Raw genomic sequence first — 57671 nt, forward strand, 5'->3', positions numbered from 1 at the left:
GTATCAGCTGCGGATTTTACCATCATCCCGGATATTGTCTTACGCTGATTTCAGGCAGGTCTCCTGGCTCGGCTTCATCGCCCCGGACACGCCTTGTGTATCAGTCGAAAGTCTATAGTCGGGAGTCATCCCTGCGCGGGGTGGTAAAAATCATCCTTCACCCGGCCAATAGCCGGAATGATGTGATTTGTGAGATTTGTTGTAATTGATGGGCACGGCTCCGCCATTGATCATCCTAACAGTCTGTTACACCCCTCAGCCCTGTCTTTTGCTCTTAACTCAGGTCCTGTTCCTCATTGCTCAGTCCTGAATTTTTTCACAAAAAATCCGTCAGCAGCAGGCCCGCTCCGATCCGGTTGGTGGAGGCATTATAGTCGATCAGGCTTTCTCCGTAACCGTTAAAATACTGCACGAAGCCTTTGAGCCTTTTAAACAGCGGAAAGCTCCATTCCAGGCTGATGGCGCCCTTGTTTTCTGAACCCCGGAGGTTGTTTCGCAGCATCATGGAAAAATTGTGTGATTTCCAGTTGTACAATGCCCTGAGTTCCCCATAGCCAAGGTATTTTTCGATATCCGGATTATCGTCGCCGGATGTATCTTCAGGGGATTGTTTATCCTCTTCCGGTATTCGATACCATGGTTTCAGGTTGAAGTAAAAATTGCCTGCATGAAAGACAATATCCGCATAAATCCGGTTCCAGCTTCTGGATAAGGTGCCGCTGCGGCCATTGGATTGATGAACGCCGCCAACTGAAATCTGATTGACGGTTATCCCGAAGAGGGTCACATCCGTGTGAAAATTCATCCAGATTTCCGGTTCATGAGTGGTTTCCCGGAACGGACTGGATGCGTCCTTGTTATATGCCTGCCAGTACGATTGATTGGTGTAGGCGAAGTAAAGGTCGATATTTTTTTCAAATATGTTTTCAATCAGCTGATATTTCAAGCTGATTTGAAACTTTACTTCCACGTTATCGAATTCATCTTCGCCGATGGAAAAGGGGACTGAATTCGGGGCGGCATTGTAGGTGAAGGGAAGGAGGTAGTTCGGCCGGTGGGGGGTGATGACAAAGGGGCTTTCTCCGGTTTTTTTTTCCTCCTGCATTCGATCGGTTAAAGCGGATCGAGCCTGGGATGGGCTTGAAGGCGTTTGTGTGGAGTCGGCCGGGTCTGCAGAAGCGATTTCCGGCACAGGCCATCCCGAGATGATAATGCACAGCATCATGAAAACAAAAAAGGCGGATGATTTTACAGGGGCTGTCTGATTCATTGACCTGTCTTCTTAATTTTATTTTGAATATGAACGTTGTCCCGAAGGGGTTTTGACCGTGCAGCGCACGGCTATTCAACCGGACGGGTGGCCGATAGGATGTCCGGCGCCGCGGGATGCTCCGGATTTGCAGGCAAAATGCATGCGTCTGAATAAACTTTACCCTGTTTGTCCGACGGAATAAAGAAATAAACGCCTTATGAAAGCGGATATGAGATATTTTTTCTCGCTTTTTTGAATCAACTCTGGTAACAATCTCAAGGTCTGTATTCTGTGGTACTTGCCATTAGCAGGCTGTCGGTGCATTCTTTCGCAAACCCTGCCAAAAAAACAGAAAAATGAATTTTTATTTTTGTACATGTACGTCAGTTAACCTTTTGCATGAATTATAAATAGGCATAAAATTTGAGAATTCGGGTTGCGGCATAGCCTGGCGTTAGAACCCGAGCGTGGCATCTTTCTGTATATGCCTGATACTAAGGAGGCGATAAATGCCTGATTTTTATTGTAAAGATATGGCATCCGACCCTGACGATGGCGCAGGGCTTCTGGATGCAAACTTGTTTTCCTTTATGAGACGCGAGCTTATCCGGGACATCAGTTCTCCTGATTTGGATGTGGTGGTCACCGGCGTTCCGTTTGATCTTGCCACCACACACCGGCCCGGCGCCCGTCTGGCACCGGCCAGTATCCGGAAGGTTTCTGAAAATTTGTTTTGGGAGACCCGCCGCTGGCCCTGGGATTTTTGTGTGTTTGATATTCTGGGTGTGGGCGATTGCGGGGATCTGTTATTTGATACCGGGGACGTGGACCATATGATAGCGCAGCTTCAACGGCATGCCTGCCGGATTCTGGACGCGGGTAAAACCATGCTGACTTTCGGGGGAGATCATTATATTACGTTGCCTCTTCTGCGAGAGCATGCAAAAAAATTCGGTCCGCTGTCCCTGATCCATTTTGATGCGCATGCAGACACGGAAAAGGAAGCGCGTGAGCGGCATCATGGCACCATGTTTGGCAGTGCCGTGAAAGAAGGAATCATTGCCCCTGACCGGTCGGTTCAGGTCGGCATCCGGACGGAATACGACATGACGCCGGATTACCGGTTTACGGTTCTGGATGCGGCGTGGGTCAATGAGCACCGTGCGGGGGACATTTCAGCGGAAATTAAACGGGTGGTGGGAGATCACCCGGCATATATCACCTTTGATATCGATTGTCTGGATCCGGCCTTTGCCCCGGGAACCGGGACGCCTGTCATCGGGGGACTGACAACTGACATGGCTCTGAAACTTCTCCGGAAACTGGTGGGGATTCATCTGGTCGGTATGGATGTGGTGGAAGTGGCACCGGCCTACGATCATGCGGAGATCACGGCGCTTGCCGCGGCTACCATCGGGTTGGAGCTGCTTTACGTTCTGGCGGCCGGGCAGGGGAGAGTTCAGCCTGCCAAGTGAGATCCGGCCGCACCTGGCATGATCATTCCCCGGAATGGCCCGGTAAGCGAGTTGAAACCCGAAATGAGGGGGCCGGACTGCCAAAGAGGGGCATGCTTATTTCTGTATGAAGAGGCATCTGACAGCGCGTTACCGGCAGATGCCTCTCTGGTCTGCAGAGCCTGTTTGAAATCTCCTTCGAATTCATCAATGGAATCTTTCAGGAGGGTAACGCTGTACGCAATCGTGGGGCCACCGCCGAATGCGCCTGAAACCATCGCGATCCGGGGGATGCCGGGTGCATGAAGCTAAAGCGCAAAAACTCGGCACGCCTCAAACCGTTTGCGCTTTTTAACGCTTTACGGCCCGACATCTTTTCCCCGGATCGCGCCATGTCGTACGCCGGCAACGGGCGGGACTCCGAGGCTACGCACAGCAAAATATGGCCGCAGTTATGATCAAGCCCATTTTTTTCAATATCGGATTGCTCTGATCGGGCATATTCCAATCCGGGTTGGAACATGATAATTCGTAACCGGGAAAATAATATTGTCAAATTCCAGGCATGGTGGTATCAATTTTTTAATGTATGCCGGATTGTGACGATGGTATAAAATCGTTATAAACGGTTTTTAATCGTTTTGATAAGGTCATCAAACGGCCGCAAAGACGTTTTTCGAGAAATTTTCTCTCCCGGAGTTTACGTCTGTTTCATATCGGATTCCGAAAGTATCTCTGCTCTTAAAATCATAAACTTTATTCCAAGGAGACGTTTTTATGTATGGTATGAAAGCAAACCCGTTTCTGTCAATATTGGCGATATTCATTTTATGCAGCCCCTGTTTGTCCGGTGCAGTTGAAGAAAAAGCGGTATCCGGAGATAACGCCGCTGTTGTTAACGGAGCGGTCATCACCCGTCAGGAGATAAATACCGAACTGGATCAGCTCAGAAGCCGGGCAGCGCGTCAGGGGCAGGAGGTTCCCGACTCGGAACTTGATAACATTAAAAACAATATTCTGGATAATCTGATCAACCAGGTGCTGCTGTACCAGGAAAGTGTCAAAAAAGGGGTCGTGGTCGATGATCAGGAGATAACAGATAAACTGAGCGAAATAAAAAAAAGATTTCCTGATGAAAACGATTATAAGAAGATTCTGGATGAAATGGGTATGTCCGAGGCAGATATTAAAATAAAGATCGGCCAGGGGATTTCCATAGAAAAATTTATCGAGTCACAGATTCTTTCGAAGATTGTGGTATCCGATCAAGAGTCCCGGGCGTTTTATGATGCCAATCCAGCCTATTTTCAACAGCCGGAACAAGTCCAGGCAAGTCATATTTTAATAAAAGTGGGTGCGGAAGCAACCGAAACGCAGAGAGCCGAGGCAAAGAAAAAACTGGAAACGATCCGGGAAAAAATTCAAACGGGTGAGGATTTTTCGGCATTGGCCAGAGAGTTTTCAGAGTGCCCGAGCAGCGCCAAGGGCGGTGATCTGGGGCTTTTTGGCCGTGGACAGATGGTGAAGCCATTTGAGGACGCGGCATTTTCATTGAAGCCGGATGAGGTGAGCCCTGTTGTAGAAACCATGTTCGGGTACCATCTGATAAAAGTCACCGATAAGAAATCGGCGTCAGTCATTGGGTTCAATGATGCGAAAGATAAGATTTCCGGACACTTAAAGCATCAGAATACTCAGAAAGAAGTCAAGAAGCATATCGATAAATTAAGGGAAACGGCCGAAATCAAGAAATATATATAAGAGGTCATCGTATCCAATCGGCTGATTTTTTATAACAATCGCTTTAGCTTTATAGGCCCGGCATCCCCCGGATCGTGATGGAGAAGCCGGAAACGGGCGGGACGAAGCTCTCGACAACGTGTCAGAAATTATGATCAAGCCCGAATAACCTGCTTCCCCCGCTCGACGGCATGTTTTTTTGGGGAAAAAATGAGCCTTTTCCCTATAGACAAAATGCGTTGAATTTTATACAAAAATTATAGCTGCCGCGTTACCCTTGACGACCTGGAACTGCAGCATCCTCAATTTGTGTAACACCAGTGTTCTTGTCACGTTTCAACAGTCTGTTAAATCTTTCCATAATATGGCCGGTAAAAAACCGCATATTCCCGTGAGGGAAAAACCCATCACAAGGAGGTTGACGTATGGATTTGGTTCCATGGAGACCGTTGGGAGGAGAACTGAGTTCTTTTCGCAGAGAAATGGACAGACTCTGGAACAGAGTTTTGGGAGAAACGCCGTTTTCCCGTGAATTTACGGAAGCGTGGGCACCATCGGTCGATATCTCGGAAAAGAATGATAACTTTATCGTTAAAGCCGAGCTTCCGGGAATGGAGGCCGGGGATGTCGATGTGAGCCTTTCCGGCGATATCCTTACGATAAAAGGGGAGAAAAAATCGGAGGAGGAGCAAAAGGGTGAGAACCGGTATTGTTGTGAACGGTATTACGGAAGTTTCCATCGCTCGTTCCGACTGCCGGCAAATGTCCAGGCTGACAAGGTTGAGGCAAGTTTTTCCAAAGGCATTTTAAAAATCACCCTGCCAAAGATGGAAGAGGCAAAGAAGAAAGAAATTGAAATCAAGGTTAAATAAAGATCAGTCAAGAGTCTGGAGTCTGGAGTCAAGAGTTTGCCACTGAGTTCAGTCTTTTTTTTATCCTGTTCCTTCTCTATAACCCTTAACCCGATGGGCGGACCCCTGTGTCCGCCCCTGTCCCCGCACCCTGATCTTTGTTTTCAGTCCTCCACCCTCCGCCCTCTGGGCATGTTTTTCTGCTTAAGGGGAAAAATTTTCCGTATTTACATGCGTCTACCAAGGTTTTATAGCTGTTGAACCTTGACAAATAAGGCCGGATCGATATGGCATGTTATGTGCTTTATGGTTTTATATCTCGGATTTTCCAACATCAGGGATATGACACTATCTGCATCAGGGAGCATGTAATATGGTTCAAAAAATTATTCTGACGGCCGGGGTTTCGGGCATATTGCTGATGTCCGGATCAATTTTTGGCAATGTTTCGATCGCAACGGCACTGAACAGTTGTCTGATCGTTCTGGGAGGGAGTCTGGTCAGTGTTTTTCTGGCTTATCCGGCCCGCACCTTTCGTGAACTGATCAAATCTCTTTACGTTATGGTCAAATTCGGGGAACCGGATAGCCGGGTGCTGATCGAATCGATCGAACGGCTGGCGCGTATCCGGCGGATTCATGGCGCAAAGGCGCTGGAAAAAGAAGAAAACAGCCTCTCAAACCGGTTTCTCCGCAAGGGGATCCAGATGATTGTAGACGGATATGACCGGTATACGATTCAAAACGCCATGGAAAAGGAATGCGACCTGTATTTGTCCCGCAGAGAATCTCAGCACGGTATTTTAAACACGATGGTTAAAATTTCCCCGGTTTTCGGCTTTATCGGGACCATTATCGGATTGACCGGCGTGTTAAACCACATGGGCAATCCTGAAGAAATCGGCAGGGGCATGGCGATTGCCCTGATGACCACATTATACGGACTGTTATTCGCCAATATGGTGTTTTTACCCTTTGCCAGAAAGTTCTCCGAGCACACCAGAAGCGAGGCCCTTCTGCTGAATGTCATCCTGGAGGGGGTGATGAATATATGTGATGGGAAAAATTCACTGTATATTTCCCACAGCCTTGAGTCTTTCATGGATATGGAGGGTATGCTGGACGCGAACGCCGGCCGTACGGAAGGCAAAGACTTCATGCGCCGCGCTGTTTCATTTATCAGCGGGCTGATAACGGGAAAGCAAAATGTCTGAGTCAGATTCCAAAAGCCTCGGAAGGCGTCTCGAACTTTCGGAGCAGAAACGAATTCGGCTCAAGAACCGGGTGCCCGCCACCACAGGTGATGAGGAAACCTTCCTGTGGAGTATGGTGGATATATTGACGCTGCTGCTGATTTTTTTTATTCTGTTTTATTCCCGTGCGCTCGATAGCCGGATCAAAGGCCAGTCGCCGACTGTCGATATTCCCGCCGCCGCGCAGCGGGAAAAGATCGGGGTCAATATGCCGGATCGCACCGGTCTGTTTCCCCATGACCATGGATTGGAAAGGGGTCGTATCCGGACGAAGGAAGTTGATCAGCGCCCTGATGAATCGCTTGAATCGCTTGAATCGCTTCAGAATGAGGTGATGAACATGGCGGCCGGTTATTCGGACGGCAGTTTTGAGGTTTACCGGAAACAGGGACGGCTGGTGATTGTCATGGGCGAGCGCATAACCTTTGATGCAGGTGAGTCAGAGCTCCTTGACGATTTTAAACCGGTGCTTACGGAACTGTCCGCGCTGATTGCCTCAAAAAACGGATATCAGGTGATGGTTGCCGGCCATACGGACGATACCTCTATTTGTACCGCCCGATATCCATCCAACTGGGAATTGTCAGCGGCCCGGTCCATTCGTGTGGCTAAATTTCTGATCAACAGCGGGGTCAGTGCTGAACGGGTTTCAATTGAAGGCTACGCGGAGTTCCGCCCCCTGAATGATAATGATTCCCTGAAAAACAGGGAGGCCAACCGGCGTGTGGAAATTACGCTTGTGAAGGAAGGGCGGGGGTAGTTTCAACAGGCAGTCACTTCACATAATACCGGATGCCGGCAAAGACGGCATTGCCCCCGTATTCTGATTTCACCCCGTCGAATTCGGGATCATCCGTTTTGAAATATCGATAACACAGGTCGATTTCGATCGTTTTTGTGATGCTGTAGCCGATGCCGGCTCCAAGCTGCCAGGCAAAAACCGAATCGTCGTCATTTCCGAACTGTACCCCGGTAATCACAAAATCGTTTGTGTCCAGTAATGCCAGGCCGATACCGGCATAGACATACGGAGTCAATGCCGTTTGAGTTTCAACGTCAATATAGCCGTTAACCATGAAATTCAGCGCTGTGATTTCATTGATGGCGTACAGTTTTGATGATGTCGGCGTCACGTTATCCGCATCATTGTAATAATATGCCATTTCCAATTCAACACGGGGCATGCCGAAATCATATCCGATCGCACCCCCCACGGTAACTCCCGGATCATATTCCACGGTGGCCTTGTTAGAGGAATAGGACAGATCGGAATCTTCCAGAAAAGCGGCGCCAATGTGGCCTCTGATATAGGAAGAATTTTCCGCAAACACCGGCGAGTATGACACCGTGAAGAGGAAACAGATCGTGAGCGCTGCATACATTGCTTTCATTTCACATTCCTTTCCGGTTGTTGACGAGCAGTCACCTGTCATTATTCAAAGTTCAACAGTATTTTGCTTCAGGTCTGACTGGATCAAGGAGGGGGGTAAACCACTGCGTATTGAAAACCATAACATTGTGTCGCTTTCAAAAATACTTGGAATCAGGCTCTCTGAATTTGGTTCGGACGGGCTGTGAAAAGTAAAACGGAGAAAATATTCCGGACAGTCAATTTTATCGTGTTGTTTTTGCCGAGGACCTTAACTACTTTATAATTACGATGCCGGACGCTGCTGTGTAAATAGGGGATAGAACCCAATCCCCAGGGAGGATGCCACATGGGGTGGGAACAGGGACGGGAATAACAGGGCAAACCGCTATGAAAATTATCTTCAGACAGCCTTGCGAATGACGGTTCCCGCCGGAATAAAACGCTGGGTTCCTTTTTTCACGACGATTTCACCGCCTACGATCACGTATTCGATCCCCTTTGGAAACTGTCGGGGGGCTTCATATGTCCCGGTGTCCGCCATGGTTTTCGGATCAAAGATGACGATATCCGCGATATCTTTTCCCCGGATCGCGCCATGTCGTACGCCGGCAACGGGCGGGACTCAGAGGCTGCGCACAGCAAAATATGGCCGCAGTTATGATCAAGCCCTAAAATCGATAACCGGGGTGGAGACATCATCTCTGAAGCAGTTGCTTTTGGAGTTTGCTTTTTGAGAAAAATCGTCGTATTTAGAGTTCATATCTTGGTCTGGTTGAGTGTTTTTCCTCTCATTGAATAGGTTTTTGGCAAAATGTCTATTCTCAGATCGGGCTATTTTAGTCTACCTGTTTTTTTCATCCATTTCGATATTAAGCAAAACTACGCTGGGACTACATGCCGCGCTTATGACCAACCCCTTTAACGGGGTCAGACATATTCCCGCAATCGGTTTCGGACCGTCCGGGGGAAATCTGGCCTACGTCGTTGATGAATATATTGAGCTGGGCCAGCTGGTAAAGGTTTATAAAGGATACAAGGCCATATTGACGGAAATTTTCAACCGCCACGCCGAATAATCCTCTGAAAAAAGGGGAATCATCTGCCCGGATGATGGGAAAACGGTTCGGGCAAATCACGTTTTTCTGTTGTTTGTCCGGAGTATACGCAACAATCCTTGTGCATAAAGGCTGATCACAGCGGCTGGACCTTTGCATCGTTCAGCCATCGGGAGAGCCATATTTTTTCTGGTACTTTTTTACTCTTGCCCTGGGCCAAAGGCCAGAGCGGGGTGTATGGGACTGAATGATTCATGATAATTAAACCTGAAACATTTCTTGAATGGAAGACAAAGCGCATTACACTTCTTGGCATGTCCGGTGTCGGTAAAACCACCCTGGCCAATAAATTGTCAGCCTGTAAATGGTTCCACTATTCGGGCGATTACCGGATAGGCGCCAACTATCTACGAAAGGCTATTCTGGAAGATTTGCGAAATCGGGCTGTGGCTCCGGCATCTAATTCAGTTGATACCGAACTTCATATTACGAAGGACGATCTGAGTGCTGTAACGAACTACCTGGGTAAAATCGGTGATCAGTCGCTGGGTGGTTTGTCGGTTGAAGCGTTCAAAAAGAGGCAGGCATTGCACCGCCAGGCAGAAATCGCTGCCATGAAAGATGTTCCGGATTTCATACAAAAAAGCATGGATACTTACGGATGCCTGCATTTTCTCAACGATGCCGGGGGAAGTCTCTGTGAACTGGAAAGCCCTGAGACAATTGATATCCTGGCTGAGCACACCGTCCTGGTGTATATCAGAACCAATCAGGAGATGGAGCAGATGCTTTTGGAACGTGCCCGAAAGCATCCGAAGCCGATGTATTACCGGGAAGCGTTTCTGGATGAAAAACTGTCCGAGTTTATGGCGTTGAAGGGATATTCGTCTCCGGCCCGGATGCCTCCGGATGAATTTGTACTCTGGGTGTTTCCAGAACTCTTCCGCTCCCGCCTGCCGCGATACCAGGCTATTGCGGATGAATTCGGCTATACCGTAGACGCGGGAGATGTCACGCGTGTCAGGGGGGAAACCGATTTTATCGGGCTGATAGCCGATGCGATAGCCGCCAGGCGATAATCGTTTTGTAAACCGTCCGTTTTTATATGGCTCAGCCTTCCGGGGGGGGGGCTTTGTTCCGTCAGCATCATCCGCTACCTGTTATTTTCAAACCTGTCGCAGAAATACGCTTTTCGCCGGATATATTTGCCCATGCCTTGCATTCTGGCAGAAAATTTACTATAAAATACTCCCATTTGCTCTATAGTCAGGAGAAAGTCGATATATAACGCGGCATTATGAACATTGTCGCCACTGAAGGTATCTGCACGGTACAATACCGGGGCTGGGTCCGTTTCAGATCGTCTGTGCGATCGGTATGATGACAGGGAAATAAACCGTCCGATGGCTAAATTTTATATTGAAGCGTATGGAAGCGCACTTTCCGGCAAAACCGTTTTTATTGCCTGCCGGGAAGGTGTGCTGAGGGATCATTTCAATGCCATCATTACGGACATCAAATTTCTGAACCGTTACGGTATCCGGACAACGTTGTTTCATAACATGTCCAATCGCTTTGCGAATCAGAAACATTTCAGGCACCTGGCCTCGCGGCTTCCGGATACGACGATTATCCGGGTTAATTCGGATACCGATTTTTATGACGTTGTGCTCGACTATCCGGAAAATGCGTCAAAACTTATTTTTCTGGAACGAAAATACCTGATCGATCATGAAAATCAGCGAATCAATTCCCTGACGACCGAGGCGACACGGAATAAAATAAATACATACGGCGATTTGATTGCCAATATCAATTTTAAAAATGTACTGGAACGGATTTGTCTGAAAATCGATGAAGGCAGCTATGACCGGGTGCATATCCTTGCAGCGGGCAAATGCGTCATCAAGCGTGAACTGTTTACCATCGAAGGGTCCGGGACTTTAATTGCCAATAACTTTACGGAAACGTTTTCGCAGGTATCTACCGATGACGAAGTCAATATCGTATTCGGTATCCTGGATATGTACAGGATTGAGGGGTTTTTAAAACCGAGATCCCGAGAGTATGTCAGCGAAAATCGGGGAAATTTTTTTGTGACCCGGATCGATGACATTATTGTCGGGTCTGTGGAGAAAAAAATCATCGACCCTGAAACCGTTGAGCTGGGGGCTCTGGCCATATCGACCAAATTCCGGAATCAGCGCGTTGGCGTTTATACCGTGGCTGCATTTTTTTCAGAAATGGCGGCAAAAGGATACCGACGATTTGTCTCTCTGACCAACAACCCGAAGTTGGAAACGCTGTATAACACCTTTGGGTTCGTGCAGCAGAGCCTCCCGCGATACCAGCATCGCCAGGAACAGTCTCCCGGCGTGAAAATGTTTTATAAACAGATTTGACGGGTTCCGCAAAAAAGCTGAAATTGCATTTCATTGCGATCAGACTGCCCGGTGGCGGTTGAAAACTCAAGGCCTGCAATGCTCCCGGTGCATCTTCCGGAGCGGTTCTTGTTTTCCTCCCGGTGTTTGACAAGCAGTTTTTCGCATGCCAAAGGCTTGTATTTGAACTCAATGATTAGTATACAATGCAAAAAAACGGTCCGGATTGTTTTCTGATGTTGCTGAGAACGAACATTCTTCAGACCCTTTTCCGGCGAATTTGAAGCGATTGCCTTGGTATCGAGGCCGGGCCGGAGTGAAGGCGGCCTGGCTTAAGCGTTATCAGACGGCATTTCGCTTGATAATTGAAACATGTCGTCAACGTGATTTAAATCACCAGAAAAAAAGGCTTGTGAATTGTGGTGGCCGCGGTCACCGGATAACCAAAACCAGGGGGTCGCGTAAAAATAAGTTTCCGGCATATTCCGAGCTTTCGCAACTCAGCCATGCAGGATGAACCGGCACTTATCATGTGAAGTTGTTTTGGGTCGATCCCTGAAACATGGAAAGGGAAAAAACATGCCAATCCGTTCGGGTCAGACAGTTTCCATCGAGTATATTGTTTCGTTAGAAAACGAAATCCCGGTTGATACGAATGTGGGAAAAGAACCGCTTACATTTGTCCAGGGGGCACATCAGGTGATACCGGGGCTGGAAAATGCGGTGGAAGGTATGCGTGTGGATGAGGCCAAAAAAGTTGTTGTCAAACCGGAAGATGCTTATGGGGTAGTGGATCCGGATGCGTTTATAGCGGTAGGAAAGGATAAGGTCCCCCCGGAAGCCATGCGGGTTGGCGCTCAACTCCGAGGCCAAACCAAGGACGGTCAGCCAATTCGAAGTCAGGTGGCAGAAGTGAAAGACGATACGGTAACGCTCGATTTTAACCATCCGCTAGCGGGCAAAACGCTTTATTTTGACGTCAGGATTCTGAATGTGGAAGGATAATCATAATTGAGCAACGGATTTATCAGAAAAATTACTTCTGAAACGGTCGGATAGATTTTATCCAATGCCCATCCGGAAATGAGATATTTTTGTTCAAGTTAAAGGCAGACAAGAATTTTAACCGGATACGATCGTGCATTTCGAAGGTTGAAAACCGAGCCTGCAGTGGAAAATGAGAAAAATAACATTTCCGGGTGGTCATCCCCCTGCCTTTCAAAAATACCTGCCTCTTTTTTTATGTTTAGCTGACAACGCTTTCCGGGAGAGCATCCTTGACATGATTTATGCCTCAATGAATTGGGCCAGCTGCTTATAAATGTGATTGAAAATTGAATCGTTATGAGAAACAATAAAACAGATAGATGAGGTCAGGCTATGTGTGCAAAGATCAACAACCGGAAAACTCTGCATCAAAGCAGAGTTTTTACTTTGATTTCAGAAAATATTACGCTTTCCAATGGAGTGACCACGGATCTGGTGATTATTCGTCATCCCGGCGCTTCAGCGATCATTCCGATTACCGCGGGAAATAGAGTTGTCATGATCCATCAGTACCGCCATGCCGTGGGCGGTTACATATGGGAAATTCCAGCCGGAACATTCAATGCGGGTGAGGCACCGATCGTGTGCGCAAAAAGAGAGTTGATTGAAGAAACCGGTTATTCGGCCGGCTCATGGCAGAACCTGGGGGAAATAATTCCGGTACCCGGTTATTCAGATGAACGAATCCATATGTTTCTGGCCGATGATCTGATGCCTGCCGTTCAAAACCTTGACAGTGATGAGATGCTGGATGTCCACCAAATCCGGTTTGATGACGCGATGGACATGATACGAAAAGGCGAAATTCAGGACAGCAAAACGATTTCAGGCCTTTTCATGGCCCGTCAGCACCTGGAAGGAAAAAGGTAACCCACCCCCCATACAGGATCCGGAATATGGGAACACTTCGTCAGAAGATGGCAGACCTTTTAGCGCAAGAAGTGATGAATGCCAGGGACCTTTCCCAGGCGCTGAGCATTACCGAAAAAGAGGTTTATGATCATTTGACGCATCTGGAACAATCCTTGAAAAGGCAGAAAAAAAAATTGATCGTCATTCCTTATCAATGCCTGGAATGTGGTTATGCATTCAGAAACCGCAAACGGCTGACCCGTCCCGGGCGATGTCCCCATTGTCGTGAGGGACATATTCAGGAGGCATTATATCACATTGAATAAAGGGGGTTGGCAAAGATGGGCAGTCAGTCATTTTTGCATGGGAAACGTATGTTTAAATATCTTATGACAGCGGTAGCGCTGATTGCACTGCCGTTGCTTGGCATCACACTGGCGGGGTTTCCGGTGGGGCAATATTTCGAATTTCCGCCCGTCACCCGCTATGTTTATCATGCAGCGTATTCGCGCCCGGCCTTTATGGCTTATCTGTGCTTTATCGTTGCTGCTACGGCGCCCGTATTGTATAGAATAATACTTTACGCCGCGATTGTCAGAAAAGTGCCTGAAGACGCGCAACCGTTTCCCTGGTGGGGCTGGCTGGGGCTGACGGCAGGCATGTTGTTCTGGATACTGGCATGGACGCGATTTTCGTGGTTCAGACGATTTCAGCTTCATACCTTTGTCCCGCTGTGGATGTGTTATATCCTGGTAGTCAACGCGCTGGTATATCGGCGTCAGGGCCGGTGCATGATCACGGCACAACCGGGCTTTTTTTTGATGCTTTTTCCGGTCAGTTCACTATTCTGGTGGTTTTTTGAATATTTGAACCGGTATGCTCAAAACTGGTACTATACCGGTGTTGAGCTCAGTCCGCTGGAATATGTCGGGTATGCCATGGTGGCGTTTTCAATGGTGCTGCCGGCGGTTCTGGGAACCCGTGAATGGATCAGGGGCATTGACTGGTTTGACCGCGGATTCAGAAACTGGGTCTGCATCGATTTTGGCCGGTTTGCGCCCATTATGGCATCGGCTGTGCTCATAACCGGGTTGGCCGGGTTGGCCATGGTTGGTATATGGCCGGATTACCTGTTTGCGATGTTGTGGGTAGCTCCGGTGTTCATCCTGGTTTCGCTTCAGGTCCTCGCCGGGGAAGAGCATGTATTTTCCGGCATTGCAGTCGGAGATTGGCGACCGGTTATATCCAGCGTGCTGGCCGCTTTGATCTGCGGCTGTTTCTGGGAGATGTGGAATTGGAAAAGCCTTGCAAAATGGGGCTACAGCCTTCCTTTCGTTGATCGGTATCCGATTTTTGAAATGCCGGTTCTGGGCTATGCCGGTTACCTTCCGTTCGGGATCGAGTGTGCCATCGTCGGGGCGATAGTTGAATTTGCCTATTGTCATCTGTCCGGGCAAGAGCCTGAAAAAAACAGTATGAGAAGGTAAAAGTAACAGTTGGATACGGGGGGGGAGAATGTGTAGGGGCACAGGGCCTGTGCCCGCCTGAAAAATTATTACAGATGATGAACAAATGTCGGTATGATAATGCGGAAACCGGGTTGGCAGTTGATATGGTTCGTGAAGTTCATAATAAAGATAATAATCCAGTTCAGAGGCTTGTATTAAAAGTCAGTGTGGCGGTGGCATGTCGTATTCTGTTCAATACGGTCAGGCGGTTTCCCTATACATTTGCGGCCGTATTAAGCCGGGGCTTAGGGGTGCCTTTGACTGCCATCACGACACTGATCGCCGTGAATCAGGCCACGGGGATTCTGGGATTGTTTTTCGGCCCTCTGGCAGACCGGTTCGGGTACCGGATGTTTATGCTCATTGCCCTGGGCATGCTGGTCGTCGGGATGTTTGCCGGTGGCCTTTTTCCGAGTTACTGGGTCGTCATGGGGGCACTGTTTCTTGCCGGGCTGGGGAAAAATGCGTTTGATTCGGCAATTCAGGGATATTTTGCCCATCGTGTTCCGTTTGCGCGACGGGCGAGAATCGTCGGTGCGGTGGAGTTGGGCTGGGCCGGCAGCACGCTGATCGGCATTCCGATTGTCGGGCTTTTGATGGACACTCTCGGCTGGCGGTCATTTTTTTTCATTACCGGTGCCCTGGGCGTGCTGGGTATCCTGACAATGAAAGCGCTGATAGCCGGAGACAGCCAACCGCGGGATTCAAGCAACCGATCCTTGCGCATCGGTGCCGCACTGCTTCACATGAGCCGGGGCAGAACGGTATTCGGCGCGCTGGTTTTTATCTTTCTGGTTAATGTTGCCAACGACGCCCTGTTTGTCGTGTATGGGCCCTGGCTGGGACAGACATTTGATCTGAGTATTGGCGCGCTGGGGGCAGGAACAGGGGTGATCGGACTGGCTGAGCTGTCGGGAGAATTTCTGACCGTATGGATTTCTGACCGTATCGGGTTGAAACGTTCCGTAATTATCGGAGTGATTCTGTCTATAGTGTGTTATGCCGCGCTGCCAGTGGTGGGCAGGACGCTGCCGCTGGCGCTGATCTCTTTGTTTTCCATTTTTTTAACCTTTGAATTTTATATTGTCACCTTTTTGTCCCTGACTACGGAACTCAAGCCGGAAATGAGGGCGACCATGATTGCCGGAAATCTTGCGGCCGCCGGCCTGGGACGTATTGTCGGCGCATTGATGGGTGGCGTGATATGGTTGTCTGGCGGACTGGTTGCCGTGGCGTTGACTTCGGCGTTTGTCAGTTGCCTGGGGCTGGTTGTGTTGATCTGGGGCTTGAAACGATGGCCGAATCCTCAATCCTAAACAACCTGTGGCCTTGATACGAATAAATCGAACCGAATGGCCCTGTCTTATTTGTCCGTCTGGCAGGGGTGAATTAAAAATGGTGCGTGAATCGGGTGAAGACAAACATTGTAACGGGTAAAGATATTTTAGATGTGCGGGCATCAATTGTGCTTTTTTGCGGCGGTTGTTGATAGCAGTGTCGTGGAGGAAAAGAAATGAAGACAGAAAATGAACCGGGACAGGATCGTCATTTTTATAAGCCCGACCTCGATTTTAATGATAAGGGCATAAATGTTTACCAGGCTCTATATCCCATACATGCCTATGAAGTCGATCCTCAGGGAAATTTGTCTGTTTTGTCCGTCTGTAATTTCCTGATGGATGCCGGCAGCGCTCATTCTGTAAAGCTCGGGATATCCGTCCTTGATCTTCAGAATAAAAATTATACCTGGGTTCTTGCCCGGATGAAGCTTAAAATGCATGCGTATCCCATTTGCCGAAAGCAGGTCAAGGTTCACACGTGGCCGTCCGGTGGCGACCGGTTCGGATTGATCCTTTTATTGATCAAATCAATCCGGTGGATATTCCACATGTTCTTCCGGAAAAACTGGATAAGCTACCGGAGACAGGCCAGCTGGATCGACAGCTGAGCTTCAGAGTCCGTTATCGTGATATTGACATTAACCAGCATGTAAACAATGTCAGCTACGTTGAGTGGGCGTTGGAGAGCGTGCCCCATGATATCAAACGAAATCGATTTGTTTCGGAGCTGGAAATTAATTTTCTCGGAGAAACCGTTTTTGGCGATTATATTCAAAGCAGTTGCCGGGCAGAAGATCCGTCCGGTAACGTATTTTTTCACTCTCTGGTGCGTGAGAATGACGGACTGGAGGTGGCCCGGGTAAGAACGGTCTGGACGAACGGAAAACATTCGAACTGAAGATTATTTGTTTGCGCGGAGTTTGTGTGTAAGCGCATCGGCACAGATGAATAATTTTCCCCTCTGGTATGGCATGATTTTTTCAAAGAGGTTCATGCGATACCAGTGAAACAGGAAAGGAAACAGGTATGAAAAAAGTATCTCTCGGCGCTAAGCCCCTTGTATTCCCCGTGCCGGTCTGGTGTATCGGCACTTACGATAAAGACGGAAAACCGAACGTGATGACGGTCGCCTGGGGAGGTGTCTGCAGTTCCGTGCCGCCATGCGTGGCGATTTCTCTTCAGAAAATCAGGTATACATATGAGAGCCTGAAAGCGCAAAAAGCCTTTACCGTCAATGTCCCTTCGGAAAAATATGCGGCTGAAGCCGATTATTTTGGAATGGTTTCCGGAAAGAGAATCGATAAATTTTCCGAGACCGGACTGACGCCGGTTAAGAGCAGCCTGGTGAACGCCCCTTATATCGAGGAATTCCCAATGGTTCTCGAGTGCCGGATGATTCACTCGTATGAAATAGGCATTCATACCCAGTTTATTGGTGAAATTCTGGATGTGAAGGTCAATTCGAATGTGGTTGACGCAGACGGTCTTCCTGATATTGAAAAAGTCCGACCCATTGTCTTTGGCCCTGAAGTGCGCAGCTACCACAGCGTTGGCGATTTTATCGGCAAAGCGTTTTCAATCGGTAAAAGAAGTTGATTTCCTGCTTCTTGGCGTTTGACTCAAACGAGGTGGTCCTCAAGCGATAGCGCTCCTCAGTCCGCCCGCAGGGCGTTTATGGGCTCATATATCCTTGATCAGTTTATTTTCCGGTGATTTTTCCATTTCGCTGAGAAACTTATCCAGCGTATCCGAGAACAGTTCAAGTTCACGGGTCCGGGGGAGGGGAATATTGTCGAATCCCTTGTGATCCAGTGCGTCGAGCAGGTAGGTGATGCTGATTTTCTGGATATCGATGGCCGGTTGAAAGGCCGTTTCATCAGACGCTTCGACGATGGTTTCAGTAATGATACGGCTTTGTTTCAGATCATGGAGAATCTGCAGAACCAGGTTTACCGGAATTTTAAGAGATTCGGAAATCCGGGTAACGGTCAGCGGGGGTTCTTCCTTTGAAAAGTTGCGGATCACCATGTGGCTGATTTGAAATGAAAGGCGTTTTTTAAGCGCCGGGGTGATTTGAGTGAAATCCAGTTCAAATTTATAATTGCCGACGTTCTGAAACGCATAGGACATTTCAGCGCCGAGAAGGACAACATACCAGCTGAGCTGAATCCATATCAGAAAGAGAGGAAAGGCCGAAAAACTTCCATAAATTGCATTGTAGCGGGATACCCCGATCTGAAAGCTGATATAGGCCCATTGGGCCAGCTGATAAACCGTACCGGCGATGATTCCGGACAGCACGCCGGATTTTAAACGGACACGGGTGTTGGGCATTAAAAGGTAGGTCAGGATAAACAATATCCAGATCAGTACGTAGGGCAGCAGTTTCAGAAAGAAGAATATGACCGGGCTGAAAAATCCGATCAGGGCGATTTTCGCTGTGATCAACGTCAGCTGGGTTCTGATAAATACGGTGATGCTTCCGGACATGATCACCAGCACCGGGCAGATCAGCATGATAGAAAGGTAATCGCTGAATTTTCGTTTCAACGGCCGGGATTTTTTGATTTCCCAGATGGTGTTGAACGAATTTTCAATATTGCCCAGCACGTTTATAACGGCCCAGAACAGGACGACCGCACCGATTCCCGCGACCATTCCGCCTTTGACATTTTCCAGAAAAGAATAGGCAAAATCGATGATGAATTTGAGGGCTTCTTCCTGACCGGGTAATCTTTCATAGAGCTGGATTTCAAAAATTTTTTCGAAACCAAAGCCCTTTGCAATTCCAAACGCCATCGCCAGCACCGGCACAATGGAAAGCAGGGAATAAAATGTCAGGGCCGATGCCATCTGCGGGCAGCGGTCTTTGTTGAATTTTTGTATGGAAAATAAAACGATTCTGAGACATTTGACGAAAAAAGCATGGTACCACGTGACGTTCGTTAACTGTATCCGCCAGATACCGGTCTTCAGAAAATGAGTAATTTCATCCTTCCATTTGATTGTCAGCGTTTTGATTATGAACGGTTGGCTCATCGCAGTTGCCTTTTTTAAGCATTGGCCTGGAACAAGGGGTCAAGTCTTCGTTTGACCTTTATTCTGGTTAAGCATGGATGGGGTTGGTATCAGGAAAAAGAGAACAGGATAGTGAAAAGGGCAAAGTGGCGCTGCCCTCTGCCCTTTATCTCCAATTTTCTGCCTTCTGTCCTTTAACCTCTGTCCCCTGCCTCCTGTTTTCTGATCTCTGATCTCTGACCTCTGACCGCTGTCCTATGGCGTCCTGATTTTTGAGTCTGTTTTAGCAGGATTTTTTTCAAGATGTTTGTAGCGGTTGGAACTGGATTCCGCCAGCCGTCCCATGACCCGGGGCAGGTCTGAATCGTTCCAGACCGATAAAAAATTTTCTTTGGAAAAGAGTCGTTTACTAACCGTGTAATACGGTTTTTCAGTTGGATTTAGTGCGATATCTTCATATTTGATGTCCAATTTCCCCTCGAAAACATGATTGAATAATTCTGTCGTGGTGTAGATAAAGAATTTTTTTATATCCTCAGTAGATTCGGCCATGTTGATTTTTTGCCTGAAATCCGGGAGGAGTTCATTTTCATACTTACTGAAGGAAAATTGTTTTGTCATAATTGATCTCCTGTTTTATTGTCAAAAGTCCAGTTCCTGAAAAAAATCTTCTTCAGAAACGCCTATAAAACCGAGAGGGGTGTTACTTGAAAAAGGGGGTACGTCGCCTGTAACGCGGGAAAAAACTCTGCTGACAGGATAAGAGGGAAAAGAAAATCTGTGATTGCCGGGCATGTACCCGGAAACACACGACCCGAATGCCCCGATATGGATTGTATGCATGTGTAAAATATAACAGATAACGGAAAGGTTTTCAAACCGAACACCCGTTTCAGGGAAGGGCCGGGACTGTCGATGGCTGAGTACGAAGCATCGTGCCCCTGCGTGCCGTGGTATCGTAATATGGCATGGTCCCCGACGATGTCTGGTGGTGCGGGCACTCGGTTGTTTGGCTGTGATGATTTGTGTCACAACAGCCGTTTTTAAATGCCCGGATAAAATCATCCCGGGATCGGACGGGGGCCGTTAAGCATGTCGTAACTTTTCCAAGCTCATTCAGGGCATGCGCATCACTGCCGCAGCATTCGGTCAGTGCATAGCGCTGTCGCCATGAATCGACTTTTTGATTTTCGGTAAAAGAATTTCTTCCGTTCACACTCTCGACAATATCGCACCAGCCGTCTCTGATAATAAATTCACTGACAGACCTTCCGGTTCGGAACGGATGGGCGGCGATGGCAATCCCATCACGCTGCCTGACCATTTCCAGGAGCCGGATGGCTGGCAATCCGGGTTCGATCGTTTCAAATGGGCCGAAGATAAGAAAATCTCCATCCGTGGTCGAGTATTCCATGCCGACGATCACGCACAGGCCGTTATCCTGAATACCTTCTTTCAGATGGTGCCGGATGTCCATTGTCTGATGATCGGTAAGACAGACCCCGTCCAGTCCCCTGGCGCCGGCATGGGTCAATATGTCATCAATTTTCAGATTGCTGCACGAAGACAGGTTTGTATGTACATGTGTGTCAAATATCATGTTTGTTATCATACCCGTTTATTTTAAAAATTCAAATTCATTCTTTCTATTGATCAGGACCGGGATATCGCTTAAATTGATGATAATGATGATTTCCAAAAATGATCATAACCCGTTGAATCCTGAAAAGTCTCATCGAACGTGTATCCTGATTATTCTGGATGGTCTGGGGGATAGGGCGTATGAACAGCTTGGAGGCAAAACGCCTCTTCAGGCGGCGTACACACCGGTGCTCGACAGTCTTTGCGAAAAAGGTTCATCAGGGCTGTATCATGCTTCGATGCCGGGGCAGGCCCTTCCCAGTGAACACGCCCATTTTATGATTTTCGGCTATGATATGTCTCAGTTTCCCGGTCGTGGCGTTTTTGAAGCGCTTGGCGCCGGCATCGAACTTGAATCATCGGATGTGGCGGTCCTGGCCCATTTTGCGAGTGTGGAAATGGCCGGTAACTGTCTGGTGCTGAAAAACAGAAAACCCCGGGCATCTGAAAAAGAAATTGATGCGCTGATTCGAGAGGTCGGATTCTATGAAACGGGCGGGGTGAAGATTCGTTTTTATCCTACCGGTGGCATCCGAGGCATTCTCCGCCTGGAAGGAAATGTGTCGCCCTTTATCACGGATACGGATCCGATTTTGGAAGAAAAGTTACTGCCGGAACTTCTTCCGTGGGCTGAATATGAACAGGATTCAGATGCACTCAATACGGCAGTCAGTCTGAAAAGCTATCTTGTACAGACCTATGAGTGCCTTAACCGGCATCCAGTCAATATCCGCAGAAAAAATCTCGGACTCGATCTTCTTAATGCGCTGGTGACGCAACGGGCGGGTCAATGCAGGCCGGTAACGCCTTTTGACCAAAAATACGGCCTTGCGGGCCTGTCCATCGCTTCCGGAATTGTCTATCATGGGCTGAGCCGCTATATCGGGATGGATTGTATAAAGGTTTCAGATTCCGGTGATGCTGGAAAGGATCTTGCCCGGCGGCTATGCATTGCACAAAAAGTGTCAGACCGGTATGACTTTATACATGTACATACCAAAACGCCGGATGAAGCAGCGCATAAAAAAGATCCGGAAGCAAAAAGACGGGTAATCGAATCGCTGGATCGGGGAATTGGTGAAGCCATTGGCCCGTTGCTTAATAATCCGGATGTTTTACTGATCATCACATCGGATCATTCAACGCCGAGCTCCGGGCCGCTGATTCATTCGGGAGAACCTTCACCGCTGATGTTTTTCGGTACCGGCGTCCGGCGGGACCGGGTGAAATGCTTTGATGAAATCAGCGTGGCCGGCGGTGCATTGGGAACCCTGCGGGGCCGTGAACTGATGTATATGGTGTTAAATTATCTCGATTATTCAAAACTGTGCGGGTTAATGGATACCCCTGAAAATCAGCCTTACTGGCCCGGAAATTATCAGCCGCTTCGAATTGATTTACAGTCGTGAGTCGAGAGTCGTGAGTTGTGGGCCAACAGTCAACGATGATCCGTTGTGAGCCATTCGGGGTATTACCAGCACCTGACCACGAGTTTGCTGCCCTTCAACGTCCATGCGGCGCGTTCGGGAAGCAGTGTTGCTGCGAAGCCCTCCAACATAATTGATAAAGTTCAACTATGAATCCAACCGACTGCATCTATGAAACCGGGGTGATCCATGGGCGGTTTCAGGTCCTTCACAATGACCATGTCGCCTACCTGATGGCCGGCAAACGGCTCTGTCATCATCTGGTCGTCGGAATTACCAATCCGGACCCGGTGATGACCCGGATGGAATCCGTGGATCCCTACCGAAGCAGCGTGTTGTCCAATCCGCTATCCTATTATGAACGGTGTGTCATGGTCCAATCCGTGCTTCGAGAAATCGGAATTTCACCGGAGCAGTTTTCTGTCGTACCGTTTCCGGTTAACTTTCCTGACCGCTATCAATATTATGTGCCGATGGATGCTGTTTTTTTCCTCAGTATCTATGATGACTGGGGCAGGCGGAAACTGGCTTATTTCAACTCCCTCGGACTGAAAACCCATATCCTGAGGCAGGTTGCCCCGGAGGAAAAGGGGCTCAGTGCAAAAGGCATCCGATCCCGGATGATGACCGGAACTCCCTGGGAACACCTGGTTCCGAAAAGCGTATCCGTCCTGATGAAAGCATGGGATATTCCCGGCAGACTTCGACGGCTGGCAGCCGATAGCTGAGATGATGTGATGGGGGTGAATTTGTTATAATTGATGGTTATGGCTCCGCCTTTGCCCATCCTGCATGCTGAACCCTGGCCTTTGTCGGAGTGACACAATGAGTTATCTGATTTTCCTTAAGTTAATGAAAACGATTTTCCCTTAACCCTTAACCCTTAACCCTTAACCCTTAGTTATTTTATCACAATATTATCGATAACATTCACGACCCCGGACGTATTTCTGGCGATGGCGATGATGAGGCTTTTCTGTTTTTCCGAGTGAACGATGCCCGACAGCGTGACGATGCCCCGGTTTACATCCACATCGATATTCAGTGAGTGTATGCCGGGTTCCTTGATCAGTTTGCCTTTGATTTTACTGCCGATCCATTTGTCATCAATGCCTTGTCCGAATGTTTTCGAGCCGATCTGAAGATCGTTTTTGACCCGTTTCACCCCGGGAACCTTACGGGCGATGTCGGCTGCCCTGCCGGCTTCCGCCCCTGTTTCAACCACGCCGGTTAATATGACCGTTGAATCGATCGTATCCACATCAATTTTGCGGGCTTTGACAACCGGATCATCGATGAGCTTTGCCTTCACTTTTCCCGTAATGGTTTTATCATCCAGAAAGCGGCCGGCCGTTCTTTCATCGGTAGCCACTTTGTAGGCACCTGTGGCACCGCCGGCCATAATGGCCGGAGCACACCCGGTGACCGCGATTAACAGAAAACATCCGAGTACGAATATCAGTTTTTTCATGAGTTCTCCTTAATAAAAATAGTCGTGAGTCGTGAGTCTAAAAGCAAGAGTCGTGAGTCGTGAGTCGAAAGTCGTGAGTCCTCTGACCTTTGTGCCTCAGTCCTGTTTTTGTAAATAGTTTCTGATACTGTCTGCCCGTTTGATGGCATGATCCACCTGTTTGATATTTGCCAGTGCCATGAGCGCTTTTGATGCCTCAAGGGGCGATTCGTTATTGCCGTTCAGGTACAGTTTGTACTTGTATGGCAGTGATTCGTTATAGCAGGTGCTCAACTGTGCTGCATATTGCCTCAATTTGCGGGAAATGTTTTTGAGCCGTTGTTTGTCCGGTCCGGTGAATGTTTCAACATTCAGGCTATCATAAAATGAGAGCGTTTGCACAATTCCCTGTTTGATTTTTCTGTACCGGAAGATGGGCATCAGCCAGTACCGCACGATGAAATACCCGGATGCACCCAGTATAAAACTGGCTCCGGCGCCAATGTAGATGGAATTCATAAAATCTTTCTTTCCGGTTAAATGGGGTTCAGCACGCGGGCTTTTGCTTTCAGATTAAGGGCCTCACAATGCCAGAGTTAAAGCTTTCAGAGAGATAAATGTCAAGAGAGAATCATGCAGGGATAATATAAAACAGGAGGGGAAACGGCAGGCTCCGGGTGAGCCTGCCGTTCAAAAAAGCGGAAAATGCCCCGATGGTCATAATACGGATGAAAATGACCGGGCGCGGAGGCGTCAGGTTTCATGGCAGCGGTGACCTTTTATTCGCCAGCCGTCAGCTCCCGGCTGTTTCCGGATTCTGCTAAAACCGCCACGCCAGCCCGAAATCGATCCCGTCCTCACTCAGTGAGGATTCCAGCGTGACAGGGGCTCCGGTCAGATCCGTTCCGGTTTCGGAAACGGTTTCTTCAAATGCATGCATGTAGCCCAGATGGAGTGAAAAACTGGGGGTAACTTCATAACCGACGCCGAGTGTGAGGTGCTGCTCGACTACTGCCGGAAAGCCCAGAATTCTGAATGTTTCATAATAATAAGTAGGCAGGGTTTTTCCTTGTATGGTTGTGGTGCTGGTACCAATTCCATTAAATCCGTTGTGCTCATTGACCGGATTTTTACCGTAATTATATCCGATTCTCAAAAAGAGGTTGTCGACGGCTTCATATTGAGCGCCGATGGAAAATACCCATTGGTCATCCCAGTCAAATTCCTTGTATCCGTCTGCATCTGACCAGTTCAGCCATTTAATATCACCTTCCACGAGCACCCGGTTGCTCAGGAAATCATATGCCGCACCGATACCCAGCTGCTGGGGAGATTCCAGATCCAGATCATCCGCTATGCCGTCACCGTTAAAGTCATTGACCATCTCGTGACTGACCTGCTGGGGTGTAATATAGTTCAAACCCAATGACAGATTGTCGACGGGTTTGTAAATCAGGCCGGCCTGACCCCCGAAGCCGTAGTTGAATGAGGAGCCGGATCTCAGATCGAGACTGGCATAATCCACATGAAGGGCCAGTCCAAAGGACAGCCTGTCCGTATACTGATAGGCGATGGCCGGGGCAAATTTCATGATTTGCAGCTGGGTAAATTCTCCGGATACGAGGGGAAAACCCCCATACGGTGCGTAGGTGCTTTGATCCAGATCCGTATTTCTGTAATCAACGCCAAGCCCCGTCACGCCATAGGCGGACAGGCCAAACCGCCACTTTTGTGGATCCGCGCTGATGGGGACCGATAATCCGAAGGCGGGGATGGCATACACCTTATTGTCGCTGTCAGCGGATATGGTGGTTCCGCCCCGGGTAATTTTTGTATCGGTTTTCGGCATGAAAAACGTGCCTGCAAAATTGAATTCGGACACCCGGCAGTAGGGCCCGAAGCACATGGCAGCCGGATTGGCGAAGACCGCGCTGATGGCGTCCAGCGGATAGGCGATGCCCACGCCGCCCATGGACCGGGAGATCGGACCCACGCCGATCAGGTTGTCTCCATTGGTGGCAAGAACAGATGGGGAAAACATCAAAAGGATAATCGTCATGAGTGCAAATCGTCTGATAACGTTTTTCATGGTTTCTTCCTCCTTTGAAGTTATGGACAGATAAATTATGTTTGTTTCAGTTGCACCGCAATCGAACTGTCAGAAATTTATCCGCAGAAATAATGAAATCGGAGAGCATCCCGGGTTTCCAGTGTCTGGAACCAGGGGCGAATAAAAGATCAGTTAAAAACGTAAATAGTGGTCTATAAGATAAAAGTCTTCTGTTTCTTAGCTTTTGCCTCAAACGAAGTGGTCCTCAAGCGATAGCGGTCTTTAAGCCGCGCGTTAGCGCGTTATGTTTACTCCCGCACCAGTGCATCTGCAATCATTGAGGAGAGGAATTTAACCTCGACGCCCAGTTTGTAATGATCATTGAGATTGCTCAATTGCGTGTGGCAGTTTTCACAGGCCGTTGCAAGGATTGTTGCGCCAGATTTTCTGATCTGCTCGGCCTTGACCTTTGAAGATTTCATTCTGAAATCAAGGGTTTCTTCCCCAAGAGAGACCAGACCGCCCCCGCCGCCGCAGCAGAAATTGTAAGCGGGTTCAGGAGACATCTCTACATACTTGTCTGTCAAATGTTTCAGGATGTAGCGGGGTTCATCGATCACGCCAGCGTTTCTGGCAATCTGGCACGGATCATGATAGGTAACCGTGCCGGTGACCGTTGATTTGTCCAATTTGATTCTGCCGTCCTGGATGTACCGGGCGTGTTCCTCGGTGAGGGAGATTACGTCAAACGGTTGTTTCCCGGACATCTGTTTCATGACCCTGAAGGCGGTTCCGCATTCGCAGATGCAGACCCGTTTGACCTTGAGCTGGATCGCTTCGTTGATGATCCGATCCAGAATCAGCTTTGTTTTTGTGGGATCTCCGACAAAGGCGCCGAAATTGACGGCTTCGAAGAAGCTCAGGGTCCAGTGGATACCGGCGGCGTTAAATACGGCAGCGGCCGGTATGATTGAGTGTGCGCCGGCCAGGGCGACATACAGAACATCTGCTCCTTCCACCCCTATCGGGATCGGGGTCTGGCCGGCTTCGATTTTCCATTTTTTTACCACATCATCTTCAAGCCGTTTGATCCCGGCCATGAATCCGTCCTTAAACAGATCCAGGGACTTGCCTTTTTCAACGGAGGTGTCGGCTAACAGGGTCAGTATTTCAGGCTCGGCTTTGGCGCCGATCAGCAGCAGCTTGGCGATGGACATGAGCATCTGGGTATCGATTCCATGCGGACAGAACATCACGCAGCGGCGGCATCCCGTGCATGAATAGGCTGCTTCGTAGAGTTCTTCCAGAGCCATTTCATCCAGCTCTTTGGATTCTCCCAGTTTGGGCCAGATTTTTCCCTGGGGTTTAAAATATTTTTTGTATATTCTTCGCACGATCTCTGCCCTGTATGCCGCGATATATTTGATCTGGGGCATGGATTCGTGGACATGGCAGGCCGTTGTGCACAGGCCGCAGCGGGAGCAGGTTTCAAGATAAAAGGTCATGGCCTGATTGAGCTTGCTCTTGAAAAGCTTCAGCAGCTCGTCTCGTGTTTGCTGTTCCATAGTTAACCTCGTCTTAATTTATTCATGGGAATCGTGAAAAAGGAATGCATGATTTTGCTGAACGGAAAAAACATCAGGAACAGATTGGCAAAAAATACATGCAGCACCAGCATGAAGGAATGCCCGGATGCCGTGACTTCATACGGAAGCTCGGGCTTGAACACCAGCAGGCTCATCAGGTAGGCGCGATAGTCGGGTACTGTCAGCTCGCCGTATTCATACCATGTTCTGGCCCAATCCATCTGGCTGCCGAACAGCACGGTGAGAAAAAGCAGAATCAACAGGAAATAATCTTCAAAGACCGATAAATCGCGATTCGGAGAAACGAACCGTCTGAAGAGAAAAAACAGCAGGGCGAAGCAAAGGGCGAGTCCGACAAATCCTTTTCCGATAAACACGTTGTGCGGGATGATCTGAAATATGGAAAATTTTTTTATCAGTTCCAGATGGCCGATGATCAGCAGCAGCAGCCCGGCATGAAAGATGATGAGAAATATCCACAGCACGAAATTGTGTCTTCGAACCGTTGGAAAAAGAAAGGCATCATGCAGTGCCCACAACCAGCCGGGTTTTTTCTCAGGAAAAATATTAAGGGCGATGGGATGCTTCGGCTGTTGATACAGTTTCAGCAGCCTGAATCCAACCCCGAAAATAAAGATGGCAAATGCCACATACACCATGGGTACCAGGATGATATAATACAGCGCCTCCACGGCAGCCTCCTCGGATAAATTATCCCTTTTGTGAGGTACGCAGTCCTACGCAGGGAAAAAGTAAAAAGGTTTTTTTATTTCGGGCTTGATCATAACTGCGGCCATAACGTCATGAGGACCGTCCCGGCCGTTTCCGGCTTCTCCAGCACGATACGGGGGGAACGGCCGGGATTTTGAAACTACACGTAACAGAATATGGCCGAAGTTATGATCAAGCCCCTTATTTTAATGATAAAACACGAAAAATCGAAGAGTTATTAACCTGGCAACTGTTTACGCAAAATACTTATTCACGAAGACCTTTATAAAATAAGTCTTTTTTGGAAAAGACATTGGTATATTTGATTGCCGGTTTAATATGCATATAAAGTTTTTTTATTGAGTTGTGACCTCTTGCGTGAAAATTATATTGGATGGTTTGTCTGGTAATCCGTCATAAAAGGTCACTCGACGGACAAGTCTTTTGTAACGGCAATTCCATGGAAATTGGGTTGCGGGCACGGCCCGCGTTAGGTTCATCCTGTTAAGGAAAGCAGGATGCATCATAATTGAATGGCATAAAAATTTCTATTTTTTGATTGATTTTATCCGCAGGGTGCTCGCTGTCCGGATGCCGGTTACACCCGGGTCCCTCTGACGGCTTAAAGCGTCTCGCCAGAGGGGCTCGGGCGGAATCCGGTGATCAGACCAGCCGTTTGATAAAAAACTTGGTGACGTCGCCTTCCTGCTCGGTTTTGACGATTTCGTTTCTGCTGGTTCTGGACCAGGCGGGAAAATCAGACAGGGCGCCCGGGTCTGTCGTATGGACTTCGATGATCTGTCCGACGTTGACTTCCTTGATTCCCTTGCTCACTTTGACAATTGGCATCGGGCAGGGCAGCCCCTTTAAATCCAATACTTTATCAGCCTTGATTACTTCACTCATGTCAGGTCTCCTTGGTTGTTGTTCATCCATTATTGTCTATTTTTCCTGATTTCTCCGTTATGCTCAGCTTTTAATTCTCAAAAAACCCCATGCTTCCGTTTGGCTAAAATTTTCGTCTTTTTTGAACCCGGGAAAATTATTCTTTTTCTGGATGGAAAATAGTTAGAATTTTAGGGCTTGATCATAACTGCGGCCATAACGTTGTGAGGACCGTCCCGGCCGTTCCCGGTTTCTTCAGCACGATACGGGGGGAACGGCCGGGATTTTGAAACTACACGTGAGAGAATATGGCCGCAGTTATGATCAAGCCTGAATTTTATATGAAGAGTTGAATTTTGCTGCTCTGGGCCTCTTCCAGAAATTTTGCTACGCCGCAGCTGGTCATGTCCGGGTAATCGATGAGTTCCTCTTTTCTGAATCCCATCAGGTTCATGGACATATCGCAGACAAAGATCCGGACGCCCAGCTCACCGGCCATCTCAATCATCTGCTCCAGCGTTGCAACGTTTTTCTTTTTCATGAGCGATTTCATCATGGCTGTTCCCATGCCGCCCATGTTCATTTTGGAGAGTTTGACTTCGCAGGTTCCTTTGGGAAGCATTTTCCCGAACATCTTCCCCATAAAATCCTTTGCGGGCTCTTTTTTTTTAGTGTCTCTGAGGATAGGTGTTCCCCAGAACGTAAAAAACATGACGACATCCATTCCCATGGCGACAGCGCCGGTGGCGACAACAAATGCCGCCAGAGCCTTGTCCAGATCGCCGCTGAATACGATCATCGACAGTTTATTTTCCGGAGCGGTCCGGGAAATGGAGTCGACCTGGGCCTTGAGCTGATCAAATTGCTTCTGCAGTTCTTCCTGGTTCATAGTTCCCCCTTGTGTGGTAGTCTTTTGTCCAGTGCCTGACGAATTGCGGTCGCCAGTTCATGCATTAAAACCGGTTTTAATAAATAGGTTCGAATGCCGGAATCTTTGATTTTCTCTTCCGTCACAGAACTGCTCGATAATTTCATCCCGGGCGTAACCCAGCCGGGTGCATACCACCTTGTTGACATCTAACATGTTAAGGTCAAAATTATGGACGGTCTGCAGTTGTCTCATCATTCCGGAATCATAGACGAAAAGCGCCAGCATGTAATCGGAAAATAATATCCAGAGGCATGCAAAAAAAGCATAAATAATGGTAACTTTTATAGGCGAAAGTTTTGTCATAAGCGGTTTATGCATCATCTCTGAACCGGCAGGCCGGATGCCCGGGAAGAAAGGAATTTGGGACCTGATCATCGTTTCAGCCAAGTTGTCCCGGACTCCGCAGCGACATGGCCGAAGTGATGATCAAGCCCGGAATTATCGTAATTTATTCAATGGATTTTATTATTCATCGAGTATGCAGCAGCATCTTCAGCTTTTTTGAGAGGTCTTCGATAAAAACCGGCTTTTGAATAAAGCCTTGCGCGCCTGCATCCAGAATTTTTTGTGCCGGACCTTCGATCGAATGACTGCTGCATACAATAACTTTGAGAGTTGGACGGAATGCTTTGAGCAAAGGATAAATTTTAATCCCGCTCATATCCGGCAGGAAAACATCCAGAATGGCCAGGTCAATTTTCCCATCAAATGCTCTGGCCAAATAAATGGCTTCATGCCCTGTATGGGTTTCAATAACATGGTATCCCAACTGGTTTAACAATTTTCGGAGTGTTTCGATCACCGCCGGATCATCTTCAATCAGCAGAATGGTGTGGGTTCCCTTGAACGGTTCGCTGTGTAATTTTTGCGTTTTTTCCTCCTCAACCTCACAAACCGCAGGGAAGTAAACACGCACGATGGTTCCGCGGTCTATTTCTGATTGAATGGATATCCAGCCGCCATGGTGTGTCACGATGCCATAAACTGCAGACAGGCCAAGTCCCCGGCCTAAAGATTTTGTTGTGAAAAACGGTTCAAATGCCCGTTTTCTGGTTTCTTCATCCATGCCCCTTCCGGTATCCTCAACTGTCAGACTGACATACGATCCGGGCAATAATCCCGAAAAAGCCATTGCATCTTCGTTCGTTATCAGTTCATTTCTGCAGGTGATTTTAATATGGCCTTCATTTTCGATGGTCTCTGCTGCGTTGAACAAAATGGCTGAAAAGGTCATCAGCAACTGGGGTAAATCCACCCGGATTTTTAAAATATCATCGGGCAGGCTCGTTTCTACACGGATGGACGGGGCAAGGGTGTGTTGCAGTGAGGGCAATGTATCGCGTACAAAAACACTGAGTGAAATATCTTTAGCCTCATATTTTCCTTTTTGGGCATATGCCACTAACTGGCTCGTCAGCTGTGCCATTCGAGCAGCCGATTGCCTTATTGCGACGATATTTTTTGACGTATTCTCATTCTCTGGCAGTTGCATTTCAAGCAGGTCCGTGTTTCCCAGGATCGCAAACAGGCCGTTATTGAACTGGTGGGCCATACCCCCAGCCAGTTTGGCTATGGCTTCTATTTTTTGCGCTTGCTGAAGTCGAGATTCAAGTGCCTTCTGTTCAGTGATATCACTGACGGCAATTCTGATTTGCTTAAGATCGCTGTCGTTTTCTTGAATAAGAACGCATTCCAGGTTCGTGTGGATGGAGCTGCCGGTATTTTTCACCAGCCTTAATCTGAAGGACTGAAAATGTTCGGAATTTAAAAGGCGCTGGCGATGAAGGTAGTAAGCATCCTGATCCTCACGCTGGATAAATCGACTGAACGGTTTTCCCACAACTTGTGATCGCTCCATTCCCACCAGCGTGGCGAAAGTCAGATTTGCCTCCTTAACCATTCCCTTTTCATTGACCGTCAGATAGCCCACTGGCGCAAAATCATACAGATGGAAATATCGATCCCGTGCCGCTTCCAGCTCCGTGTGGATGCGGCGCAGCTCTTCGTTCTGCATTTTTAACTCGATCTGGTGCACGCAAAGCTCGTGGATTAGATTTGCCATGGCATTAGTTGACATTCCGGCAATATCTTCAGCGTCTGCAGGCGTTGTTTGGATCTGACTTTCGGCACGCTGCCTGAGTTCTGAGTTGACTAAAAAATTTTTGTCATTCATTTCGGCTCCAATTAATCTGCGGGCAGCCACGCCAGATCCCGCTCTGTAGTCGCAAATTCAATCGGCTGGCCGCTTTCGTCGGTCAGTAGTGTGGCAGTGAGCCAGATATCTAAAAGTTTGCCGTCCTTTGTCAGCCGCCGGGTTTTGAGTGCCTGCACGGTGTCACCCTTTTTGAGCTTGTCCATGAAGGCTTTTTCCGCTTTGAGTTCCTCCCCGGGAATAAGTTTTTCGATATTCATTTTTTGTGCTTCAAATTGGGTCCAGCCATACATTTTTTCGGCCCCTTTGTTCCAGGCCAGAATACGCCCCTTAAAATCCCGTACCGTAATGGCATCATTGGAATCCTCCAGAATAGTAGCCAAACGTCGGATTTTATCGGCTTGTTTGACCCTGTGGATATTCATCACCGTCATCACTACGCCGGCAATGACATTTTCGCCGGTTCGATACGGCATAATCTTCAGGGCATGCCAAATTCCGTCTTTGGACAACATTTCCGTTTCCAGGGTATTCAGATCTCTGAGGACTTTTTTGGCATGTTCAGCAAGATCGACCCCCGGAAAGCTGGTGGTAAGGTCGCTTAAGGGCCTGCCGATATCGGTTGTGATCAGTTTGATGATCCGGGCCGCCGCCGGCGTGTAGCGCTTGATATTCAGGCGGGTGTCCATAAAGATGGTGGCAATTTCGGTCGCGGCCATGAGATTGTTCATGTCGTCACTGGCCTTGGAAAGTTCATCCACTTTGTTTTGAAGTTCTGAATTGACCGTGGACAGCTCTTCATTGGTCGATTGAAGTTCCTCCCTGGATGTTTCCAGTTCCTCATTCGCGCTTTGCAGTTCCTCATTGACCGACTGCATCTCTTCGTTGTTTGAGGTGAGTTCCTCGTTTGAAGTCTCCAGCTCCTCGATGGTGGCCTGAAGATATTCACGGGTTGATTGCAGCTCCTGTTCCAGTTGGTGTATTGAGGGATCCTTGATTTTTTTTCCGGGTTCCGGCCGCAGGTGCTCATCCGGCAGACATTCAGGTGCCGTTGTCTCAAAGAGGACAAGCAGAAGACCCGGGGGCAGTCCTTCATCGGTCACAGGACTGATCGATATGTCAACCATACAGCAGGCGTTGTTATATTTGACCCGGACGCTCTTGCAGTCGATGCGCTTATTTCCCCGGGCCGCCTTGTGAAGCGCGGTCGTCAGTTTGTATTTGAGATCCTCCCGGGCCATTTTTAAAATATTGAAACTGGGCTTGCCCTCTGGCGGGACGAGGAATTTTTCTGTCTGACCGACAAATTGGAGGATCTCATATTTGTTATCGATCAAAACCCCCGCGGGTGCGTATTCGCTGAGAATCGCTTTTTCGGTTACGGCCTGGAAATCGGTTGTCATCGGCTTTCTTACACGGTCATCAGGTTCGCGCTTATCTTGATTATCATACGTGATCTTTTTTTGATAATCGATGATTCCTTCCCTGAAACTTTCCCTGCGTTGAAAGAGCTTTAATTGGGTGTTCAGCGGCTGAAATAAATCGGTAAATTCGCCGATGGCCTCAGAGTTGCCCAAAAATAAAATCCCTTGCGGATTCAATGTATAATGAAACAGCGGGATGATTTTTTTTTGAAGCGGATGGTTCAGATAAATCATCAGGTTGCGGCAGCTCACCAGATCCAGTCGTGAAAAGGGCGGGTCCCTGATGATGCTTTGCAGAGAAAAAATGATCATATCCCGGATTTGTTTTTTGATTCTGAAAACATCGTCGTCTTTTTTGAAAAATTTATCTAAACGCTCTTTGGAAATATCGGTGGCGATGTTATCCGGGAACACGCCCTTGCGGGCGGTTTCGATGGCGGCTTCATCGATATCCGTGGCAAAAATCTGTATATTGAGATATGTCTTCAGCTTTTCCATCACCTCTGAGAAAATCATGGCCAGCGAATAGGCTTCTTCTCCGGTCGAACACCCCACAACCCAGCAGCGAAGCGTTTCGTTTGATTTTCTGCCTTTCAGTAATTGGGGAAGCACCTTTTGTTCGAGCACCTGATAGGCTTCCGGGTCTCTGAAAAAGCGGGTTACGCCGATCACCAGATCTTTGAAGAGCGCATGGATTTCGAGGGGATTTTTCTGCATGTACATGATGTAGTCAGACAACTTGTCGATCTGGTGAACAGCCAGGCGGCGTTCGATCCGCCGGTGGATGGTGGTTTGTTTGTATTGTGAAAAATCGTGACCGGTGGCGCTGCGGATCAGGGCAAAAACTTTCTGGAGATCGTGTTGAATGCCGGACTCAGCAACGTTGATCTTGCCGGGCGACTTTAAAAATGGGTGCTTGACATAGCTGATCAACGCTTTGGGCATCTTTTCCACCGGAAGGACTAAATCGACCAGGCCGGTTCCGATGGCGCTCTTGGGCATCCCGTCGTATTTGGCCGTGTTGGGATCCTGGGCCATGACCATGCCGCCTTCACCCTTGATGGCCTTGATACCCAGCGTCCCGTCCGAGGCTGTTCCTGAAACAATGATGCCGATCGCCTTTTCTTTCAGGTCCTCCGACAGAGATCGGAAAAAAAAATCAATCGGCATGTTGATCGCGCTGCTTTTAACCGGCTCCATCAGATGAAGGCTGCGATTGAAAACGGCCACGTTTTTATTGGGCGGGTTGAGATAGACGCAATTGGGTTTAAGGGCCGTGCCGTCTTCGATCTCACTGACGGTCATCCGGGTATGCTTTGCCAGGAGCGAAGCCATGATGCTTTTGAAATTCGGACTGAGGTGCTGGATGATCACAAAGGCAATGTCGGCTTCAGGCGGCATGTTGGAAAAAAAAACTTCAAGGGTTTCCAGACCACCGGCAGAAGCACCGATGCCGACAATCGGGAAGCTGGCGTGTTTATTGGAAGATTTTTTTTTGGAAGGTGGAGTTTCATCCCCATTGGTTGACATCGCCAGTGCCTTTCCGGTTGAAAAATTAGTATGTTATACTTGATAGATTCTTTTGTAAAAAGACAAATCAGCCCGTAAAATTTATTTTTTTCGAAGCTCCGAAGCTGATGGGGTGGTAAATCATCAGGTTGTTTTGCATATCAATACGTAAGTAATATTTCAAAAGAGAAAATTGTAGGGAAAAAGTTGAATAGAGAAGTATTTTCTGTTTACTATGTTTTAAATCTAACACAATTCATATTTTTTTCAACCGGATTTTTCTGGCCTTGTTCTTCCGGAAACAGGCGGGCTGATGACTCGGCTTTATACGATAAAACAGACTTTTTTAGCAAAACAGGTTGATTACAGAAGCAAAATGGCATAACTATACAACCGATGGCCTGAATTTGGGCCATAATGATTTGATTTTTTACGGGGACGTTACATTTATGAACTATTGCAGCAATTGCGGTGCTCGGGTAACATTCAAAGTTCCTCCGGGTGATGAGCGAAAACGATATGTCTGTGATGTTTGCAACACCATCTATTATGAAAATCCAAAAGTGGTCGTGGGCTGTATACCGCAGTGGGAAGACAAGGTCCTGTTATGTCGCCGTTCCATAGAACCCCGTTATGGGAAATGGACCCTGCCGGCCGGTTATATGGAAAACGGAGAAACCGTATCCGAAGGGGCGAAACGCGAGGTTCTGGAAGAAGCCGGGACGCAGGTACATATCATTTCCCTGTACGGATTGTATAACCTGTCATCCATCAATCAGATTTATATAATTTTTCTGGCACGGATGATTAATGATAATTTCAGCCCCGGCAGTGAAAGCCTGGATGCCAGGTTATTTGACAGAAATGAAATCCCGTGGGATGAACTTGCGTTTATCCCGATTCAAGATACCCTTCGGCAATATATCAACGATTGGCCCAGCGGGAAATTTCCGTTTCACATGACCGATATCACATTGGAAAAATAACTTCTCTTTGCCGACGACCCCAAAAATTACAACCGTGGACAGGGGCAGATTCGGCCGTTTGTCCTGAGGAAAAAACCCCGTTATTTTGTCTGTGCAGCTATGGGGGAAAGAACATCACGGCTTCTGCGTTTGAATATCCAGTTCCGCAAGTCGGTCTCTGGCAAATACAGCAAATTCGCTGTCCGGGTATTTCTGCAGGATTTCTTCATACAGCCGGCGGGCATGTTCCGGATTCTGCTGTATTTCTTCCAGTTTTGCGGTTTCATACAGCTCTTCCGCCTGAGTGGTGCATGATGCCGTAAGCGCCAGGGATATCAGCATAACCAAAATGAGAACGATCCGTTTCACAGGTCCTCCTTTGAATATATAGGAAGGAATCGATCTGGTAAGTGTTTAAAAACAGGTTGCCTTGATTGCAGTTAAATTCATGACATATTCATAATATAGTCCCGCTGGATAAGCAATATCAATGTCCGGTTATGGGCCCGGGACAGTATTGTAAAATCCGGAATGATCGTGTACGGAATATCAGTCAACTGGCGTCTGTTTGATTGATTTCCGGAGAAATGTTCCATGCCGTTTGAGCGGATAAAGCATATGACACGATACGTCACGACCGGCCGGATCGTACTGATCGGCCTGATTATTCTGGGTTCTGCAGGGTGCGCTGCCACACATTACCGTGAAAGTGCCGACCGGCAGGTATACGGGATATTAAACAAAATTCACAGCGAATTTTACGATTCGGCACAGCAATATGACATTGAACAGCTGCCCCGTGATCCACTCAAGGATCTTTTTCAATCTCCGGCCCCGCTGATGGAGATACCCGCAGCGATGCAACGGTTTTCCACCCCTGCCTTGATCATATCTCTTGAAAAAGCCTTTGAAATCGCGACCTGGCATAACCGGGAATATCAGAGCCGAAAGGAAGATGTTTACCTGACGGCGCTGTCTCTGACCGAGCAGCAGAATGAATTTTCCAGTCAGTTTGGCGGTCTGATATCCGGCCTCTGGACGGCAACCGGCGATGATGAATCCCTGACTGCTGAAGGCGGGCTGAGCATCAGCCGTCTGCTCAGGACCGGGGCGTCCATTGGTATTGATTTAAGCACCGAATTTCTGCGGTATCTGACGGGAGACCCCCGCCGGACGATTTCTTCGATTCTGGCGGTCGGCATCATTCAGCCGCTCTGGAGAGGTGCCGGAGAAACGATCGCGACGGAAAATATGAAACAGGCGGAACGAAATGTGATCTATGACATAAGATCGCTTGCACGGTTCAGAAAAACCTTTATTGTCGATATCGCATCTTCTCATTTCCGGATACTCCAGCAGCGGGCGGTTGTGCGTAATGAACGGCAGAATTACCTGAACCTGATCGTAGCCGGAGACCGGGCACAGATGATGGCAAAGGCAGGGCGTCTGCCGGAATTTCAGTCGGATCAGGCCATACAGGATCAGCTGCGAGCCATGGATCGGTGGACCCGGGCGGTAAAAACGTACTATGAATTGCTGGATAATTATAAACTGGAGCTCGGACTTTCAATAGATGCCAACGTGGATCTGGACGATGCCGATCTTGAAAAGCTGGTTCGCATCGGCATCCAGCATACGGATATTGTGCTTGAACGCTCGGTGGCGATGGCGCTTGAGTTCCGGCAGGATTTAAAAAACAGCAATGATCAGCTCGAAGATGCCAGACGTAAAATAGAGGTGGCTGCAAACAGCCTCGGGCCTGATATTAATTTGACTTTCGACGCCAGTGTGCCCAGCCGGCCGCAGACGCATCCGGCTGAACTTCGCTTTGACGATGCGGCATGGAATGCCGGTATCGATGTGGATCTTCCTCTGGAGCGGCTTTCGGAGCGCAATGATTACCGGCGGGCGTTGATCGCATATGAACGGGCAAAAAGAATCTTGGGTCTGAAAACAGATGAAGTCAGACTTGAAGTGACCGATGCGTGGCGAGCCCTGCTGCAGGCCCGGGAAAGCTATGATATCCAGCTCAGCAGCGTCAAACTGGCACAGCAGCGGGTTGACAGCACAACCCTGCTGCTTCAGGCAGGTCGTGCCGATACCCGGGATCTTCTGGAATCTCAGGCGGCGCTGGTAGAGGCACAAAATGCCCTGGTTCGCGCGCTGATGGATCATACGATCGCGCGGCTGCAATTTTATCGGGACACCGGCGCGTTGAAACCTGACAATAATATTCTGGACAGTGTGTATTAACCATCCCTGATGTGGCCGAAAGATGAAAATTTCGATTGAGGTCCGACAAGATGATTGAGAAAAAATCCATATTGAAAAAAATTTACCTGAGTGTCGCGGGCATCGTTTTTGCCGGGCTGCTCCTCTGGTTCATCCTTGCCACGGGACGATTTGATTCGGGCCACGCCGTGAATGATGCATCCACTTATACGGTCAAACGGGGGAATCTGGTGATCAGCGTTCTGGAAAGCGGCAATCTCAAGGCGCGTTATTCCCTGGATATTCGCTCCGAAGTGGAAGGTACCACCACCATAATCAGCATCGTTGCCGAGGGTACGTTGATTACCGAAGCGGATGTGAACCTGAAAAAAGTGCTCATCGAACTGGATTCCTCACTGCTCAGAGATAATGCCACCCAGCATGAAATATTACTGAACCAGGCTAAATCCGACTTTGGTCAGGCAGAGGAAAATTTGAATATCCAGCTGAAACAAAACGACAGTGACATTAAATCCGGTGAACTGACATTGAAATTTGCCCGGATGGATCTGGAAAAATATCTGGGAGCAGCGATTGTCTCCGAAATGTTGCCCGAAGGCGAGATCGAGTTCAGAGATCTTGTCAACCGCAGGGACCTGGGAGGGGAGGCGCTGCAGCAGAATCGCAATTTTCAGTCTGAAATCGAACTGGCAAAGGAAGAGGTGACCCTGGCGCAAAATAAACTGAACTGGACCCGGGAACTCTTTTCCAAGGGCTATGTCACCCGCGATGAACTGGAAGCTGACAGGCTGTCGCTGAAACGGAAAAACGTGGAGCTGGAGAAGTCCCACACGGCGTTGGATCTGTTTTTGAAGTATGATTTTGCCAAAGAAACGGAAAAACTCATATCAGCTGAACTTGAAGCACAGCGGGAACTGGAACGGATAATCGCCCGGGCCAGAAGCATGGAAATTCAGGCACGTGCGGACTGGGAATCCAAAAAATTAAATTATGAACTCCAGCTCAATAAATTCCAGAAGCTCAAGGACCAGATCGAAAAATGTACGATCCGGGCGACTCAGCCCGGACTGGTGGTTTATGCCGGTGGCGGTGATATGTGGCGCCGGCGTCAGGAGCCGATCGAAGAGGGGGCGACGGTCAGAGAGCGTCAGCAGTTGATCACGCTTCCGGATCTTTCCGTGATGGCGGTGGATGTAAAAGTGATCGAATCGGCCGTAGAAAAAGTCAAAAAAGGACAGAAAGCCATCATCCGTCTGGATGCATTTCCGGATATGCCGCTGAGCGGATATGTAAATAAAATTGCCCTGGTGCCGGATTCTCAGGCCAGCTGGTTGAATCCGGACCTGAAGGTATATTCTTCGGAAGTCGTCATCGACGGCAGAAATCTTAAAAACCTGAAACCCGGTTTAACCGCCGCGGTGGAAATTATTTCCGAGAAATTGACAGATGTGATTGTCGTGCCGGTGCAGGCTGTTTTCCCATATGACGGCCGATCCGTGTGCTATGTGGTCAAAAGAGGCTATTATGAAGCCCGTCCCGTCCTGCTGGGCAATGCCGGCGAAAGTTTTATCCATATTCTTAAAGGGCTGGTTGCCGGCGAAGACATACTGCTTCGGGAACCGGGTCCGGGTGAGCGGGTGCAAGCGGTTCCGGCGTCATTTACGGTTGAAAAACCGGAAATTTCAGAAATGCCCGGGGATGATATCCGGGACGGAAAAAAACCGGGGCCTGTGCCAGCCGGCAGGAAGATGAATCATGGCGCTGATCAGACTCAAACAGATCAATAAGACATATGTTCTGGGAAAAGGCGCCGTGACGGTTCATGCGCTGCGCCGTATTGACCTGTCCATCGACCGGGGCGAGTATATCGCCGTCATGGGTCCTTCGGGTTCCGGAAAGTCGACGCTGCTGAACATCCTTGGATGTCTTGACCGTCCGACAGACGGCCAGTACATGCTCGACGGCCAGGATGTATCCGGACTCGATGACGATGCACTGTCCGGTATCCGGTGCCGCAAGCTGGGGTTTATTTTTCAGTCCTACAATCTGATCCCCGAACTTTCGATCCTGGAGAATATCGAAATGCCGTTATACTATCAGGGGCAATCCGAACGGGCCAGTCGGGAAAAGGCCCTGGAGCTTGCGGAACGGGTCGGATTGACCGATCGGATTCACCACAAGCCGGCAGAACTGTCCGGAGGCCAGCAGCAGCGGGTTGCCATCGCCAGGGCGCTTGTCAATGATTCTCTGATTATTCTTGCTGATGAGCCGACCGGAAATCTTGACAGCGAAACCACCGGAGATATCCTGCAGATTCTCGATCGCCTTCATCAGAATGGGAAAACCCTGATCACTGTCACTCACGATCGTGAAGTGGGCGCCAGGGCACAGCGGATTATCCGCATGCGCGACGGACGGATTGAGAAGGACGCGTAAACTAGGCAGTAGGGAGTAAGGAGCAGGCAGGGAAAAATAGGGTTCAGGGAATAAGGTGCAGGGTAAAGGGTACAAGGTATAGGGTGTAGGGACGGACCCCCGTGTCCGCCCATTGGATTTCCCTTAACCGTTTTCTCTTAACAGGTAACTGATAATTGACATGTTTTTTAAAATAAAGAGACACCTGAAACTGGGGTTTAAAAGCCTGCTGAGACATCCGCTCCGATCGGTACTGACGATGCTGGGCATGGTGTTCGGGGTGGGGGCTGTGGTGGCGATGCTGGCCGTTGGGGAAGGGGCCAGTTATGAATCCCAGCAGCGCATCAGGGGGCTGGGAAGCCAGAATATCATTATCAGGAGTATTAAACCATCGATAGAAGAGAAAAAAAGCGGTTCGTCTCACGCTGTCAGTTCTGCTGTTTACGGTCTGACCTACAAGGATGCCGAGAGAATTAAGTCTACGGTATCCGGCATCGAGGTATTGATTCCGGTTCGGGAAATCCGTCAGGATATATGGAACGGTCCGCGGAAGGCTGACGGGCTGGTCAGGGGAACGGTGCCCTGGTATGTAGCGATTACGGGCCAGAAAATTAAAAGGGGCCGGTTCATCACCTCTGTGGATATGGACGGATGCCTGCCCGTATGTGTGATAACGACTGCTTTACGGCATGCGCTTTTTCCTTATGAAGATCCGTTGAACAAAACGGTTAAAATATCTGCGGTTTTTTATCGTGTCATCGGTGTGCTGGAAACCTCTGATGCGGATGATCAGCAGGTTTTTATCCCTTTTACCACCGCCCGGGAACGGTTTGGCAAGACCATTCTGAAAATCAAGTCCGGATCGTTTGAAGCCGAAACCGTCGAGCTGCATCAGATTTTTGTAAAAGTCACCCACATTGAAAATGTCGTTTCGGTCGCTGATGTGATTCGCAACCTTCTGGACCGATACCATTCCAAGGAAGATTTCGAAATGATTGTCCCCCTGAGGCTGCTGGAGGAGATCAAACGAAGCGCGCGAATGTTCAGCCTGGTACTGGGAATGATTGCCGCAATTTCCCTGCTGGTCGGTGGTATCGGAATTATGAACATCATGCTGGCCAATGTGACCGAGCGAACCCGTGAAATCGGAATTCGGCGTGCCATCGGAGCCAATAAAAGAGATATCGTGGCGCAGTTTTTATCAGAGACGGTGGTGCTTTCGCTGCTCGGCGGGGTTCTGGGGCTTGGCATCGGCATAGTCCTGCCGTTGGCGATCACTTTTTTCACCGGGATGAAAGTGATTTTCACCCCATGGTCACTGATACTTGCATTTTCCATTTCAGCCATCGAGGGGGTTGTTTTCGGTATTTATCCCGCCTATCGTGCGGCCAATATGGATCCGATCGAGGCACTGCGGCATGGCTGACCGGAATCCCTCAAATCTACTTGACAGTGTATGCCGGATAGGGGTAGTTATAGCTCATTTATTCCAAAATGCTGACGATAGCCAAAAGAAATCGCCCGTGTCATACGGCTCTTCGGGCTGACTTGCGCTTTTTGAAACAGGTGCCTGGCGATATCTGACACGATAGCTGATCACCCAACCATCGTTGGGTATGATTAAGTTTAAAGATAATTATCTAACGATCTGATGGGGACTGTGATGGTTGAAAAATGGGATGAATTTGAGTGGTGGCAGGCACTGTATAAAGACAGACAGCGCTCTCTGGAAGGGCTTCTTTCTTCGGAACCATTGACAGAGAACAGCATCTTCATATGGTGTGAAATTTCACCGCCCAAAAAAAAAGATGCTAAGAACGGGAAATGGGATGTTTACCCGAAGCCCTTGGCACTGGCCGGATTCCTCAGATATGTTGGATTACCGGCTTATTTTGATGTCTGGCTGGTCAGGGAAGAATGGGATCGTGAACCGGCGGCATTCAGGCATCCGGATGAGTTGCTGACGATGGCGGACTCCGTATCCGGCAGCCGATTTAAAGACATGATTCCTGTCATGCAGGAAATTTATTGTAAACTGGACAACTTGTTTGATCTTCCGGATGAACAGGTCCGGAAGGGACTCAGACAGGTTGCCGATCTGTTCAATGAAAACTGGTCTGAAACCGGTAGCTGGCATTTTAAAATTCAAACGTTTGATACACCGGCACAAGTCGGAGAACGGGTATTTACCCTCCAGAAAACATCCGATCATCCGTTTGAAATGTCAAAGCGGCAGTGGATGGATCTTTGCAATAGCGTCGTCAAAGATTTCCAAAGCCAAGCTCAATTTCTGAAGATTCTTTCAGAAAATTCATGGTTCTGAGGGTGCTATCGTTAAATGTGGATACGGCATCGCTGTTATCTATCCAAAATGACTATTATAAACGGAAAATCGCTAATTCGCCGTTTATTTTACAGGGCAAGCGCACATGGGGGAAACAGACTGTGGATGGACACTACACGAACAATGCCCTGATGCACAGAAACAGCACAAGCGTACAATAGGCCAGCTTCAGACCGATACTCACCATGTTTCCGATAAAAATTCCCCAGCCGGCCCCCAACGCCTGTTTGATCATTTTCCCGTTGATCAGCTCCCCGGCAACAGCGCCGGCCAGTGCTCCGATAAAAACCCCTAACGGCGGGAACATAAACATGCCAAGCAGCATCCCGATCACAGACCCCCACAGCCCCGGCCTGGAAGCCCCGTATCTTTTAGCCGCGGCAACCGGAATGACGAAATCCAGCAGTGAAACCAGCAGCATCAATCCCCCCATAACCGATATGAACGGGATGCTCAGCAGTTCCTGGCTGTTGGAAACATACACCATGCAGAGCGCAGAAAAACTCAGTAACGGGCCCGGAATAACCGGAAAGATACACCCCAGCAGGCCGATAACGCTTAACAGTAAAGCGAATATGATGAATACATACATGATGATTTTTCCGAATCAAACCGAAAATGGCTGATCATTCGCAGCTTATTGACTTTAAAACAAGTTTATATGTGATTTGCGGTTGAATCACAATACGTTTATCTGTTGTGATCCGGGTTCGCAATATTCCGGTTCATTTGGTATTGCCGCAAAAAGCCCATTGTTTATCATTGCTTTTTGGGGTAATTCAGGTGCCGGGACATTGTGTTGCTCTGAAAAATATGTGGAATCATGACCCCTGAATTTTTATCAGGGGCCAGGGAAATCAAGAAAGGCTTATATGAATTGTTCCGTCAATTCCATGATCAATTTCAGAAGGCTGGTTTTCCGGCTGCTGGATCAATACGAACTGCCGGTATGGGGAACACACGGTGTGTCTCACTGGGCGCGGGTCTGTGAAAACGGCCTTCGGCTGGCAACGATAACCGGGGCCGATACCCGGGTGGTCAAGCTGTTTGCCGTGCTTCACGATGCCCGCCGGAGAACCGAGGGACGGGATTTCACGCACGGGCCTATGGGGGCTGAACTGGCCGCAGCGCTCCGGGCAAGTTATTTTGAAATTCCGGATGATGATTTTGAATTGTTGTATACGGCATGTGCGGATCATACCAACGGGAAAACCCATGCCGACATCACCATCCAGACCTGCTGGGACGCTGACCGTCTGGACCTGGGGCGGGTGGGGAAAATGCCCGATCCGGACAGGCTGTGCACCGATGCGGCAAAAGCCCCTGAAACGATTGCCTGGGCCAATCAGAGAAGTATGGCGCGCGTGGTCCCGGATCTGATTTTTGAGGAATGGGGGCTGGGTCGACCGGAGGAATCCTGTCCCTCTGAATTCGGGTGTCATTGACAGGCCAGCCCCGCCCCTTGCCAGAAAAAACAGCGCCGGCTTTCAGCCTTCGCACGGAACGAGGTTTTTTAATTTGCCAAAATCTTTCAAAACCTGTACAAAAATGAAAATTGCGGGAATGAATGGCAGAGACTCAAAAGGAGTGTCAAGCCCGCTTGTTGCATGAACGGTTTCGGGACTGTGCTGAAAAAGTACCTTTAGAACAAGATTATTCCCGCCAGGATAATTCAGGTTGTCGTAATATTTACCGCCCCCATGTCTTATCCGTTTTAAAAATATGTCTTGCCGGCCGCATGCAATATCCGGGGGAAAACCGTCACTACGGAGGTTGGATCAGTGCATGATACGTTTGAACGATTAAGATTGTCAGTGAGTTGGATCTTTGGGGGATTATTTATCGCGTTTATTTGTTTTACAAGAAATTTATATGCGGAAACCCCTTTTTTTGAGTCGATTGAAATTTTGGGCTATGGCCTGATTATTATCGCTGTCATCGGAAGAATCTGGTGCAGTGTGTATATTGCAGGCCGAAAAGACGAAGAGCTGACAACCGATGGCCCGTATTCCATCTGGAGAAATCCGCTGTATATTTTTTCCTTTATCGGTGCGATGGGCATCGTGCTGAGTTCAACCCGTGCTATCATGTTGATCGTATTAATCCCCGCCTATTGCGGATACTACTATTATGTCATAAAATCCGAAGAACAGCGGCTGGCCCAATTGTTCGGCCAGCCCTATCTCGACTATTGCAGCAGGGTCAATGGTATTTTTCCGAATTTTAACAATTACTGGTCCAGAAAAAATATTGATGTCAAGCCGGTGGTATTGTTCCGCTCGATAGCAAACACGACCTGGCTTCTGTGGGCCATCCTGGTAATGGAATTTCTGGAATATGCCCAGACAACTCAAATTGATGGGCACGTTCTCCTTCCTATATTAGTAAATTTGCCTTTTTAAATAATATTGATACCTGAAGCGGCGGGGCAGGGTATAAGGGCTGCGGAAACAATAAATTGTACCGGCTTGCTTGCCTTTTCGAACTCCTGCGGCCACACTTCGGAACGATGGCCGAAGTTATGATCGAGTCCCTAACGTTCACGTGCCGCCACCCTGTCGGGGGCTGATTCTACTTGATAAGGGACCAAACGGATCCCGGACAATCCCGATAGCCCACATAAATTACAGCCCGGGTCGTTTTCGTTTTATTTCCATATGTTGCATCATCGCATCCACGGCTTCTACCGCATCGGTTTTCACATGAAGAAATCTTCCCTGAAATTCAGAGCGCAGGCAGCGTGACAGACAGCTGACTGCGGATAAAAAAGTCAATGGCCTTGACACTTCCGGCAGATACGGGTAGGTAAATTTTTGCCGAGGCACTGAGCTTACCTGCAGACATCACTTTAAGGATAACGATCATGAGCGTGGAAAGCGTCAAAGCGTATTTTAAGGAAAACAATTTTCCCTGTGACATCATGGAAATGGATCAGACTACCGAAACCGTTGAAACCGCCGCCCGGGTCCTGGGTGTGGAACCGGCACTGATTGCCAAGACCCTCGGGTTCAAACTCAGGGATCGGTTTATCCTGGTGGTGACAAAGGGCGATGCCCGGATCGATAACCAGAAGTTTAAACACTGTTTCCCGGGCAAAAGCCGCATGATGAGGCCGGGCGAAGTGGTGGAGATTACCGGCCACCCCGTGGGCGGTGTGTGCCCGTTCGGTTTAAAACAGAAAATTGACATCTACGTGGACAAAAGTTTGAATCAGTTCGACATCGTCTACCCGGCCGCCGGTTCCCGGAATTCATGCATCAAAATCACCCCGGACGAACTGTATCGGATCACCGGCGGGAAGTGGGTGGATGTGTGCGGGTAGGGAAACAGCGTAAAAAAGCTGATGGCTGATGGCTGATGGATAAGCCAGATAACAGAGGACAGGGGACGGGGAGCAGACAGGATTAACCTGATATATAACAGATTTCAGTGACCGCGGTTTTTGTGCCCACCTGAAAGTCCATTGTTATGTATTTAATATTGACAATAGGACACTATTGTCCTAAATTAAAGCTGATGAAAACAAAACAGCTGATCAGCAAGCTAAAATCACTCGGTGTCGAAATAACCAAGGGGCGAGGTAAAGGCGGTCACCAACTCGCACGCTATAAAGACAAGCAGGCCACAATCCCCATTCACGGTGATGCCGACATCGGTCCGATTTTTATTAAAATGATTTGCAAGCAGCTTGATATTAATCCAGATAAAATTCTGTGAATGGAGGTATATATGCTTCAAAGTTATCCCATCAATCTTGCTCTCGATGATAATGGGACGGTTGTTGCCCGGTTTCCGGATGTTCCGGAAGCAATGACGGTTGGCGTAGATGAAAACAACGCCACTGAATGGGCGCAGGATGCCCTTGTCGTAGCCCTTTCGGGCTATATGGATGGCCATCGTGATATTCCTGCACCATCCAAGCCTGAAAAGGGCCAAAAATCCGTTCCGCTGCCTCCCCAGGTGGCAATGAAATTATCAATTTATCAAGCCATGCGAGACCAGGGTGTCACCCAATCAGCCCTCGGAGAATGTGTTGGAGTTGATGGCCGTCAGGTTCGTCGAATATTAGATCTTGACCACAATACCAGCCTTGCTCAACTGGTTCGAGCTCTCCAGTGCCTTGGCAAAAAATTGATTCTTGATATTCGAGATGCAGCATAGATTTGCAAAACCAAAAACCGAAGATTTGTTGCTGTCTGCTTTCAGGTAGCTGGAATCGGGGATTTTAAGGGAAATTATTGTAAAAGCAGAGATTGAAAACAAAAAGAAACGCGCAATTTCAACACCTTTTTTACATTGGGTTGACGGGCCATACCGTTTTTCTTAGTTTCATTGATTACGTTTCAGATATTTCGGGTGAACTACTGATAATTCAAGAGCCCCCCTATAAACGCTTGTACGCCTTTTTTTCTTAGGATCTCAATGAAGTCGTCCCAGCGGGTTACTTTTGGTTTGCGGAAACTGCCAAGGTTTTCTATCTGTTCAGCCACCTGGGATGATGAAATCACTTTCGCATTCGTAGTATGTTTAATTGACTGGAGAAGTTGAATGATCGCGTTCGCGTTTTTGATATAATCAAGTGCGTTAGAAATATTGAACACTGCGACATCGCAGTCGAGTGTTCGTTGAAGGCCCAATAAAGCATCTTGGTGTTGTAAATCGACGCATAAGATCGAAATCCTGCCGTTTTCCGCCATTCTTGATAAAACCTGACAGGCAAACTCATTTTTGAACCACTGGGAATAGTTGATTTTTGATCGAGACTTCTTTTCGATGTCAATCAGCAATTTTTTGAATTTCAGGCCGGCTTCGTCTGGGGTGCAGATAAGATTCAGTTCATTCACATAATCATCCAAAGAGTGTCTCCAGTATGCAGTGCAGTCAGTTAGAAGTTGTGACAGATTTATTTGTGTATCAGTCTGAACTTGTGTTTTCCAATGCACTTTTCTTAAGACCATCTTGTCTACATGTGTCGATTGGGCCAGCAAGGATCGAAGTTTTTCGACAGCCTTTACTGTCTCAGTGTTAATATCGACTGAAACAATTTGAGTACAGGATGCAATCTTGGTCGCAATGTCCAAAACAGATCCCGAAACTCCAACAACAGCGCCAGCATCCATCCCGCCGTAATTCAGGGCCGCCCACAATTCTTCTTGTTCAAAACCTTTCTCATTGGAGAAAGGATAAGCCAGCTCTGGATTGGTTATTGTACCACTCAAGTATGCAATTGGCGGATATGACGGTGGAGCGACTATCCGATTCGGTATTATTTGTGTCAGAATATCTTCAGAAACTTCATGAGCACTGGTGATATCCATGCCGCTCACTTGGAACACGTATCTATTAGGGGGAAGAAGTCGGATTATCTTGCCATGCACTTCCTTTCCGGGAACACCCTGATTCTTGGTTACATATTCGCCCAGCCGGAATTTCATGATTTATTCACCTCATAAAGTTTCGTAGCCCACTCTGAGTTTGATGATGAGTGCCCCAAAGTAAAATCGTAGTTTTACCGATTTTCTTTCTCAGGCCCGTCAACGATGAGATCAGCCGTAGCGTAGCGATCGGCTGTATTGATTTTGTTAGGGTGCTTTTTTGATTGCATGTGTAATTTTCCATGAGTTGTCTTCATTCATAGTCGCAGAAATTGTCAGCTCATCCTTACCCCATCCCGATAAAGCGACACACGAGAAGCACGCCCACGTAGAACGGCGATCATCGGAAATGCCACCGCGATCGAAGCCCCAAGGCATTGCAGTTATATTTTTATTTTCACGTCTGTACGCAAAGATTTCTGCTGCGGCGGGCGAACACTTCCAAAATTTATCTTCATCGAGGTTGAATTGAACCAATTTATGACCTTCCTTGAACAAGTGATTAAGTAGTTTCTGTTTATCTATACAGGCCAGAAATTTTTTCCGACGAATTTCCGACTAAACGATGTCGTTTCTAACTGTTTATCACTCATTCTGGAATGATAAACAGAAACCGTATATCTATTCACGAATAGCTTTTTATCCATTGTCCCGCATGAAAAGTCAATTGCTGATAATTCGGGTGCCGATGCGAGGTAGAAAATATTTCGAGATCAAATGAAACGGGATAATAGATAAAATATTGTAGAACTGAGCCGACTTTATTTTTTTCAACTCTTTTCTTCCAGTATCAACCACTGGAAACACGGAACGCACTGAATCTGATTTCCGTGTATTCCGTGGTTTTATTTTTAACCCGGGGTCGTCAAAATAGACCAGGGGATGGCCTCATTCCGGAGCTTGGCAGATTTTGTGGACACTACCGTATTTTCTGGCGTACTGCCCCGCATTATTCCCCGGCGGGTTCTTCGTACTTGCGCCAGGTGTCATCGGGGTCAAAGGTGGTTATTGCTGCGGCCGCTGTGGCCGTGTCCTCGCCCAGGTCTTTTTCATAGATGATGCCTTCCTGATTGACGATGAAGGTCATGATACCCGAAACCCCGTATCTGGCGGGGTAGGCGGCCAGGGCAAAGCCGAGGACCATTTTACCATCGGTCACATATTCGAAGGCGCCGCCGTTGGCATGTGCGCCCTGCCTCTTGAGAATTTTGAAATAATAGCCGTGAAAGGGTTCGGGATGGGCCTCATTCAGGCCGTCCGCATATCCCTGTTCAGTGGCCCCTGCGATCAGTGGGCCAAAAGGGCTTTCCTCCTCGTCCTCCCGTGCTTCCCAATAGAGTCCGTCCTTCTTGCCCTCACTGCTGGCAAACTTCTGGGCGAACCCCGGGCCGTTGCCGTCGGGCTTCATGCAGGCATACTCACGCTGGGCGTCGGTATAGGCTCGCATCACCTCGATGGTGTTCAGCTCGTTTCCGCCGATCTGCCGGTTGAGGATTTCCTCTCTGCCCGCCGGGGTGTCGAAGCGCCAGGTGTCCCCTTGCCGAACAATGGGGATCGGGAACGGATAATCCTTGCTGCCGATGAGGAGTACCGCCCGGCTTTCGTCTTCCTGATCAAGGCCGTTCTTTTTTTCACAGGCTTTCAGAAAGCGCGTTCTGCCGTTCTGGTCCGCGACTTTGTCGCCGGAGGAAAGGAGGTCCTCCGAGCCGGGGCCCAAGATGGCGAGCATCTCGGCATCGTTGTCGTCCTGAACTGCAGCGATCAGGGCGGCCACCGCCAGTTGCGGGGAGGCGAAACGCTTCTGTTCCGCCGGCATCCCGGCCATAACGGAGGCTGCCAGGACGAGCATTGCGGTGAGCATCGTCATTGCGCCGGTAAACAACCACAACATTCTGTATTTATCTGATTTAAGTACCATCATAATATGTGCCCCTTTCTGTATGAATGGAATCATGGCCCGGTACTCCGGCTTACTGCTTGTTTTGGCCCCGGTCGTAGCGGCCGGCTCTGCCGTCACCGCCCGGACGTCATTTGCCGCGGGAGTCATCGCTCAGGCCCTGCCGGCTGCCCCGACCGCGTTCGCTTGATTGGCGTTCCTTCCGGCCCTCTTCGATCCGGTTGAAAACATTGCTGCGGCTTTTCTGCTGCGGTTCGCGCTCAATCCGTTTCCGCGTCTGAATTTCCTGCCCGGTCCGTTGCTGTATCTGCCGGTCATGTTTAACACGTCCCTGTTCCTGCTTGTTACGTTCGGTTTTTTTCTGAATCTGTTGTTCTTGTTCAACCCGTTTACGTTGCTGCCGGTTACGGTCAATTTTTATCCGGTCATCTCCGCGCCGATCACGATCCACTTCCCGGGGGCCAAGAAAACCACGGGTGTCGCGTCGAAAGCCAATGGAGCGGTTGGGGTCCTGGCCGTATTTTCTGGCGGTGGATTTATCGCGGTAGGCGACCCCCCGACGGTGACTGGGGGCGTGCTGCCAGCGGCCGGGCGTTGTTATCCACCGGTCGTGTCTGACAAATCTTGGCCGTTTTTGTACATTGATGTAAATATGGTGGCGGTTCCAATCAAAATGGCTCCAGGTGCCGAAGGCGAATCCGAAATAAAAGCCGGGCCAGTATGAGATGCCGACGCCGATGCTTACCCCCGGGGGGCCCCAGTAATAGGGCGGATAGGCAGGATACCACCACGGGCCGTAGGCATGGAAGGGGTCATAGTACGGCACGTAGATGACCCTGGGATCTGCCGGCTCGATGATGATCGTCTCCTTTTCGACAAGGACTTTCTGCCTGGAGGTGGTGGTGAGGTTGCCCTGGTCATAGGCTTTGGTCCGCAGTTCCTGGACCACGTCCATGACCTCGGCCTCCTGGGCGAGAAAAGCGTTGCCGAGGTTGGTGGTCTCGGAGATCCGCTCGCTCATCAGGGCAGAGATCTCCGGAAAGTGGCAGATCGCCTTGACGCCGGGGTCCCAGTTTTTGTCCAAAAGCGCTGTATCAAGGGCATCGCCCTTCAGCTCCGGATTTTTTTTGATCCAGCGGTCGGCTTCGATTACTTCAATGGGATAGGTCGATGCCATCAGGATCTGGGACAGGAGCGCATCGGGATACAAGGCGATGGGCGCCAGCATCTGCGCGAGTTCCTCCCGGCTGTATTTTTCAGACGGCTCCGGATAGCCGGTTTCCTCTGCTTTGCCCTGCCGTGGCGGCAGGGCAAGACAGAAAACAAGAAAAAAAGTGATGAACAATCCGAGGACCGGATGATAGATGCTCGTTGTTTTCATGATTACCTCCTCAAAAGCCGGGGCAGCGCGGCATGATTTCGCGGCTGCTGACGGCGGTGAAAGGAAATTTAGTATTTTAATTCTGAAATGAAACGGATCTGTTTTTTTGTATCGGGGGGCCGGACCATTTCGGCAAAAGCGTTTCTGTCACGATGCCTTTTCGGTAGACAATGCGTCGTGGTAGCCGGGAGAGAAAATTTTCCGGCTATCGGATGATGCGCAACTTAATTTTCAGTATAAAAAAATATAGGGCTTGATCATAACGTTGGCCATAACATCGTGAGGACCGTCCCGGCCGTTCCCGGCTTCTCCAGCACGATCCGGGGGGATGCCGGTGCCATGAAACTAAAGCGCAAAAATTATTACCAGTCGATTGGGAAATAATCCTTTAAAAACTTACCACACCAGTGTTTACCGGAATTGATACCGTCAAAAAATGGATCACATACCCGTGCCGCACCGTCAACGATATCTAAAGGGGGTTGAAAATCATGCAGGTCCTGTTTGCGTCTGGATAGTTGCGCCGGATCTTCATCGGTTACCCAGCCGGTATCCACCGCATTCATGAAAATACCATAGTGCGCCAGTTCACTGGCCGAAGTATGGGTCAACATATTGAGCGCTGCTTTTGCCATATTGGTATGGGGATGGCGCTCTCCTTTTTTAAAACGCAAAAACTTGCCTTCCATGGCAGAGACATTCACGATATGTTTTTGACCGGTATTGTCTTTTTTCATTAACGGCGTCAGTTTATTGCATAATACAAAGGGTGCGACTGCGTTGATAAGCTGTATTTCAAGCATTTCCGCAGTCTGGATTTCACCGAGTTTAAGCCGCCAGCTGTTGGTGGTTCTTAAATCAACCTGCTGCAGGTCAACGTCCAATTCTCCTTTTGGAAAAACAGTCTCTGCAGGTAACGTGTTATCATAAGCATAGGGTATTTGAGATAGTTGCGCAGATTCTCTTAATCCTATTCCCGGCAGGTTCCCATGCCAGGTAACCGGCAGAGCGTGTTTTGATTGCGGATTTGGCATATCAAAACAGTTTAATCTGTCAGTACATAGGCGGTAGTTCATCATCAGCTTTTGGACATTCTCGGGAAGTTCATGTGACGATTTTGCCTCATTGTGCATCAAATGGGCATAAAATTCGGGCGGACGACGGACTGTCTGGGCCGCATTATTGATTAAAATGTCCAGTCGATCAAAGGTTTGTTCAATATGACTGCAAAAAATCTCCACACTGGGTGTGTGCCTTAAATCCAGTCCATAGATGTGTAATCGGTCCTCCCAGTCGTTAAAATCATTTTCCCTGGAATACCTTAATGCTGCATCTACAGGAAAACGGGTAGTTGCAATAACCGAAGCACCTGCCCTTAACATCATTAAGGTTGCCTGATAACCAATTTTTAAACGTGATCCGGTTATCAAAGCAACCTGTCCCCTTAAATCGGCGGTCTGAAACCGTTTTTGATAGTTCAGCTCCGCACAATCGGGGCACATCGTATCATAAAAAAAGTGCAGCTGGGTAAACTCAGCTTTGCAAACATAACAATTGCGTGGGGAGTGCAATATCAGAGGCCTTTTTGCAGATTCTGTGTTATCCGGGAGCTGTAAAGGGGCCGAAAATACTGCAGCGTCCCTGGCGGAACGAATGCCGGTTGCAGCTCTTGCCTTTCGTTCTGAAGAAACAATCTGTTGACGTTTCATTTTACGGATGGCTTTATTGCGTTTTTTTAACTCGTGACAATCGGGTCTGGATAGCTGCCCTGCAATTTTTATCAGTTCTATCTGTTTTTCTTTTGGCAATGCGACAAAATCTTCACTATTGTTTACCATATGGGTCAGTATGTGAATACAATGATCTATTTCTTTTGTTCCATAATGCTGGGTTTGTTCCGTTTCCAAGTTCTATTCCTTAAAAAATGGTATAATATTTAGAAAATTTATTGTATTACCAGTGTGTTATATTATTCCGCGTGGCGATGTACAAGTCCTCGACTTTTTTTCTTGCCCAAGGGGCTTTTCGCAGGAATTTCAGACTGGACTTCACTGACGGATCGCTGTTGAAACACCGGATAACGATGCGTTTGCCCAACTCGCTCCAGCCATAATGCTTAACCAGGCTATACACGATCTGCTCCAGGGTAATGCAGTGCAGTGGGTTATTGGCTTGTGGCTCATTCATCACTCGGGCTTTGTCCTTCTTTGGGGAAATCGTATTGGCAATGCTATCCGCTAAAATAAGCGATTCCGTATCAAAATACTCATACGTTGGGACTATACCATAGAAACGGGGCTTTTCAAAACCGATGATTTTTATCGAATACCTGAATAAATCCCAAGGGGTCAAGTCTTCGTTTGACTTTTATCATGAATTAATTTACAGGTGAAATATGTCCCGGCCCCTTCGAATCGAATATAGTAACGCCTGTTATCATGTCCTGAACCGCGGCAGGCGGGGTGATAGAATATTTGCGGATCATGGGGATTGTCAGGCGTTTGTGAATCTGCTTCAGGAATCCATAGAAATGTGGAATGTCCGGATCTGCGCCTATTGCCTTATGCAAAATCATTATCATATATTGCTCCAGACCCCTGATGCCAATATATCCCGGTGCATGCGTCATATCAACGGGGTTTACACTCAACGCTACAATCGGCGGCATGGGTGTGACGGTCCATTGTTTCGCGGCCGTTACAAAGCTATTCTGATTGACGGTGACAGCTATCTGCTGCAGTTGGTTCGATATATCCACAGAAATCCATTGAGGGCTGGAATTGTTCAATCGATGGACAAATATTTGTGGAGCAGTCACAGGGGGTATCTTTCCGATGTTGAAAAATGGGATTGGCTGGATAAAGCTTTTATTTTTTCGATATTTTCTCAAGATACCAGACAGGCAAAAAGAGCCTATAAGCAGTTTATAAATCTTGAGGATTCGAAGGATGTTCAGGATATTTTCGAAAGAAATAAGCTGCCCTCCGTGTTCGGCAGTGATAAATTCATCAGCTGGGTGAAAGAAAAATTTTTGGGTGAGAAAAATCATCATGAGGTGCCGGATTCATCTTTTCTCGTTCCGGAGATCAGCAAAATAAAAGCGGTAATTTGTGAGTATTATTCAATACGGGAAAAAGACCTGCTGATACCTAAGCGGGGTGTGTTTAATGAACCGAGGCTTGTGGCGATTTATCTGATTCGTTTGTTCAGAAAAGATGGATTGTCCCGGATCAGCCAGGAGTTTTCCATGAAAGGATACAGCTCGGCCAGCAGCGCTATCGATCGGTTGAAAAAGAAGATGGTAAGCGACCGGGAATTGAAGACACGGGTTGATGCTGTTAAGGATTTAATTGTAAAAGGCTAAACGAAGACTTGACCCCTTTTATGCAGATAACGGATGGAGCCGGACCGTTTCTCCGCCGGTGCGTGCTGATCGATCTGGAGGCGGGGGGCGGCAATGCCGTATGGAAAATCGGTGCGATCTTCGACGGGGAAATTTTTGAACGAAAAGGAACGTTTAATACCGGCGATGCACTGTTGGCGCTGGATCGGTTCAGCGCCGGGGCTGATTTTGTTCTGGGACACAACATTATCGGACATGATCTGCCCGTGCTCGAAAGCATTAACCCGGATCTGGGCATTCTTCGAAAGCCGGTCATCGATACCCTCTACCTTTCTCCCCTGGCGTTTCCGGAAAATCCCTACCATCGTCTGATCAAGGATTACAAACTGGTGCGTGACAGCGTCAACAATCCGGTAGCGGATGCACGGCTGGCCGGATCGGTTTTCAGGGACCAGTGGATCAGCTTCCGGAAGGCATGGGAAACAACGCCGGATCTGCTTGCCTTTTATCGCTTCTGCTTTGAACACGGCTCTCCGGGAACAGGCCCAGGTGACGGGAAGGGCCTTGCGACGTTATTTGAACACCTGGGCGCAAGAGAACTGTCCGTCGAACCGGATGCGTTTGCCGTCTGGACGTCCCTGACCAAAGGAAAGGTCTGCCCGACCCGGAACGAGGGGATTGCATCTTATCTGTCAAGACGGGAAAAACGGGCGGTACTGGCCTATTGTCTCGCGTGGCTCCAGGTGGCCGGTGGAAATTCCGTGCTGCCGCCCTGGGTCCGGCACCGGTTTGAAGACATTACTCTCATTTTAAAGCAGCTGCGTGATGTGGCCTGCAACGATGACGCCTGCCCGTATTGTATACAGGCGCACAACCCGGTTTGTCAGCTGCAGCGCTACTATCCCTATGAAGACTTCCGGCCCCTTCCTGACGGAAGGGCCCTGCAGCGCGAGATCGTCGCACACGGCCTTTCGGATCTGCCCCATCTGGGAATACTTCCCACCGGTTTTGGAAAATCCATCTGCTTTCAGCTGCCGGCACTGGTGCGCTATTACCGGCGCGGGGTGTTGACCGTGGTGATATCCCCGCTGCAGGCCCTGATGAAAGACCAGGTGGACAACCTCAGACGTCTGGCTCAAACCGATTGCGTTGCGGCTGTCTACGGGATGCTGACCCCGCCTGAGCGCGGTGATATCCTGGAGCGCATCCGGCTCGGGGATATCGGGATCGTTTATATGTCGCCGGAACAGCTCCGGAACCGGTCGGTTCGCAAGGCCCTTTCACAGCGCGAGATCGGGTGCTGGGTGTTTGATGAATGTCACTGCCTGAGCAAGTGGGGACATGATTTCCGCCCCGATTACCTGTATGCTGCCCGGTTCATCCGCGAATTTTCCGAGAAACAGCATGTGGCGGTGCCGCCGATTGCCTGCTTTACCGCCACGGCCAGGCAGGATGTCAGCCGGGAGATTCTGGATCACTTCAGAGAGCATCTGAACCAGGATCTGACATTGTTTCAGGGGGGTGTTGAACGGGAAAATCTGTTCTTTGAGGTTCAGCCGGTCGGTACGCATGAAAAGTTTTCCCGGGTAAAATCTCTGATTGAGGAACGCCTGGGGAACCCGCCAACCGGCAGCGCCATCATCTACTGCGCGAAACGTGATCACACCGAACAACTGGCGACTTTTCTGGCAAACGAGGGGCTTGAGGCCGAAGCCTTTCACGGGGGACTGTCGGTTCCGGATAAACGCAGGATTCAGGAGGCGTTCATCTCCGGAGAGGTGCCGGTGATCTGCTGCACCAATGCCTTTGGCATGGGAATCGATAAGGACAATGTCCGGCTGGTCATTCATTATGAGATTCCGGGATCTCTTGAAAATTATGTCCAGGAAGCCGGCCGTGCGGGCCGGGATACGAAAGATGCCGAGTGCATCCTGCTGTATGATGAACAGGACATCGAGACACAATTTAGTCTGGGGGCCGTGTCCGCGCTTCGGCAGAGGGATATTGCGCAGATCCTCAATGGCCTGAGGCGCAGCCGGTACGCCCGGGACGGTGAAGTGGTGATCACCGCAGGAGAGCTGCTTCGCGATGATCAGGTGGATACCACGTTTGACAGTCAGGATTACAGCGCCGATACCCGGGTGAGGGTGGCGGTGGCCTGGCTGGAACGTGCCGGGTTTGTCGAGCGGAACGGAAACAGCACCCTCGTGTTTCAGGGAAAGCCCCGGTTCAGTTCTCTGGAGGAGATGAACTCCAGTCTGGATAAACTCCAGCTTTCTGAAATCCGTCGGACCATATGGGAAACGATACTCGAACAGCTGATGGACGCCGATCCGGAAGACGGCATGAGCGCCGATCAGCTGGCAGAGGCGTTTGGAACCGTGCCGTCAATACCCAAAGAACAGATGCCCGATACCCGCAGCATTCTTCAGATTCTGAACCAGATGGCCGAGATCGGCTTGATCCGTAAAGGCATGATGCTATCGGCTTATGTGCGGATGAAAGGCGGAAACAACGCGAAAAAGGTTCTTAACAGAGTCTGCGAAATCGATCAGGCCATGCTGGGTGTTCTTCAGGAAGCGCATCCCGTGGAGACCGTCGGCGAATGGGTGGATCTGAACCTGCGGTGGCTGAACCAGCGCCTGCTGGACAAGGGATTTTCGGATGCAAATCCTGAAGTCCTGAAGCGGCTTCTGGACAGTCTCAGCCGCGATGGCAGGGGATTTGCGGGTCGCCGGGGCAGTATCCGTCTCCAGCATATCAACCAGAGTTATTACCGGGTCCGATTTAATCGCGCCTGGGCTGCAATCGCTGAAATTGCAAACCGGCGG

At 48.8% G+C, this 57671-nt stretch carries 58 protein-coding genes (2 of these 58 running past the window's edge); 32 read left to right on the forward strand and 26 right to left on the reverse strand.

Features of this window, described 5'->3' with window-relative positions:
* A protein-coding gene (locus tag PHQ97_02155; GenBank protein MDD4391536.1) for a nicotinate-nucleotide--dimethylbenzimidazole phosphoribosyltransferase crosses the window boundary here: on the reverse strand, positions 1–26 show its 5' end (the start). It extends 670 nt beyond the left edge of the window; only the first 26 of its 696 coding nucleotides appear in the window; its start codon is at positions 24–26; its stop codon lies off the left edge, out of view.
* 290 nt (positions 27–316) lie between these two features.
* Entirely contained in the window at positions 317–1270 is a 954-nt protein-coding gene (locus tag PHQ97_02160) for a phospholipase A (protein ID MDD4391537.1), read from the reverse strand.
* Between the two features lie 491 nt (positions 1271–1761).
* Here PHQ97_02160 and speB point away from each other — a divergent pair, with 491 nt between their 5' ends.
* The 6 genes from speB (at position 1762) to PHQ97_02190 (ending at position 7309) form a co-directional block, all read left to right on the forward strand.
* The gene (gene speB, locus PHQ97_02165) at positions 1762–2727 is read left to right on the forward strand and encodes an agmatinase (GenBank protein MDD4391538.1); all 966 of its coding nucleotides are present in this window, start codon (positions 1762–1764) and stop codon (positions 2725–2727) included.
* An 18-nt stretch (positions 2728–2745) separates the two neighbouring features.
* Entirely contained in the window at positions 2746–3012 is a 267-nt protein-coding gene (locus tag PHQ97_02170; protein MDD4391539.1) for a hypothetical protein, read from the forward strand.
* Between the two features lie 471 nt (positions 3013–3483).
* Complete coding sequence (locus tag PHQ97_02175; GenBank protein MDD4391540.1) at positions 3484–4467, forward strand: peptidylprolyl isomerase; 984 nt, start codon at positions 3484–3486, stop codon at positions 4465–4467.
* 404 nt (positions 4468–4871) lie between these two features.
* On the forward strand, positions 4872–5318 hold the full coding sequence (locus PHQ97_02180) for an Hsp20/alpha crystallin family protein (GenBank protein MDD4391541.1): 447 nt from the start codon (positions 4872–4874) through the stop codon (positions 5316–5318).
* A gap of 352 nt (positions 5319–5670) precedes the next feature.
* Positions 5671–6510: a MotA/TolQ/ExbB proton channel family protein gene (locus PHQ97_02185; protein ID MDD4391542.1), complete on the forward strand. Its 840-nt coding sequence runs from the start codon at positions 5671–5673 to the stop codon at positions 6508–6510.
* The gene (locus PHQ97_02190; protein MDD4391543.1) at positions 6503–7309 is read left to right on the forward strand and encodes an OmpA family protein; all 807 of its coding nucleotides are present in this window, start codon (positions 6503–6505) and stop codon (positions 7307–7309) included. Before PHQ97_02185 ends, PHQ97_02190 begins: the two co-directional genes overlap by 8 nt.
* Positions 7310–7322: 13 nt before the next feature.
* Here the strand turns inward: PHQ97_02190 and PHQ97_02195 are convergent, their stop codons facing one another.
* Both PHQ97_02195 and PHQ97_02200 read right to left on the reverse strand, forming a co-directional pair.
* Positions 7323–7940 carry an outer membrane beta-barrel protein gene (locus PHQ97_02195; protein ID MDD4391544.1) on the reverse strand — a complete coding sequence of 206 codons (618 nt, stop codon included), beginning with the start codon at positions 7938–7940 and terminating at the stop codon, positions 7323–7325.
* A gap of 381 nt (positions 7941–8321) precedes the next feature.
* Positions 8322–8462, reverse strand: coding sequence for a hypothetical protein (locus PHQ97_02200; GenBank protein MDD4391545.1), 141 nt, complete (start codon positions 8460–8462; stop codon positions 8322–8324).
* Positions 8463–8724: 262 nt separating this feature from the next.
* Here PHQ97_02200 and PHQ97_02205 point away from each other — a divergent pair, with 262 nt between their 5' ends.
* The 11 genes from PHQ97_02205 to PHQ97_02255 all read left to right on the forward strand — a co-directional run bounded on the left by PHQ97_02205 (position 8725) and on the right by PHQ97_02255 (position 17700).
* Complete coding sequence (locus PHQ97_02205; GenBank protein ID MDD4391546.1) at positions 8725–8997, forward strand: hypothetical protein; 273 nt, start codon at positions 8725–8727, stop codon at positions 8995–8997.
* Positions 8998–9230: 233 nt separating this feature from the next.
* Positions 9231–10055, forward strand: coding sequence for a hypothetical protein (locus PHQ97_02210; GenBank protein ID MDD4391547.1), 825 nt, complete (start codon positions 9231–9233; stop codon positions 10053–10055).
* 324 nt (positions 10056–10379) lie between these two features.
* The gene (locus PHQ97_02215) at positions 10380–11378 is read left to right on the forward strand and encodes a GNAT family N-acetyltransferase (protein ID MDD4391548.1); all 999 of its coding nucleotides are present in this window, start codon (positions 10380–10382) and stop codon (positions 11376–11378) included.
* 558 nt (positions 11379–11936) lie between these two features.
* Positions 11937–12362, forward strand: a complete 426-nt coding sequence (locus tag PHQ97_02220) for a peptidylprolyl isomerase (protein MDD4391549.1) — start codon at positions 11937–11939, stop codon at positions 12360–12362.
* Positions 12363–12791: 429 nt separating this feature from the next.
* The gene (locus PHQ97_02225; GenBank protein ID MDD4391550.1) at positions 12792–13274 is read left to right on the forward strand and encodes an NUDIX hydrolase; all 483 of its coding nucleotides are present in this window, start codon (positions 12792–12794) and stop codon (positions 13272–13274) included.
* Between the two features lie 26 nt (positions 13275–13300).
* A complete protein-coding gene (locus PHQ97_02230; protein ID MDD4391551.1) occupies positions 13301–13582 on the forward strand; it encodes a transcriptional regulator in 282 nt (93 codons plus the stop codon).
* 48 nt (positions 13583–13630) lie between these two features.
* A complete protein-coding gene (locus PHQ97_02235; GenBank protein MDD4391552.1) occupies positions 13631–14743 on the forward strand; it encodes a hypothetical protein in 1113 nt (370 codons plus the stop codon).
* A gap of 74 nt (positions 14744–14817) precedes the next feature.
* The gene (locus PHQ97_02240) at positions 14818–16080 is read left to right on the forward strand and encodes an MFS transporter (GenBank protein ID MDD4391553.1); all 1263 of its coding nucleotides are present in this window, start codon (positions 14818–14820) and stop codon (positions 16078–16080) included.
* A 197-nt stretch (positions 16081–16277) separates the two neighbouring features.
* Positions 16278–16712 (forward strand): thioesterase, encoded by a 435-nt coding sequence (locus PHQ97_02245; GenBank protein ID MDD4391554.1) that lies wholly within the window; start codon positions 16278–16280, stop codon positions 16710–16712.
* Positions 16640–17002 carry a thioesterase gene (locus PHQ97_02250; protein ID MDD4391555.1) on the forward strand — a complete coding sequence of 121 codons (363 nt, stop codon included), beginning with the start codon at positions 16640–16642 and terminating at the stop codon, positions 17000–17002. The genes PHQ97_02245 and PHQ97_02250 overlap by 73 nt, the downstream gene beginning before the upstream one ends.
* A gap of 128 nt (positions 17003–17130) precedes the next feature.
* Positions 17131–17700 carry a flavin reductase family protein gene (locus PHQ97_02255; GenBank protein MDD4391556.1) on the forward strand — a complete coding sequence of 190 codons (570 nt, stop codon included), beginning with the start codon at positions 17131–17133 and terminating at the stop codon, positions 17698–17700.
* A gap of 84 nt (positions 17701–17784) precedes the next feature.
* Here PHQ97_02255 and PHQ97_02260 read toward each other — a convergent pair whose 3' ends face one another.
* The 3 genes from PHQ97_02260 to PHQ97_02270 all read right to left on the reverse strand — a co-directional run bounded on the left by PHQ97_02260 (position 17785) and on the right by PHQ97_02270 (position 20722).
* The gene (locus tag PHQ97_02260) at positions 17785–19143 is read right to left on the reverse strand and encodes a YihY/virulence factor BrkB family protein (GenBank protein MDD4391557.1); all 1359 of its coding nucleotides are present in this window, start codon (positions 19141–19143) and stop codon (positions 17785–17787) included.
* 234 nt (positions 19144–19377) lie between these two features.
* Positions 19378–19743, reverse strand: a complete 366-nt coding sequence (locus PHQ97_02265; protein ID MDD4391558.1) for a hypothetical protein — start codon at positions 19741–19743, stop codon at positions 19378–19380.
* Positions 19744–20014: 271 nt separating this feature from the next.
* On the reverse strand, positions 20015–20722 hold the full coding sequence (locus PHQ97_02270) for a PHP domain-containing protein (GenBank protein ID MDD4391559.1): 708 nt from the start codon (positions 20720–20722) through the stop codon (positions 20015–20017).
* 79 nt (positions 20723–20801) lie between these two features.
* On the opposite strand from PHQ97_02270, the gene PHQ97_02275 reads away from it, so the two are divergent.
* Together PHQ97_02275 and PHQ97_02280 are read left to right on the forward strand one after the other, a co-directional pair.
* Positions 20802–22172, forward strand: a complete 1371-nt coding sequence (locus PHQ97_02275; protein MDD4391560.1) for an alkaline phosphatase family protein — start codon at positions 20802–20804, stop codon at positions 22170–22172.
* A 167-nt stretch (positions 22173–22339) separates the two neighbouring features.
* Complete coding sequence (locus tag PHQ97_02280) at positions 22340–22918, forward strand: nicotinate-nucleotide adenylyltransferase (protein MDD4391561.1); 579 nt, start codon at positions 22340–22342, stop codon at positions 22916–22918.
* Between the two features lie 173 nt (positions 22919–23091).
* Here the strand turns inward: PHQ97_02280 and PHQ97_02285 are convergent, their stop codons facing one another.
* The 10 genes from PHQ97_02285 to PHQ97_02330 all read right to left on the reverse strand — a co-directional run bounded on the left by PHQ97_02285 (position 23092) and on the right by PHQ97_02330 (position 34909).
* Positions 23092–23661, reverse strand: a complete 570-nt coding sequence (locus tag PHQ97_02285) for a BON domain-containing protein (GenBank protein MDD4391562.1) — start codon at positions 23659–23661, stop codon at positions 23092–23094.
* Between the two features lie 96 nt (positions 23662–23757).
* Entirely contained in the window at positions 23758–24159 is a 402-nt protein-coding gene (locus tag PHQ97_02290; protein MDD4391563.1) for a hypothetical protein, read from the reverse strand.
* A gap of 301 nt (positions 24160–24460) precedes the next feature.
* A complete protein-coding gene (locus PHQ97_02295) occupies positions 24461–25729 on the reverse strand; it encodes an outer membrane protein transport protein (GenBank protein MDD4391564.1) in 1269 nt (422 codons plus the stop codon).
* Positions 25730–25998: 269 nt separating this feature from the next.
* On the reverse strand, positions 25999–27255 hold the full coding sequence (locus PHQ97_02300) for a (Fe-S)-binding protein (GenBank protein MDD4391565.1): 1257 nt from the start codon (positions 27253–27255) through the stop codon (positions 25999–26001).
* A 2-nt stretch (positions 27256–27257) separates the two neighbouring features.
* Positions 27258–27968 (reverse strand): respiratory nitrate reductase subunit gamma, encoded by a 711-nt coding sequence (locus PHQ97_02305; GenBank protein MDD4391566.1) that lies wholly within the window; start codon positions 27966–27968, stop codon positions 27258–27260.
* 682 nt (positions 27969–28650) lie between these two features.
* Positions 28651–28893, reverse strand: coding sequence for a sulfurtransferase TusA family protein (locus PHQ97_02310; GenBank protein ID MDD4391567.1), 243 nt, complete (start codon positions 28891–28893; stop codon positions 28651–28653).
* A gap of 316 nt (positions 28894–29209) precedes the next feature.
* Positions 29210–29761, reverse strand: a complete 552-nt coding sequence (locus PHQ97_02315) for a DsrE/DsrF/DrsH-like family protein (GenBank protein ID MDD4391568.1) — start codon at positions 29759–29761, stop codon at positions 29210–29212.
* Positions 29762–29818: 57 nt separating this feature from the next.
* Positions 29819–30106 carry a hypothetical protein gene (locus PHQ97_02320; protein ID MDD4391569.1) on the reverse strand — a complete coding sequence of 96 codons (288 nt, stop codon included), beginning with the start codon at positions 30104–30106 and terminating at the stop codon, positions 29819–29821.
* Between the two features lie 166 nt (positions 30107–30272).
* Positions 30273–31976 carry a response regulator gene (locus PHQ97_02325; protein MDD4391570.1) on the reverse strand — a complete coding sequence of 568 codons (1704 nt, stop codon included), beginning with the start codon at positions 31974–31976 and terminating at the stop codon, positions 30273–30275.
* A gap of 11 nt (positions 31977–31987) precedes the next feature.
* The gene (locus tag PHQ97_02330) at positions 31988–34909 is read right to left on the reverse strand and encodes a chemotaxis protein CheB (protein ID MDD4391571.1); all 2922 of its coding nucleotides are present in this window, start codon (positions 34907–34909) and stop codon (positions 31988–31990) included.
* A gap of 428 nt (positions 34910–35337) precedes the next feature.
* On the opposite strand from PHQ97_02330, the gene PHQ97_02335 reads away from it, so the two are divergent.
* Complete coding sequence (locus PHQ97_02335; protein ID MDD4391572.1) at positions 35338–35874, forward strand: NUDIX hydrolase; 537 nt, start codon at positions 35338–35340, stop codon at positions 35872–35874.
* 114 nt (positions 35875–35988) lie between these two features.
* Here PHQ97_02335 and PHQ97_02340 read toward each other — a convergent pair whose 3' ends face one another.
* Complete coding sequence (locus tag PHQ97_02340; GenBank protein ID MDD4391573.1) at positions 35989–36222, reverse strand: tetratricopeptide repeat protein; 234 nt, start codon at positions 36220–36222, stop codon at positions 35989–35991.
* A 249-nt stretch (positions 36223–36471) separates the two neighbouring features.
* Between PHQ97_02340 and PHQ97_02345 the strand changes: the two genes are divergently transcribed.
* From PHQ97_02345 to PHQ97_02365, 5 genes are all read left to right on the forward strand, one after another.
* The gene (locus tag PHQ97_02345) at positions 36472–38106 is read left to right on the forward strand and encodes a TolC family protein (protein MDD4391574.1); all 1635 of its coding nucleotides are present in this window, start codon (positions 36472–36474) and stop codon (positions 38104–38106) included.
* Positions 38107–38156: 50 nt separating this feature from the next.
* Positions 38157–39872, forward strand: a complete 1716-nt coding sequence (locus PHQ97_02350; protein ID MDD4391575.1) for an efflux RND transporter periplasmic adaptor subunit — start codon at positions 38157–38159, stop codon at positions 39870–39872.
* Positions 39841–40521, forward strand: a complete 681-nt coding sequence (locus tag PHQ97_02355; protein MDD4391576.1) for an ABC transporter ATP-binding protein — start codon at positions 39841–39843, stop codon at positions 40519–40521. The genes PHQ97_02350 and PHQ97_02355 overlap by 32 nt, the downstream gene beginning before the upstream one ends.
* 160 nt (positions 40522–40681) lie before the next feature.
* A complete protein-coding gene (locus PHQ97_02360) occupies positions 40682–41926 on the forward strand; it encodes an ABC transporter permease (GenBank protein ID MDD4391577.1) in 1245 nt (414 codons plus the stop codon).
* A gap of 237 nt (positions 41927–42163) precedes the next feature.
* Positions 42164–42823, forward strand: a complete 660-nt coding sequence (locus PHQ97_02365) for a hypothetical protein (protein ID MDD4391578.1) — start codon at positions 42164–42166, stop codon at positions 42821–42823.
* Between the two features lie 133 nt (positions 42824–42956).
* Here the strand turns inward: PHQ97_02365 and PHQ97_02370 are convergent, their stop codons facing one another.
* Entirely contained in the window at positions 42957–43436 is a 480-nt protein-coding gene (locus PHQ97_02370; GenBank protein MDD4391579.1) for a DUF456 domain-containing protein, read from the reverse strand.
* A 280-nt stretch (positions 43437–43716) separates the two neighbouring features.
* Here PHQ97_02370 and PHQ97_02375 point away from each other — a divergent pair, with 280 nt between their 5' ends.
* Positions 43717–44289, forward strand: a complete 573-nt coding sequence (locus PHQ97_02375) for a hypothetical protein (GenBank protein ID MDD4391580.1) — start codon at positions 43717–43719, stop codon at positions 44287–44289.
* Positions 44290–44658: 369 nt separating this feature from the next.
* Positions 44659–45246 carry an isoprenylcysteine carboxylmethyltransferase family protein gene (locus PHQ97_02380; GenBank protein ID MDD4391581.1) on the forward strand — a complete coding sequence of 196 codons (588 nt, stop codon included), beginning with the start codon at positions 44659–44661 and terminating at the stop codon, positions 45244–45246.
* 222 nt (positions 45247–45468) lie between these two features.
* Here the strand turns inward: PHQ97_02380 and PHQ97_02385 are convergent, their stop codons facing one another.
* Positions 45469–45669, reverse strand: coding sequence for a hypothetical protein (locus PHQ97_02385; protein MDD4391582.1), 201 nt, complete (start codon positions 45667–45669; stop codon positions 45469–45471).
* A 38-nt stretch (positions 45670–45707) separates the two neighbouring features.
* On the opposite strand from PHQ97_02385, the gene PHQ97_02390 reads away from it, so the two are divergent.
* The 3 genes from PHQ97_02390 (at position 45708) to PHQ97_02400 (ending at position 47005) form a co-directional block, all read left to right on the forward strand.
* A complete protein-coding gene (locus PHQ97_02390) occupies positions 45708–46166 on the forward strand; it encodes a YbaK/EbsC family protein (GenBank protein ID MDD4391583.1) in 459 nt (152 codons plus the stop codon).
* 194 nt (positions 46167–46360) lie between these two features.
* Positions 46361–46561, forward strand: coding sequence for a type II toxin-antitoxin system HicA family toxin (locus PHQ97_02395; GenBank protein MDD4391584.1), 201 nt, complete (start codon positions 46361–46363; stop codon positions 46559–46561).
* 12 nt (positions 46562–46573) lie between these two features.
* Positions 46574–47005, forward strand: a complete 432-nt coding sequence (locus PHQ97_02400) for a type II toxin-antitoxin system HicB family antitoxin (protein MDD4391585.1) — start codon at positions 46574–46576, stop codon at positions 47003–47005.
* Between the two features lie 200 nt (positions 47006–47205).
* Here the strand turns inward: PHQ97_02400 and PHQ97_02405 are convergent, their stop codons facing one another.
* From PHQ97_02405 to PHQ97_02430, 6 genes are all read right to left on the reverse strand, one after another.
* Positions 47206–48279 (reverse strand): hypothetical protein, encoded by a 1074-nt coding sequence (locus PHQ97_02405; protein MDD4391586.1) that lies wholly within the window; start codon positions 48277–48279, stop codon positions 47206–47208.
* 147 nt (positions 48280–48426) lie between these two features.
* Entirely contained in the window at positions 48427–48696 is a 270-nt protein-coding gene (locus PHQ97_02410; GenBank protein ID MDD4391587.1) for a hypothetical protein, read from the reverse strand.
* Positions 48697–49168: 472 nt separating this feature from the next.
* Complete coding sequence (locus tag PHQ97_02415; protein MDD4391588.1) at positions 49169–50140, reverse strand: DUF2950 domain-containing protein; 972 nt, start codon at positions 50138–50140, stop codon at positions 49169–49171.
* A gap of 106 nt (positions 50141–50246) precedes the next feature.
* Positions 50247–51497, reverse strand: a complete 1251-nt coding sequence (locus PHQ97_02420) for a DUF3300 domain-containing protein (GenBank protein MDD4391589.1) — start codon at positions 51495–51497, stop codon at positions 50247–50249.
* Positions 51498–51859: 362 nt separating this feature from the next.
* On the reverse strand, positions 51860–53404 hold the full coding sequence (locus PHQ97_02425) for an SDR family NAD(P)-dependent oxidoreductase (protein ID MDD4391590.1): 1545 nt from the start codon (positions 53402–53404) through the stop codon (positions 51860–51862).
* Between the two features lie 46 nt (positions 53405–53450).
* Positions 53451–53684 carry a VF530 family protein gene (locus tag PHQ97_02430; protein MDD4391591.1) on the reverse strand — a complete coding sequence of 78 codons (234 nt, stop codon included), beginning with the start codon at positions 53682–53684 and terminating at the stop codon, positions 53451–53453.
* Positions 53685–53892: 208 nt separating this feature from the next.
* Here PHQ97_02430 and PHQ97_02435 point away from each other — a divergent pair, with 208 nt between their 5' ends.
* Positions 53893–54861 (forward strand): transposase, encoded by a 969-nt coding sequence (locus PHQ97_02435; protein ID MDD4391592.1) that lies wholly within the window; start codon positions 53893–53895, stop codon positions 54859–54861.
* Positions 54862–54881: 20 nt separating this feature from the next.
* A protein-coding gene (locus PHQ97_02440; GenBank protein ID MDD4391593.1) for a RecQ family ATP-dependent DNA helicase crosses the window boundary here: on the forward strand, positions 54882–57671 show its 5' portion. It continues 2439 nt past the right edge of the window; the window shows 2790 of its 5229 coding nt (coding positions 1–2790); it begins with the start codon at positions 54882–54884; the stop codon falls past the right edge of the window.

The sequence above is a fragment of the Desulfobacterales bacterium genome (assembly GCA_028704555.1).
Taxonomy (GTDB): Bacteria; Desulfobacterota; Desulfobacteria; order Desulfobacterales; family JAQWFD01; genus JAQWFD01.

Bases quoted from the DNA above. Each gene is read 5' to 3' on its own strand.
- PHQ97_02215 (MDD4391548.1), top strand. From the start codon at position 10,380: ATGGCTAAATTTTATATTGAAGCGTATGGAAGCGCACTTTCCGGCAAA.
- PHQ97_02400 (MDD4391585.1), top strand. From the start codon at position 46,574: ATGCTTCAAAGTTATCCCATCAATCTTGCTCTCGATGATAATGGGACG.
- PHQ97_02285 (MDD4391562.1), bottom strand. From the start codon at position 23,661: ATGAAAAAACTGATATTCGTACTCGGATGTTTTCTGTTAATCGCGGTC.
- PHQ97_02175 (MDD4391540.1), top strand. From the start codon at position 3,484: ATGTATGGTATGAAAGCAAACCCGTTTCTGTCAATATTGGCGATATTC.
- PHQ97_02355 (MDD4391576.1), top strand. From the start codon at position 39,841: ATGGCGCTGATCAGACTCAAACAGATCAATAAGACATATGTTCTGGGA.
- PHQ97_02365 (MDD4391578.1), top strand. From the start codon at position 42,164: ATGGTTGAAAAATGGGATGAATTTGAGTGGTGGCAGGCACTGTATAAA.
- PHQ97_02160 (MDD4391537.1), bottom strand. From the start codon at position 1,270: ATGAATCAGACAGCCCCTGTAAAATCATCCGCCTTTTTTGTTTTCATG.
- PHQ97_02435 (MDD4391592.1), top strand. From the start codon at position 53,893: ATGTCCCGGCCCCTTCGAATCGAATATAGTAACGCCTGTTATCATGTC.
- PHQ97_02245 (MDD4391554.1), top strand. From the start codon at position 16,278: ATGAAGACAGAAAATGAACCGGGACAGGATCGTCATTTTTATAAGCCC.
- PHQ97_02275 (MDD4391560.1), top strand. From the start codon at position 20,802: ATGATAATGATGATTTCCAAAAATGATCATAACCCGTTGAATCCTGAA.
- PHQ97_02290 (MDD4391563.1), bottom strand. From the start codon at position 24,159: ATGAATTCCATCTACATTGGCGCCGGAGCCAGTTTTATACTGGGTGCA.
- PHQ97_02280 (MDD4391561.1), top strand. From the start codon at position 22,340: ATGAATCCAACCGACTGCATCTATGAAACCGGGGTGATCCATGGGCGG.
- PHQ97_02315 (MDD4391568.1), bottom strand. From the start codon at position 29,761: ATGAACCAGGAAGAACTGCAGAAGCAATTTGATCAGCTCAAGGCCCAG.
- PHQ97_02295 (MDD4391564.1), bottom strand. From the start codon at position 25,729: ATGAAAAACGTTATCAGACGATTTGCACTCATGACGATTATCCTTTTG.
- PHQ97_02240 (MDD4391553.1), top strand. From the start codon at position 14,818: ATGATGAACAAATGTCGGTATGATAATGCGGAAACCGGGTTGGCAGTT.
- PHQ97_02235 (MDD4391552.1), top strand. From the start codon at position 13,631: ATGTTTAAATATCTTATGACAGCGGTAGCGCTGATTGCACTGCCGTTG.
- PHQ97_02195 (MDD4391544.1), bottom strand. From the start codon at position 7,940: ATGAAAGCAATGTATGCAGCGCTCACGATCTGTTTCCTCTTCACGGTG.
- PHQ97_02180 (MDD4391541.1), top strand. From the start codon at position 4,872: ATGGATTTGGTTCCATGGAGACCGTTGGGAGGAGAACTGAGTTCTTTT.
- PHQ97_02395 (MDD4391584.1), top strand. From the start codon at position 46,361: ATGAAAACAAAACAGCTGATCAGCAAGCTAAAATCACTCGGTGTCGAA.
- PHQ97_02370 (MDD4391579.1), bottom strand. From the start codon at position 43,436: ATGTATGTATTCATCATATTCGCTTTACTGTTAAGCGTTATCGGCCTG.
- PHQ97_02320 (MDD4391569.1), bottom strand. From the start codon at position 30,106: ATGACAAAACTTTCGCCTATAAAAGTTACCATTATTTATGCTTTTTTT.
- PHQ97_02390 (MDD4391583.1), top strand. From the start codon at position 45,708: ATGAGCGTGGAAAGCGTCAAAGCGTATTTTAAGGAAAACAATTTTCCC.
- PHQ97_02300 (MDD4391565.1), bottom strand. From the start codon at position 27,255: ATGGAACAGCAAACACGAGACGAGCTGCTGAAGCTTTTCAAGAGCAAG.
- PHQ97_02185 (MDD4391542.1), top strand. From the start codon at position 5,671: ATGGTTCAAAAAATTATTCTGACGGCCGGGGTTTCGGGCATATTGCTG.
- PHQ97_02265 (MDD4391558.1), bottom strand. From the start codon at position 19,743: ATGACAAAACAATTTTCCTTCAGTAAGTATGAAAATGAACTCCTCCCG.
- PHQ97_02420 (MDD4391589.1), bottom strand. From the start codon at position 51,497: ATGAAAACAACGAGCATCTATCATCCGGTCCTCGGATTGTTCATCACT.
- PHQ97_02325 (MDD4391570.1), bottom strand. From the start codon at position 31,976: ATGAATGACAAAAATTTTTTAGTCAACTCAGAACTCAGGCAGCGTGCC.
- PHQ97_02200 (MDD4391545.1), bottom strand. From the start codon at position 8,462: ATGGCGGACACCGGGACATATGAAGCCCCCCGACAGTTTCCAAAGGGG.
- PHQ97_02330 (MDD4391571.1), bottom strand. From the start codon at position 34,909: ATGTCAACCAATGGGGATGAAACTCCACCTTCCAAAAAAAAATCTTCC.
- PHQ97_02335 (MDD4391572.1), top strand. From the start codon at position 35,338: ATGAACTATTGCAGCAATTGCGGTGCTCGGGTAACATTCAAAGTTCCT.
- PHQ97_02415 (MDD4391588.1), bottom strand. From the start codon at position 50,140: ATGATGGTACTTAAATCAGATAAATACAGAATGTTGTGGTTGTTTACC.
- PHQ97_02255 (MDD4391556.1), top strand. From the start codon at position 17,131: ATGAAAAAAGTATCTCTCGGCGCTAAGCCCCTTGTATTCCCCGTGCCG.
- speB (MDD4391538.1), top strand. From the start codon at position 1,762: ATGCCTGATTTTTATTGTAAAGATATGGCATCCGACCCTGACGATGGC.
- PHQ97_02350 (MDD4391575.1), top strand. From the start codon at position 38,157: ATGATTGAGAAAAAATCCATATTGAAAAAAATTTACCTGAGTGTCGCG.
- PHQ97_02190 (MDD4391543.1), top strand. From the start codon at position 6,503: ATGTCTGAGTCAGATTCCAAAAGCCTCGGAAGGCGTCTCGAACTTTCG.
- PHQ97_02170 (MDD4391539.1), top strand. From the start codon at position 2,746: ATGATCATTCCCCGGAATGGCCCGGTAAGCGAGTTGAAACCCGAAATG.
- PHQ97_02260 (MDD4391557.1), bottom strand. From the start codon at position 19,143: ATGAGCCAACCGTTCATAATCAAAACGCTGACAATCAAATGGAAGGAT.
- PHQ97_02270 (MDD4391559.1), bottom strand. From the start codon at position 20,722: ATGATATTTGACACACATGTACATACAAACCTGTCTTCGTGCAGCAAT.
- PHQ97_02375 (MDD4391580.1), top strand. From the start codon at position 43,717: ATGAATTGTTCCGTCAATTCCATGATCAATTTCAGAAGGCTGGTTTTC.
- PHQ97_02360 (MDD4391577.1), top strand. From the start codon at position 40,682: ATGTTTTTTAAAATAAAGAGACACCTGAAACTGGGGTTTAAAAGCCTG.
- PHQ97_02310 (MDD4391567.1), bottom strand. From the start codon at position 28,893: ATGAGTGAAGTAATCAAGGCTGATAAAGTATTGGATTTAAAGGGGCTG.
- PHQ97_02210 (MDD4391547.1), top strand. From the start codon at position 9,231: ATGATAATTAAACCTGAAACATTTCTTGAATGGAAGACAAAGCGCATT.
- PHQ97_02430 (MDD4391591.1), bottom strand. From the start codon at position 53,684: ATGAATGAGCCACAAGCCAATAACCCACTGCACTGCATTACCCTGGAG.
- PHQ97_02345 (MDD4391574.1), top strand. From the start codon at position 36,472: ATGACACGATACGTCACGACCGGCCGGATCGTACTGATCGGCCTGATT.
- PHQ97_02220 (MDD4391549.1), top strand. From the start codon at position 11,937: ATGCCAATCCGTTCGGGTCAGACAGTTTCCATCGAGTATATTGTTTCG.
- PHQ97_02405 (MDD4391586.1), bottom strand. From the start codon at position 48,279: ATGAAATTCCGGCTGGGCGAATATGTAACCAAGAATCAGGGTGTTCCC.
- PHQ97_02230 (MDD4391551.1), top strand. From the start codon at position 13,301: ATGGGAACACTTCGTCAGAAGATGGCAGACCTTTTAGCGCAAGAAGTG.